The sequence below is a fragment of the Verrucomicrobiia bacterium genome (assembly GCA_019634625.1).
Taxonomy (GTDB): domain Bacteria; phylum Verrucomicrobiota; class Verrucomicrobiia; order Limisphaerales; family CAIMTB01; genus CAIMTB01.
The window spans coordinates 1-57,671 of sequence record JAHCBA010000008.1; the positions used below are offsets into that span (position 1 = coordinate 1).

Consider the following 57,671-nt stretch of genomic DNA (forward strand, 5'->3'; position numbering starts at 1 on the left):
GATTTTTCCGACCCATGCCCCCATTCCCCGCCCTTTCGCCCATGCTCCCTCAAAGGCCCGATCCATTCCGTCCTCAACCCCTAAATGACCCAAAACTTCGTGCATAGGCACGATCGTTCCGTCCTTTCCAGCGTCGCCCCTTTGTCACCCCGGCTCCCCCGGCACCCGCCCCTCCAATCCCTCACTCCAAATCGCCCAACCTCCTGCACACATGCACGATTTTTCCGACCCGTGCCCCCATTCCCCGCCCCTTCGCCCATGCTCCCTCGAAAGTCCGATCCATTCCGTCCTCAACCCCGAAATGACCCAAAACTTCGTGCATAGGCACGATCGTTCCGTCCTTTCCAGCGTCGCCTCGTCGTCCCCCCCGGCTCCCCCGGCACCCGCCCCTCCAATCCCTCACTCCAAATCGCCCAACCTCCTGCACACATGCACGCTTTTTCCGACCCATACCCCCATTCCCTGCCCCTTTGCCCATGCTCCCTTGGAACCCCCATCCATTCGGCCCTCAGTGGACCCCCGTCATCAAACGCCGGATCGGCTTGGTGAACAGCAGCAGCAGCAGCCCCGCCCCGCCCGCCGTCAGGACCACTTGGAAGAACCGCACCGGCATCGCCGCCGTGTTGTCCCCACTCACTTCGCCCGCGAACAGTCCGGCCAGCAGGTTCCCCAACGATGTCGCCAGAAACCACAGCCCCATCATCTGTCCGACCAGCCGTGGCGGGGCCAGTTTGGTAACGGAACTCAAGCCCACCGGGCTGAGAAGCAGTTCGCCCAACGTGTGCAGCAGATACGTCGTGACCAGCCACCCGGCCCACACAGGTCCGTGGGCAATCGCCGAACGCGAGGCGACGGCCAGCACCAGGAAACCGGCCGCCAGAAGCAGCAGGCCCCCCGCCATTTTCGCCGGCAGGCTCGGTTCCCGCCCCCTCAAGGCCAGCGTCACCCACAGTGCCGCCGCCACCGGCGCCAACAGGATGATGAAGATCGAATTCAACGACTGAAACCATCCGGTCGGAATCTCGAACCCCGCCAGCAACCGCCGCGTGTGCCGGTCCGCAAACAGGTTCAGCGAAGATCCCGCCTGCTCGAACCCCGCCCAAAACATGGCCGACGCCACAAACAGAATGGCGATGACACCGAGCCGCTTCTTCTCCACTGCGCTCAGGCCCGCGAAGAAGAACGCCCAGAGAAAGAACGCCACCGCAATCCCAACGATCACCACCGTCGCCCGCCGGGCCAGCCCGACCGGATCCAGCGTGATCCGACCGCTCAGGGCCAGCGTGGTCACGGTGACCAACGCCACTGCCCCCGCCAGGACCAGCCAGGCGTCGCGGTTCCGTTGCGCCTGCGGCATCTCGGGCGGCCCCCCTATCCCGCCCAACCGATGACGGGTCAGCCGGAACTGAATCAATCCCAGCACCATGCCCACCCCGGCGGCGGTGAACCCGTAATGCCAGTTCACCCGCTCACCCAGCGTGCTGCAGATCAATGGCCCGATGGCCGCGCCAAGATTGATCCCCATGTAGAAGATCGTGAACCCGGCGTCCCGCCTGGCCCCACCCTCCGGATACAGCGAGCCGACCAGCGTGCTCACATTCGGCTTCAACAGCCCGGTTCCCACCGCCACCAGCAGCAACCCGACAAAAAACGTGTCCGTCCGCGGCACCCCCATCGAGAAATGCCCGGCCGCAATCAGGATCCCTCCGTACCACACCGCCCGCTGCGCCCCCAGCAACCGGTCCGAAATCCAGCCCCCGGGCAGTGCCGCCAGGTACACGGCCGCCGTATAGAGCCCATAAATCGCCGTCGCCGTCTGGTCCGTGAAGCCCAGCCCGCCCCGCTGCACCTGGTCCACCATGAATAGCACCAGCAACGCCCGCATCCCGTAGTAACTCAGCCGTTCCCACATCTCGGTGAAGAACAGCGTCGAGAGACCCGGCGGATGTCGCGGGACGGAATCGGCGGTGGAGGCGCTCATCAGGTCTAGGTGGCGCGCGACCTTGAACGAGTCGGGATGGGTTGTCATGCCCGTGCATCGACTTCATGATCCGCCCCGTCGTCCCCATCCCATGTTCGCTCCCAGGCCCATCGCCTCAATTCCTCCGCCCGCGCCCCGGCACATCGTCGCTGCCCTCCGCGTTGCCCTCGGCGCCGTCCTCATCGCCATGGTCAGCGCACCGGCCCGGACCGCCGCCACAGACGCCGCCCCGATCGACTACAACCGCGACATCCGGCCGATCCTCTCCCAGAACTGCTTCATCTGCCACGGCCCCGACGACGCCGAACGCAAGGGCGGCAACAAGGGCGGGCTGCGCCTCGACACGCTGTCCGGCCAGCGCGAAGACCTCGGCGGCTACGCGGCCGTGCTCCCGGGCCAGCCCGACGAGAGCGAACTCTACCTCCGCCTCGTCACGACGCGCCCCCATGACCTCATGCCGCCGCCGGAACTCGGCAAGACCCTCACCGGCGAAGAAATCGCCCGCGTGCGCCGCTGGATCGAGGAGGGCGCCTCCTTCTCCCAGCATTGGTCCTACGTAAAGCCCGTCCGCCCGTCCCTGCCCGACGTCGCCAACCCGCTCTGGGTCCGCAACGAAATCGACCGCTTCATCCTCGCCCGCCTCGATCGCGAAGGTCTCGCCCCCCAACCCGAGGCCGACCGCCCCACCCTCGCCCGCCGCCTGGCCCTCGATCTCACCGGCCTCCCGCCCACCCCCGACGACGTGGACGAATTCGTCCGCGACACCTCCCCCGATGCCTACGAACGCCTCGTGGACACCTTTCTCGCCAGGTACACCTACGGCGAACACTGGGCCCGCCTGTGGCTCGACCTCGCCCGCTACGCGGATTCCGCCGGCTACGCCGACGATCCTCCACGCACGATCTGGGCGTACCGCGACTACGTGATCCGCGCCTTCAACCGGAACCTTCCCTTCGACCAGTTCACCCTCGAACAACTCGCCGGCGATCTCCTCCCCGACCCGACCGAGGACCAGATCGTCGCCACCGCCTTCCATCGCAACACCATGACCAACAGCGAGGGCGGCACCAGCGACGAGGAGTTCCGCAATGTCGCCGTCGTGGACCGCGTCAACACCACCTTCGATGTCTGGATGGGCACCTCGATGGCCTGCGCCCAATGCCACACCCACAAGTACGACCCCATCACTCAGAAGGAGTACTTCGAGGCCTTCGCCTTCTTCAACAACACCGCCGACGCCGATCGCCCCGACGAGGCCCCCGTCCACGAGTTCTTCACCGAACCCCAGCAGCGCCAGCGCGAACGCATCGAACTCGAATTCGCCGAACTTAATCGCAAGTTCCGCTCCCCCGACCCGGAATGGATCGACGCCGCCCGCACCTGGGCCCGCACCTTCCCCATCGACCTCCCCTGGCGCTCCGCCCGTCCCTCCGCCGCCAGCGCCACCTCGACCGCGCCCATGCAGGTTCTCGACGACGACAGCGTCCTGGTCACACCGCCGGACGAACCCGCCAGGGAAGATGCCTACACGGTCGAACTCCCCTTCGACTCGGCCACCCTCGTCACCGGCCTTCGCCTCGAAGCCCTTCCCCACGAGGCGCTCGACCAGCGCGGCCCCGGACTCGCCGGCGACTTCCGCCTCCGCACGGTCCGCGCCCGGCTGCTCCCCGTCCCCAACCAGCCCGGCCCCTCCGCCCGCTTCATCCGCATCGAACTCCCCGGCCGATCCATCCTCCAACTCGCCGAGGTCGAGGTCTTCAGCAAGGGCGACAACCTCGCCCCCCGCGGCACCGCCACCCAAAGCAGCACCTACGGCGACGCCACCGCCGATCGCGCCATCGACGGCGACACGACACCGCAGTTCGACCACGGCTCGGTGGCCCATACCCGCGAGGAAAACCGCCCATGGTGGGAAGTCGATCTCGGCGCCCCCTACCCCGTCGAACGCATCGTCGTCTGGAACCGGGCCGAGGCCGCCGACCGCCTCAAGGACTTCCGCGTGGTCGCCCTCGATGCCGATCGCCGTCCCGTCTGGGCCCAGGGTGGCAACCCCGTGCCCTCCCCCAGCGCCGCCTTCGATCTCACCGGCCCCCGCACCATCGAATTCGCCACCGCCGCCGCCGACCACAACGCACCCCGGCTCGACGAAGCCCTGGTCGTCGCCGACCGGCCCCGACCGGCCCGCCCCAATCCGCGCCGCGCCTCCGCCGGCGAGAAGGGCTGGGGCATCGGTGACGCCACCGGCCAGGCCCACGCCCTCACCCTCGTCCCCGCCGCCCCGATCGAGATCCCGCCCGGCGCCACCCTCATCCTGACCCTCGAACACAAGGCCGATCCGCCGAACCACGCCCTCGGCCGTTTCCGCCTGGGCTTCACCACCGACGCCCGCGTGGCGGAGGTCGCCACCACCCCCGTCCCCATCCTCGCCGCCCTTCGCATCCCGGAAGACCGCCGGAACGACGCCCAGCACGATACCCTCGTCGATTACTTCCTCCGCCATGTCTCCCCGGGCTGGCAGACGGAACGCGACCGCTGGGCCGAACTCGAACGTCAGCGAGAAGGCATCAAACCGCACACGGTCCCCGTCATGCGCGAACTCGAGGGCGACAAACGCCGCCGCACCCACGTCCAGCTCCGGGGCGATTTCATGCTCCTCGACGAAGAGGTCTCCGAAGGCGTCCCCGCCGCCTGGCATCCCCTCCCCGAAGACGCCCCGCGCAACCGCCTCACCCTCGCCCGCTGGCTGGTCAGCGAGGACAACCCCCTCACCGCGCGCGTCCTCGCCAACCGCTACTGGGAACAGATCTTCGGCCACGGCATCGTCCGCTCGAGCGAGGAGTTCGGTTCCCAGGGCGAGCCGCCCACCCATCCCGAACTCCTCGACTGGCTCGCCTGCCAGGTCATGGCCGACGGCTGGGACCTGAAACAACTCCTTCGCCGTCTCGTCACCAGCGCCACCTACCGCCAGTCCTCACGGGTCACCCCCGAAAACCTCGAGAAGGATCCCGACAATGTCCTCCTCTCCCGCGGACCCCGCTTCCGCCTCGCCGCCGAAGCCATCCGCGACCATGCCCTCGCCTCCGCCGGCCTCCTGAGTTCCAAACGCTACGGACCCTCCGTCCGCCCCGTCCGGCCCAACCTCGACCTGCGCGCCGCCTTCGGTGGCAACCTCGACTGGCAACCCAGCCAGGGCGAGGACCGCTACCGCCGCGGCCTCTACACCGAATGGCGCCGCACCAGTCCCTACCCCTCGATGGCCACCTTCGACGCCCCCAGCCGCGAGGTCTGCACCCTGCGACGCGACCGCTCCAACACCCCCCTCCAGGCCCTCGTCACCCTCAACGATCCCGTCTTCATCGAGGCCGCCCAGGGACTCGCCCGCCGTATGGTCCGCGCCGCCGCCTCCCCCTCCGACCGCATCCGCCACGGCTTCCGTCTCGTCCTCGCCCGCCCCCCCTCCGACCGCGAAATCGAGGAACTCTCGGCCCTCCACGCCGACGTCCGGCAAGGCTTCGCCCACGAATTCGACCGCGCCCGCGCCCTCGCCACCGACCCGCTCGGACCCCCCGATTTCGACATCGACCTCCGCGACCTCGCGGCCTGGACCGCCGTCGCCAATGTCCTCCTCAATCTCGACGAAACCCTGATGAAGCGCTGACCCCATGCACCCGCACCTCGAACGTCTTCAGAACCAGACCCGCCGCCAGTTCCTCCGCTGCGCCGGCCAGTTCAGCCTCGGCGCCATCGCCCTCCAGGAACTCCTTCGCGGCCCCGCCGCCCGCGCCGACCTCGGCGCCTCCGCGCCCTCGCTCGAACGTCCCCTCGATCCCCGTCCCCCCCACTTCGCCCCGCGCGCCAAACGGGTCATCTACCTCCACATGTCCGGTGGACCGCCCCACCTCGACCTCTTCGACTACAAACCCGAACTGGTGAAACGCGACGGACAGCCCTGCCCCGACGCCTTCACCGAAGGCAAACGCTTCGCCTTCACCGGCGGCACGCCCAACCTCATGGGCACCCCCCGCTCCTTCGCCCAATACGGCGACGGCGGCATCTGGATGTCCGACGCCATCCCCAATTTCCACCGCGTCGCCAACGAACTCTGCGTGATCCGGTCGATGAACACCGACCAGTTCAATCACACCCCCGCCGAACTCCTCCTCTACACCGGCTCCCCCCGCCAGGGCCGCCCCAGCATGGGCTCCTGGGTCACCTACGGCCTCGGCTCCGAAAACAGCGACCTCCCCGGCTTCGTCGTCCTCATCTCCAGCGGCGTCCAGCCCAGTGGCGGCGCCAACTGCTGGGGCAGCGGCTTCCTCCCCTCCGTCTTCCAGGGCGTCCAGTGCCGCTCCAAAGGCGATCCCGTCCTCTACGTCTCCGATCCCCCCGGCATGGACCGCGCCCTGCGCCGCCGCACCCTCGATTCCCTCAACCGCCTCAACGCCCTCCAGCTCGCCGAAATGGGCGACCCCGAAACCACCACCCGCATCGCCCAGTACGAACTCGCCTTCCGCATGCAGGCCAGCGTCCCCGAGGTCATGGACATCGGCCGCGAATCCGAGGCCACCCTCGAGGCCTACGGCGCCCAACCCGGCGCCGCCAGCTTCGCCAACAATTGTCTCCTCGCCCGACGCCTCGTCGAACAGGGCGTCCGCTTCGTCCAGCTCTTCGACTGGGGCTGGGACTTCCACGGCACCGGCCCCCAGGAGGACATCCGCAACGGGCTCACCGAGAAAATGCGCCTCACCGACCGCCCCGTCGCCGCCCTCATCGAAGACCTCCGCCAGCGCGGACTCCTCGACGACACCCTCGTCGTCTGGGGCGGCGAATTCGGTCGCACCCCCTTCCGCGAAGGCCGCACCGCCGCCAGCCCCAACCTCGGTCGCGACCATTACCCCGACTGCTTCTCCCTCTTCCTCGCCGGTGGCGGCGTGAAGCCCGGCTTCATGTACGGCGAAACCGACGAACTCGGCTTCTCCGTCGTCACCAACAAGGTCCACATCCACGACCTCCAGGCCACCCTCCTCCACCTCCTCGGCTTCGATCACCGCCGCCTCACCTTCCGCTTCCAGGGACGCGACTACCGCCTCACCGACGTCCATGGCGACGTCGTCCACGACATCCTCGCCTGACCGGCCATCCATGAACTGTTGGTCCCGACATGACCCAACCCACCGCCCTGATCACCGGCGCGTCCCGAGGCATCGGCCGCGGCATTGCCCTCAGCCTCGCGGCCCAAGGCTGGAACCTCGTGCTGAACTATGCGCGTGACGAATCCGCCGCCCGCCGAACCGCCGAGGACTGCACTGCAGCGGCCCGCGATGCCGGCCACACCCTCCGGGTCACCACCCAGCAGGCGGACATCGGTGACGCATCCGACCGCGACCGCCTCGTGCGCGCCGCCCGGGACTTCACCCACTCCTGCGACCTGCTTGTCAACAACGCCGGCGTCGCTCCATCGGTGCGCGCGGATCTTCTGGAAGCCGGTGAGGAAAGCTTCGACCGCCTCGTGCGCATCAATCTCAAAGGCCCCTTCTTCCTCACCCAGCAGATCGCCCGTTGGATGATCGAAGCGCCGCCCGCCCGCCCTGCCAGGATCGTCTTCGTGTCCTCCATCAGCGCCTACACCGCCTCGGTCAATCGCGGCGACTACTGCGTCTCGAAGGCCGGCATCGCCATGCTCAACAAACTCTATGCCGTCCGCCTGGCCCCACACGGCATCGGGGTCTTTGAGGTTCGCCCGGGGATCATTGCCACCGACATGACCGGCCCGGTCCGGGAGAAATACGACCGCCTCATCGCTGACGGCCTCACCCCCATCCGCCGCTGGGGCACCCCGGAAGACGTCGGCAAGGCCGTTGCCTCCATCGCATCCAGCCACTTCCCCTTCAGCACCGGTGAGGTCTTCAATGTGGACGGCGGCTTTCACCTGCGCAGCCTCTGACCCACACCCCAACGGGACTCGCCGCCCGGTTCACGGCGCATCCCGGAGTTGTGGGCAAAGCGGCAGCGAATCGGAGGGACGAGCTCCGCGAGTCCTCAACCCAATGCTCCACACCATTGCAGCCTCGTGGAACTCGGCCCTCCGGGGCCACGCTTCGTGAAGTTCGCACCTGTTCCCACGACACCGGATTGCACGGTCCCGGTTCAACCGCCCCTTCAACGCACTTGCCCAGGCGCCGATTTCCGTCAATTTCGCACCTCTCGCAGTTGCTGTTCTCCGCATGGCCGACGCCGTCGCACAGTCGTGGTCCTGGTTGGGCGGGCTCCGGACATTCGCTTTGGGCCGGCGGCCCGTCTGGACCTTCGTCCGGATCGCCCTCCTTCTCCTCGTCACCTTCGTCCTGCTCAAGTACGTCATCCTCATCCGCCGGATCGAAAGCACCAGCATGGCCCCCACCCTCCGCGAGGGCACCATCCACATCATCAACCGGCTCGCCTACTCCCCCTCCCGCACCCCCGACCGGGGCGACATCGTCGGTGTCCGAACCAGTGGCGTCACCATCATGTACGTGAAGCGCATCGTCGGCCTCCCCGGCGAGACGGTTGCCATCCACCGGGGCGTTGTCCTCATCGATGGCCAACCCCTCGACGAACCCTACGTCGTTCGCCGCCGCCGCGACTGGATGCGCCCGCCTCGTCCCCTCGGCCCCGACGAATACTACGTCATCGGCGACAACCGCTTCATGGACATCTGGCAGCACGACTTCGGAGCCATCGAGGCCCGGCGCATCGTCGGAAAGGTCGTCTGGTGAACCGCCGTCTCCTCACCTTTCTCGTCGCCGCCCTCGTTGGCGTTGGAACCGCCCTGTACCTCCGCGCCCAAAACGATCCTCGTACCCGCGAAATCCGCCGCATCCAGAAGCACCTCCTCCAACTCGCCACGGACGTTTCCTTCACCGAACGCGACACCCCCTTCCAACGCCTCGGATACCCCGGTCGCCTGCCCGACTACTTCACCGATCCCGCCCATTTCCAAATCGCCATTGGCCGCTACCTCGCGGATCAACCCCTTTCCCATGCCGAACTGCGCGACGCCACCACCGCCATCCGGGCCCAGTTCCGCGGTCTCTCCGTCCAGTTTCTCGATATCGTCGTGGAACTGGCCGACCCACCGGACCAAGCCACCGCGCACCTCACCTCCAAGATCTACTTCACAGGGGATGCCGATTACTGGATCCAGGAATTCCGCCTGACCCTCGCCCGCGCCGAGGCCTCCTGGCGCATCCAACACCTCGCCACGCTCCGCACCATGGATCGATGAGAGCCATTCATCCTGCGCCCTTTGCTTAGCAGAATCTCACTACGGCCTTTGCCCCACCGATCCATCGATCCATCCGTTTGTTATCCAATTGCTATTCAATAACTTAAGATGAGTGTTGACATTCGTGTCAACTCGCGTAGAACTCTCTTGTCCGGGCGGCGGAACGTTCTTCAGCGGGGTTCCCCACCCCCACCTCCTTGGCGTCTGTCGCTCGGACAAACCCCTTCTCCCACGCTCCCGACCGTTCATCCGGCTTTTAAGCGCCCCTGACCCCAGCCCTCCGAACTCGTGTCCCGCGTTTCCTTCAGGCCCGATTTCTTGGCGCCCATCTGCGCGTTGCGCGTTGTCCGGAAGGGGCAACGGATCGGGGTCGGGGTCGGGGTCGGGGTCGCTGTCGGAATCGGTATCGAATGGAGCCATCGAGCTTACCGCATCCCGGGACATCGTTCCGGTTCAACTCCGACTCCGACGATCCCCTCGACGTTTCCCTCCACCGATCGCCCCACCCACAACTTGGAGATGCGCCCGTTTCCATTCTCCAGCCCGCTCTCGACTTGGCCCTGCCCGTCGGCGACGCTTGGCCGATGGGCATTCGCCCGCAGGATTTTGACCGCATGCAGGCGAGGGCCCGTAGCATCCGCTCCGGCCCGCGTCCAAATCCTGTCATCGCCTCCCCGCCCCCGCCTGCCCCCTGCCCCGGCAAACCCACCGTCATCCTTGGCATCGATCCGTCCCTTCGTGGAACGGGCTGGGGAGTGATCCGTATCGACGGTCGCACTCCAGTGGCCCTGGCCTCCGGCACGCTCCGCTGCCCAGCCTCCCTCGCCAGGTCCCGCTGCCTCGTCCGCATCGCCGATGGGCTGCGGGAAGCGATACGCCTCCATGCCCCGACCACCTGTGCCATCGAGGCCCTTTTCTTCGCCCAGAACCTGCAGACAGCCCTCCTCATGGGGGAAGCCAGGGGCGCTTGCCTGCTGGCGGCCGCCGAGGCCGGCCTGGACATCCACGAACTCGCTCCCCGCAAGGTCAAACTAGCCATCGTCGGATTCGGCGGCGCTCAGAAAACCGCCGTCGCCCGGATGGTCCAGCGCCTCCTCCATCTCCCGGACATCCCCGACCCCGACGCGGCCGATGCCCTTGCCGTCGCCCTCGCGCATTCCCGCGAACTCTCCCGCTTCACCCGGTCCCTCAGCCGGTCCCGCCTCTGATGCACATGGACCCGCGAACGGCCATCGCCTGGTTTCTCCTTCTCGTCCTGGTCCTCCTCCTGGTCCTGCTGCTGGTCGTCACCGCCTTCGGCGTGGTGCGGCATCTGCGCCGGCTTCGCCAGGACCGGCCGTCGCGGCATCGGCGCCGGACGGATCCCGACGACGAGGACGAAGCGGACTCGCCCGACGGAAGGCGTCCCCTTCCGCGGTCGCGGTCCGGCGACGACGATTGATCCCATTCTTCCCGGCATGATCGATTTCCTTCGCGGCACGCTTCACCATGCCCTGCCCACTCAGGTCTCCGTCGAGGTCGGAGGGGTCGGTTATGAAGTCCTCATACCGGTCTCCTCGTTCGATGCTCTCCCGCCACCAGGTCATGAGGTCCGCCTTCTAACCCACCTCATGGTGCGGGAGGATGCCCATACCCTCTATGGCTTCGCCACCGCACCCGAGCGCGAACTCTTCCGCCTGCTGATCGGAACCGTCTCCGGCATCGGCCCGCGGCTCGCGCTCAACATCCTCAGCGGCATGGCCCCAACCCACTTCCGTGCCGCCGTGGCCCAGCGCGATGTCCGGGCCTTGTCCCAGATCTCCGGCGTCGGAAAGAAGACTGCGGAACGAATCGTCCTCGAACTCAAGGACAAGGTCGGCCAGGTCGCCATCCCTGGCGCCGAGGCTGTCATCCATCCCGAAACCGCGCCCGACCGTCTCGCCCACGACGCGGTCCTGGCCTTGGTGGCCCTCGGATTCAAGCAGGCGGAAGCGATCGAAACCGTCCGGGCAACCCAGGCGCTCCTTGGCCCCCAGGCAAACCTCGAGGAGGTCGTCCGCCGGAGCCTCAAGAAAGGAGCGGCCTGAAGGTGCCTTCCTCCATCGTCTCCAAGCCGTTTGTCCCCTACGCCCCCAGTCCCGCCCAGCGTCTGCTCGCCCGGGCCGTGCGGCGCCTGCTCCTGGTCAATGGCGCCACCCTGCGCTTCCGCCACCACGATCCGCACAACACCCTGCCGCTCCTTCGGACACGCCCGGTGATCTTCGCCACCTGGCACAATCGGGTCACCCTCTCCCTCCTCCTCTATCGACAACTGGTCGATGTCCGGATTCCGGGACGTCGCCTCGCCGCCCTGGTCTCCGCGTCACGCGATGGGGCCCTGCTTTCCGCACTGCTCGACGCGTTCGGCGTGCAACCTGTCCGTGGTTCCACAAGCCGCCGCGGCCCCCAGGCTCTCATCGAACTGGCCTCCTCCGCCCGGCAGGGATTCGATCTCGCCATCACCCCGGATGGTCCGCGGGGCCCTCTGTACCAGGTCCAGCCTGGGGCTGTGGCCATCGCCCGCGTCACCGGCCTTCCCCTGGTTCCCACGGTCGCCAATACCCGATGGAAATGGTCCCTTCGAAGCTGGGATCGGTTCCAACTGCCCCTGCCCTTCGGAATCCACGACCTCCACATCGGAGCACCCCTCTTCGTTCCTCCCGATGATGATCTGCCCCTCGATCACTGGCAGAAGGAACTCCGCCGCCGCCTGATCGAGATCACCCGCGATTGAGCCCCTTCCCCTTCGGGCAATCGTCAGCCCGTTGTCCCCCCGGATGCGGATTCTTCCGTCGCGGCCAAGGGCTGCACGGAAGGTGCCGCCAGCGTCCCCAGCGGATTGCGCTCGAATCCCTCCGCGGCCAGGGCCTCCCGCCATAAGGCGATCCATCCCCGCACGGCATGGATGTCCAGCCGCCGATGCCGTGCCCCATACCGCGCCAGGTTCCCGTCGGCGAGCCGGAACAACGCCTCGGCCGGCCGCAACCGGCCCTTCTGCAAGTGCACAAACGCCCCGGCGAGCTGGATCAACCCCTTGTAAAACCCATCGTCCGCCCCGCCCCGTTCCCGCAGCCACAACGCCTCCAGCACGTCGTGCGCCTCGTAGTACTCGCCCCGGTTGAAGCAGGCGAACCACCCCGCGTAATGCGGGTCCAACCCGTCCGCCCCCTCCACCCTTAAATGCCCGATCCGGTCCGCCTTCGACACGACACCCCCTACATCCGTTCCACCAGTCGCTCCATGACGTCCTCCCGCTCGATCATCGAGCGGATCAGCCGGAACTGCTTCCGGCAACGGTCGAGGTTGTGCTGCTCCCGGTGAATCCGGAAATACGCATCCCCCTCGAGATAATCCGTCAGGAACCGGATCCCGATGGTGAAGGTGATCAGCCTGCCGGAAAGCACCAGCAACCGTCGCTCCCCGGCTGTCAGGAATTCCCCCGCCGCCTCCAGATAGCCGCGCAGCAGCGCTTCAAACATCGGCATCTCGAGCTCGACCCGGTCCAGGTACATCTCGTCCTCCGCCGTCCGGCTTGTGGTCGTGCGCACCATGTCCCCGAAATCGTACAGCACCAACCCCGGCATCACCGTGTCCAGATCCACCACGCACATCGCCTCCCCGGTTGCCTCGTCCAGCAGCACGTTGTTGAACTTGGTGTCGTTGTGCGTCACCCGCACCGGCACCCTGCCCTGCGCCTCGGCCTCCACCAAGGCCGGCACCATGGCCTCCAGCGACCGCGCAAACTCGATCTCCGCCCTCGCCGTGTGCGCCCGGTTGAACTCGTCCCGCTCCACCGCCGCCAGCAGCCGCTCATACCGCTTCGGCGTGTGGTGGAAATCCGGGATCGTCGTGACCAACTGGTCCGCCGGCAGATCCGCCAGCAGACTCTGGAACCGCCCGAACGCCAGCCCCGCCTGGTACGCCTGCCTCGGCTCCTCCACGGCGTCGTGGCTCCGCACCCCCTCCACCAGGATGAACGTCCTCCAGAACACCCCGTCGCCGTCGATGTGGTGAAATCCCCCGTCCCGCGCCGGCACCGCCTGCAGCACCCGACGCGGAATCTGGTCCAGACCCCGGTCCGCCAGCCGCCGCCGCACATGCTCCGTCACCCGCACCACGTTCCGCATCAGCCCCGACGGGTCCCGGAACACATGCGTGTTCACCGTCTGGTGAACCACCCGGAACGGCGTCCCGAAGTGCCTGTACGTGGCCGCGAAGGTCTCATTGATGTGCCCGATCTTGATCCGGTATCCCTCGTGGTAATCCCCGGGGATCTGGAACTGCCTTCCCACCGCGCTCAGCCGCGCGTGCTCTTCCGGCGTCATGTCTCGTTCAATGGGTTGAACCCCGCGGCGCCCTTACATCCCCATGATCTGGTACCCGCAGTCCACGTAGATCACCTGCCCGGTGATCGCCGCCGCGCCGTCGCTGGCCAGGAACACCCCGGTCGCCCCCAGCTCGTCCGGCAGCACGTTCCGCCGCAGCGGCGCATGCGCCTCGTAGTGCTTCACCATGTCGGTGAATCCCGCGATGCCCCGCGCCGCCAGGGTGTTCACCGGGCCCGCGCTGATGCAGTTCACCCGCACCCTCGCCGGACCAAGATCGTACGCGAGATACCGGGTGCTGGCTTCCAGCGCCGCCTTGGCCACCCCCATCACGTTGTAATGCGGCACGACCTTCTCCGCCCCGTAATAGCTCATCGCCACAATGCTTCCCCCCTGCCCCATCAGCGGCGCCGCCGCCCGCGCCAGCGCCACCAGCGAATAGGCGCTGATGTCGTGCGCCATCCGGAATGCCTCCCGGCGGGTGTCCACAAACCGCCCCTCCAGCGCCTCCCTCGGCGCGAAGGCCACGCTGTGCAACAGCAGATCCAGCCGCCCCCAACGTTCCTTCACCGCGCCGAACACCGCCTCTATCTGCTCATCCTGCGTCACATCGCACGGCAGGATCATCGTGTCCGCCCCGAACGTCCCGGCCAGCTCCTCCACGTTCTCGCGCAACCGCTCCCCCTGGTAGGTGAAGGCCAGCGTCGCCCCCTCCCGGTGCCATGCCTGCGCGATCGCCCACGCGATCGACCGCTTGTTCGCCACGCCGAATACCAGCCCGATCTTGCCTCTCAACTGTGCCATGTTCGTGTCGGTACGTTGTCCGGCCACCTTCGCCGACCCCCACCCGGCCCCGCAAGCGCCACGATCGCCCTCCCCGAGCCGTCACAAAAACGGCGTGAACAGCCGCGCGACCCCGTCCCACAACCGCACCCCCATCGATCGACCGTCCACCTCCGCCAGGGTCACCTCCCGCGCCCGCGCCCGCTTCTCCTCCACCACCGCCTCCAATCGCCCCGCCAGTGCCGTGTCGTAACTCTCAACATTGAACTCGAAATTCAACCGCAGGCTCCGCGGATCCCAGTTCGCCGACCCGAACATCGCCCATGCCCCGTCCACCACCATCAGCTTGGTGTGATCGAAGGGCGGCGGACTCAGCCAGATCCGGCACCCATGCTCCAGAACCTGCCACCAGTGCGCCCGCGACGCCCCATGCACCACCGGCAGGTTGCTCCGCGACGGCAGCACAATGTCCACCCGAACCCCTCTCATCGCCGCCACATTCAAGGCCGCAATGAGCGCCGCCTCGGGCAGGAAATAGGGCGTCACGATACGCACCGACTCCTTCGCCGCACTCAACGCCGCCAGCAGAACCCAACGCATCTGGTCCAGATCCTCGTCCGGGCCGTCCGCAATCCCCCGCGCCGCCACCGGCCCCCTTTCCGGCAACGCGGGAAACCAGGTCTCGCCGCGCAACGCCTCCCCGGTGGTGAACTGCCAGTCCTCCGCAAACGCCTCCTGCAGGTGCGCCACCACGGGCCCTTCCAGCCGAAAATGAACGTCCCGCACCGGCCGGCGCGGTCGCCGCCCGAGCCAGTGACCCATCCGCAGGTTCATCCCCCCGGTAAACCCCACTCTCCCATCCACCACCACGATCTTCCGGTGATTCCGCAGGTTCATCGACAACACCCGCCGGATCGGAAACAGCCTCAGAAACCTCGCATGGCGCACCCCCTCCCGCCGCAAGGTGCCCAGGATGGGCGGCCACGAGTACCGCACTCCCGTCGCGTCGATCAACACCCGTACCTCCACTCCCCGGCGAACCGCCTCCCCCAATTCCCGTGCCAACTCGAGTCCCACCGCGTCCGCATCGAAGATATAAGTGCAGACGGCAATCGATCGCTGCGCACCCCGGATGGCCTCAAGCAGGAACGGAAAGGCCTCGTCACCGTCAATCAGCGGTTCCACCCGGTTGCCCCGCACCAGCGGTCGGCTGGCCACCCGGTCCACCGTTCGGGCCAGATCCTCGAGGTGTTCCCGCCCGTCCCCCAGAAGTTCCGTCAACTGCTCCGCCCGGCATCGCGCCGTCGGTTCCTCCGCCGCCACCCGTTGCATGTCCGCCCGCAGCGACACCGCCCACCGCCGGATCCGATTGACCCCCAGGATGGAATACAGGAGCGCCCCCACCACCGGTAGCAGCCATACCAAACCGATCCACAGCGTCGCCGCCCTCGGATCCCGCTTGTAGGCCAGTGCATGACCCGACGCCCAAATGGCCAGGATCAACCCGACAGCCAGCACCCCGTACTCCCACGCCAGTGCCGCTTCCGCCCACCACGCCATGACCCGGACCCTAACCGGATTCCTCCGCTGCGCGCACCGAAATGCGTCCGGCGCCTCCCAAATCCGTTCCCCACAACCTCACCACCACTGTCGGGATGAGATCCAAGCGCCCCGGGATGCCCTTCCATTGCTGCTGACATTAACCCCGACCCCGTTCGGGTCGGCCTGGTCAACGATTTCACCTTTCGCCTCTTGCCTCCGCGGCCACCCGCCCCCCTTGACCGCCGACAAGCTCTTCGGCCGCAGCCAGTTGGGCTCGCTCTGAGGCATTGGGGCAACCCAGGGGCAACCGCCAAAATTAAAACGCCTGACTTATTAAACGGCTGTCAACTTCAATGCGCCTGACCGACTATCTATTTGTGTCAACTGCAACCAGACTGCTGACTATTTTGCTGACCTTCTCGACGCTACGGTCACGGTCAACTTCAGTGCGCCTGTCCATTTGTTTGATCTCGCCGGGCAGGCGAACTCGCGGGTCAACTCAAGTCGGCTACTCCCTCCGTCTCCGACGCCTTCTGCCAGAGATCAGCCGACTCAACCAACCGTACGCTGGAACGTCGTGGATCCCAGGGTTGTGGAGAGGGGCGAACTTCGCCAAGCGTGGCATCGGCGGGCCGGGTTCCCCGAGGCCGCAAAGGCGGGGCGCTTTGGGTTGTTGACTCGCGGAGCTCGTCCCTTCCATCCGCTCCCCCTTCACCCACAACCCTGGGAAACACCCGGCTGGAACGCCCGGCGGGAGCCGAGGCTTGCCTACCCTCGGGCTTCCTGTCCTTATTCCTCCATCCAGCGCACGTTTGACCCGTTTGTAACCGTTTCGACACCCACGCGGACGGTTCTCCGACGACACTGGAGGTGCATGATTGCCCAACGCACAGATGCCGCCGCGCCCCGCGGTGTGGACCCTGCGGCGGGACCTCTTCCCGGCACCTTCCCCTCCAACCTCACAGAGTGGGCCGGAACCCGCGGTCTCCTTCGCGCTGTCGAGGATGCGACGGCACACGCGGGCGGCGACTCATGGCTGAACCTCGTCCGGGATCACCCGTCGCCCACTACCCGCCAGGACCTGATGGTCGTCGTCGCCTACTGCTATCTCCAAGGCATCTACCACTCGATGGACGTGGTTCGGTGCCTCGAGTCGGATGAACTCCTCCACCCATGGCGCGGACGCCTGAACGTCCGCCCCGAACAAATCCGGCGCTTCCGTCGGGACCATCGCCGGGCCCTTGCCGACTGCCTGACACGTTCTCTGCTCAACCTCTGGCGACACTGCCAGCCCACTTCCTGGGGTGCCGCTTCGGCCGCCCTGTCCAACCACCTCCTGGAAAACCGGATGCGATTCACCCTCCTCGAACCCTTCTATCTCGAGGCCCAGGATCGCCTCGACCGGGCGGTCATACTCGATTCGATGGCTCTGGACTACTGACGTCCCTTCAGCCTCCGCCCGCGAAGGCCCATCTACCCCCCGACCTCGATCGGCCTCGACCCTTCCAGTCTCGGCCGGACCTTCCGGACCAGTTCCACAAACCGCCGCCGGGACAACCGCAGACCCAGCGTCTCCGTCCGGAAACTCTTGTCCCGGGCATTTTCGTAGGCGTACCCCTCGAGTTCCTGGCGAAGCTGCGACTCGCTGGTCACCTCCCCCAACCGCTCGATCAACGCCAGTTCCCGCCGAAACCACTTCGGGTTCATGGCCAGCGCGATGCTCCCCTGCAATCGCACCCAAACAGGGAAACTGCGACGCAAAACGGACACCGCGTACCGTTCCGGCGAACAACCAAATCGCCGGCAGTAGGCCTCTCGGAAACGCGTGTTGGAAGTGTCCAGTGGCTCGCTCACAGGGTGGCGTGGTGAGTGGGGCACGACGCAGGGACCGCTGTTCCCTTACCCGGCCTCGGGCGCCGTCTGCAAGACCTCAGTGGCGCCCGGGAAGGTCAACCCCTGTCGGGCTGCTCCCCGGACGCCACTTTGCATGCACCTTGGCCCGGCCTTCCCAACGCCGCCGGCCATCCGTCCGACTATTGCGCGGACTCGACCCGGAAGTACCCCTCGGCCCCCTCGACAGGCACCTGGAAGGTCGGTTCCGACGTGGTGCCCACTTCAACCCACCCCCCGCCCGCAACGGCTGCCCGTCGCAGCACCTTGAAAGGCGCCACGCCTCCGGTCCAGGTCAGCCTCAATCCGCTGGCTTCACGTACTGCCGTCAGGATCGGTGCCTCGCCCCCTCCCGAAGACGGCGGACGCGGCACGGGATTGTACCCTCCCGACGCGGTGAGAATTCCGTACTGGCTCAGTGCGGTCCAATCCGCCGCCCAGTTGCCGGCGCCGAAGGCCCCGACGTAGTTCACCGGCGTGTAGAACCCGTCGTCAGGCACGGCCTTCACATTCGCCGGATCCAGAGCCGGGCTTCCCGTTGCCGGCCGCGGATCCAGGCCCCCGTCCGCCTCACGGCTGATCCCTCGCAACCGCGGATCCTCGATCCTGTTCATCCGCCCGCTCTCCGTGAACAGCACCCGCGCCCGCTCATCCACCGCCAGGTTCTCCACCGTGTTCCCTCCCGGAAATCCCCACCACAGGTTGTGCGTCAACTGCAACGTCCCGTCCGTCAGGAACTGGCCCGACTTCTCGTCAATCCGAACCCCGCGCCGCGAGAAGTCCGTGAAGATCCCGTTGTAGATCCCGGGCGTCGAAAACTCCCGGATCCGGAACACATCGTTGTCCTCTCCCACCGCCGGGTTCTCCGCCCCCGCCCCGATCCCCGTCACGTTGTACGCCTGGAATGTCGAGTACGGCCGCCGCGGCGTGTCCCCCGTCGTCCCGCTCACCTCCCCGTTCAACTCGAACCCGTAGTTCTGCGCGTCCGGCGACTGGATGAAGAACCAGAACTGGTTCTTCCCACTGTACCCCTGGTCCGCATCGAACGAGTCGTCGTCGTTGAATGCGCTCACCAGGTACCGCGTGTTCACCGTGCCTCCGAACCACTCGAACCCGTCGTCCGCGATCGCATACGCCTCCACGAACTCGATGGTCGTCCCACGCCCCACCGCCCCCATCGTCAGCCCGTTGATCTCCTTGTTCTGCTCGATCCGCGCTCCCCCGTGCCGGATCGACACGTACCGGATCACCCCCGAGTTGTCCTCGTCGTCCGTGCCCCCGAAACGGTGGACGAACTCCCCTTCGATCTGCACATCCGGCAATCCCTCGTACACATCGTACACCGGCACCGCCACGTTCCCCGTCGTGTCCGCCGCCCCGTTCAACACCGTCCGCCCCAGCACCACCAGCCCGCCCCACAGTCCCCGGTCGTAGATGTCCAGGTTCCCGTTCAACTCATCCGCCTCCGCCGTCATGATGATCGGCTGCGTCGGCGTCCCTTCCGCGAAGATCTTCGCCCCACGCGTGATCACCAGACCGCCCCGCTGCATCGCGTCGGTCCCCAGATCCCGCCCCTTGATCACCGTTCCCGCCTCGATGTGCAGCTCGGTCCCGCTCAGCGCATGCACCAGCCCGTTGAGCACATACACGTTGTCCCGCGTCCACCGCACTTCGCCCCGCGGCAGCGGCGTCGTCACTTCGATGGTTGCCGCCGGCGCAGACAACCCCAGGGTCAGGCCGCCCGCCATCAACGTCAGGCCAAGGCGAAAAGAGAGTCGTTTTCTCATGGTGTTTCTTGGGAACGAGTACCCCGCCAGTTCGGCGAAGCGGCCCAACTCTCCCGGAACCATGTCAACCCGCCATGTCGCCAAGGTGACGATTGGGTCAACTGAACGGCGCGAGCACCTTGATGGCTGGAAGCGAAATCGATCGTTCGGTGACACCCACTGGCGCCCGTTGCGCCTCACGAAACGAACCTTCGCGGCGCGGTCTTGCACCGGTTCGAGCCTGGTGAGGGTGATGCGGCCCTGGGCATCCTTTTCGTAAGCGAACTTGCTCCGCGGCTCGACGTCCGGCAACCGGACACGTCGGTCATCGTCAACGGGAGTTGCGTAAAGGGGTCAGTTCCATACGACTCGCGATTCGCCACCCTTCACCGACGGCCCGCACCCTCCACGCGCCCCCGATGAACCAGCAGGAGCACCAGCGCCGCCCCGGTCCAGGCCCATGCGCCGTGTTCCGGCACCACCGCGATGACGCCGTTCCGGATGTCCGCCTCGAACGGCAGCCCGGTCCGATCCAGCAGCTTGGTCTCCACCGCCCACATCCCGGCCAGGGACAACGTCCAGCTCCCCTCCAGATACCCGGTCGTGTCCAGCACCACGGTGGCCAGCAGTTGTCCCGTCCCCGAAGGCAGTTCCGCGGTGGTCCCAACCACACTGTGAAACTGCCTCTGCGGCTGGTTGTCGAGGTCGGCGAACTGACCCCCCAGGTTGTGAACCTCGAACGGCGTGCCCCCGAGCAGATTCACCGATTGAATGACCGGACCCGACACCACTCCCCCGACCGCCGGACCTCCGTCCGCGAGTTGGATCGCGAAGTCCAGGCCGCCGATCTCCAGCGTCGGTCCCGTGTTGTCGATCCAGACACGCACTTCCTGTCCCGGAAGATTGGGCAGCAGGATGGCATCCTCGACCGCGATCAGAAGCGCGCCCGGGGACGTCGTCGTGCCGAGCACCACCGCGCCCGCCGCCATGCCGGCCTTGAAGTGCCGGCGAAACCGCCATCCTGCCAGTCCGAGGAGAAGCCCGCCGATCCAGGCGCAGGCCGCCGGTTCCGGCACCACCGCAAGCGTCCCGTTCTGGATCGTCACGTCGATCGGATTGCCACCCCGGTCCAGGAGCCGCGTCTGCGCAAACGGCATCCCGGCCAGCGAGAGGGTCCAGGTGCCTTCCGCGAACCCCGTGGTATCGAACGTCACCCGGGCCAGCCTTTGCCCGCTGCCGGAAGGCAGTTCCGCCGTCAGGCTCAGCACATTCCAGAACTGCTGCTGCCCGGTGTTGTCGATGGACGGGAACTGCCCGCCGAACGATTTCCCCTCGAACATCGTCCCCGTCAGCAGATCCACCGCTTGAACGACCGGACCCGACACCACTCCCCCGGCTGCCGGACCCCCATCCGCCACCTGGATGGCGAACTCCAGTCCGCCCACCTCGATCGGTGGACCGTCATGGTCGATGCGGATCTCCACCTGCTGTCCCGACAATCCGGGCAGCAGCGAGATGTCCCCGACCGTGATGAGCACGGCGGCCGGGCAACTCACCGCCGCGAGGAGCGTCACCGCCGGGATCAGCCCGCCCAGCTTTCGCCGGACAGGAAGCGCTCGAAGGAGCCGGACCACGAACGAAGGACCGGATGTTGCAGGGATTGGAAGGAACGGTTTCATGGCATGGAACTGCGGAGGTTGGATCTTGAATCGTGGGAACTCTCGGGAGCGGATGGGAGCTGCGCATCCTTTACTGCCTTCACTGGCCGCCCCGCGGTGCGGACGACGGCACGTCGTCCTCGAACGCATCCAGGGGCGCGCGCGGAACCAGTTCGATCCGGAAGAATCCGGCAGGCTGGTCGGGCGGGACGTCGAGCAGAACGGCCCCGGCCCCGGTCTGTCCGTCGAGAAGGTCACCCGGCACCTCCGTCCACGGGCCGGTCGAGGCGTTGGCCGTCAGGAGCCGCCCCTGTCGCCCGACCGGAAGTCGATACGCGAGACGGAACCGATGCAGCCCCGCCGGGTCGAGTCCGGCAATCTCAACGCCACCGGCCTCGATGGCCTCGAGGGCGTCGAGCACCAGGCGTCGCGCCTCGGCCAGCAGCACGCGCTCGGAGGCGCCGGACCACGCGATGGACGGCTGCGCCCAGCTCCCGTGCCGGAGATCGGGCAGGCGGAATCCGGTCCAGATGTGGTTGAGAACCAGCAGCGCGTCCTGGGCCGAGACGAGGCCGTCGCGGTTGAAATCGAGCGGATTCCCGATCCCGGCATTGACGGTCAGATGGTTCAACGCCCGCAACGCGTCCTGGGCCGAGACGAGGGTGTCCGAATCGTCCGACTCACCCACCGCATTCCCATAGTGGAAGGTGTCGTCGCGCAGCAGGCCGGTGCGGGCATTGGCCTTGACCGTGACCTTCAGCCAGCCCTGAGCCACCGCCTGGTTCGGCGCGCCCGCCCCCTTTTGATAGTCCGCCCAGATCAGCGTGACCCGGGTCGAACCGCACACACCCGCGCCAGGACGCACCGAGACGCTCAGCGGCGGTTCGGTGGGCAGCCAGTGTTCAGGCGTGCTGTCATTGCCCCGGGCGAATTCGAAGTCCTCCGCAGTCAGGGCCCCGGCGTTCCGCGGCCGGGCGATGTCGATCATGATGCCGTTGAGCCCGCGGCTGTATGACGTGCGGTGGGCATCGGTGGCCTTCTCGCCGGGAAGCAGCGCCTGCTTGTCGGGGGCGATGGCCAGGTCGTCCGCCGCATTGGCCTCCGGATCGTTCCCGTCGAAGACGGACCGGTTGTAGAAGACGTGGCGCCCGACGATCGTCGTCCCGAACTCCCACAGCACCGGGCTGGCCACGCGCGAGATCGAGGAGTTGTAGCGGTCCGGTGCCTTCGCCGGGTCCAGTCGGATCGCCGCACCCGGCTGCGCGGTGCCACTCATGCCGCGATTGAGCACGACGTCGCCATCCGGTTCATCGAAGCGGTAGTAGGTGAGCAGGCCGGGTTCATACCCGGTGAGCGTCCGGGCGAGGTTGTCGCGGATCTCCCCCGCCGACCGGGCATGGTTCCAAACCCGCACCTCGTCCATGAATCCGCGGAAGTTCCGGCCGGGCCGCTCGCTGTTGGCCCCGATCCACACGGGTTCCAGGTTCACCGCCGGGGTGCCACTGACCTCGGCCCAGGCGTCCAGTTCGCCATCGATGTAGAGGAACTTGTACCGGCCATCGTACACGGCGGCCACGTGGTGCCAGCCACCGTTCACATCCCGCTCGCTGCGCAGCACCAGCGGCTCGAGTCCGGTGACATCGAAGGAGAGCTTGCTGGTCGATCCGCCCCGCGCGATCCGCCACGCACTGTCGCCCTTGGTGACCAACGCCTCGTGCTCGTGCGCCCAACCACCCGACCGCGTCATCGCCATCCAGAATTCGATCGTGAACGGACCCGTGAAGTTGTGGTCGCCGGTCGCCTCGTCCGGCAGCTCGACGCGGGTGGCCGCATCCGCTGTGGTCGGTTCGCTGCTGATCACGATCAGCCGGTCCGCATCCCAGGACGGACAACGTTCCGCATCCTCGGGGGTTACGACCTGAAGGCTGATGACCCCCAGGTTCGACTCGAGGCCGCCGTCGGTGACGCGGAACCGGTAGATCTCCTTGTACCCGACGAAGGCCGGATCGGGCGTGAAGGTGTGTTGCGCGAATCCCGGCGGTTGCCCCGCAAACCCGATGACCAGCCAATCGCCGTCGCCCTCGATCCGCTCGATGTGGGAGTAACCCGTCAGTTCATCGCCGTCCGGATCCGACTGCTGCTGCAGCATCGTGGCCCCGTTGAAGACCACGGTGCCGCCACTGCCCTGGACGAGGCGGTAGTTCCGGTTGAACGCGACCGGGGCCTGGTTCGGCGGTCCACCCCAGGCGCCAATGTCCCGCAGGCTTCCCGCCGCCCAGGTGTAGCCGTTCTGAGACTGACCTGCGGCACCGCCCTGGGCCGCCACCCCGCGCGCCGGGCTGCCGGGCAACAGCTTCAAAGTGGGCACGCCGCCGCCGTGGTCCGCCACCGATCCGGCAATCTTCGCGTCCAGTTCCGCACCGGGAATGCCATGGAAATCCGAGGGCTGCGGCAGGAACACCGGACCCAGGTCCGGCCAGTGGTTCACACTGCCGAGAAAGTTCGCTCCCTGGCTGGTGTACGCCCCGGCCACTTCGAGCACCCATCCCACCGCCGCCTCAACCTCGGTGTACTCGATCACCCGCCGCTGGATCGTGCCGCCCTGACCGTCCCCCACCTCGACGGTCGCCTCGGTGGTGGGCCGGGTGCGGCGGATGCCGGCGTTGTTGGCCACCAGCGTGCCGCCCAAGGTGCCGCCGCCCCAGATCCCCGTGCCCTCGGGCGCCCGGTACATCCCCGGCAGACCGAACTGCCCCATCTGCGGTTCGACCGTCCCGCCGCCTTCATCGTCGTCCTGGAAGGTGGTGCCTCGCAGCAGGAGCGGGTTGACGCCCTGGTAACGTTCCGGCGCGGCGCCCATCACAAACGCCGCCGACGCCTCGAAGTCGCCGCCCGTCTCGATCATGGCCACCGTGAAGAGTGCAATGGGCGCCACCCAAAGCACCGCCACCGTCCCGATCACGAACCCTCCGGCGGCCGCCATCGCTCCGCCAGCCGCCACCGTGGCCACGGTGGTTGTGGCAATGGCGGCGCCACCGCCGATGACCACCGAGCCGGTGAAGAACCCGGTGTAGATCGCGCCCACCGCCGCACCGACGACCGTCGTGGCGACGATCCCCGTCACGGCAGCCGCACTCACCGCGTAGTGGGTGATCTCCGCCGTGTCCGCGGGCACCTCGGGAATCCTGAACGGTGCGGCATCCGCTCCGGGTGTCGCAAAATCCATGGGGGCCACCAGCGGCAGGCCGTCCGGTCCGGGCGGAGCCGTGCCGAGTTGGAAACCCTGGTACTCCTGAAGAAAGGCCGCCGAGCCTTCCCGGATGGGTGGCCCGGGCTGGAGGATGTGGTCGATGACCACCATCGGCGGCGTGCCCGCCCGGTACGCGGTGGGCACGGTGGCCGGGTCGAAGGCGTCGAGGTGTGCGCCACGCAGCCCGCGGAGTCCGCCGTCGCCGGCGTCCAGGCGGTTGCCGGCGATCGTCGAGTCGGTGACCACCAGTTTCCCGGCCCCCGCCAGGTTGTAGATGCCGCCGCCACGGCTCAGCCCGTTGGCGCCGCCATGGGCCCCATTGCCACCGTGTTCCCCGCCGACACCCCCGAAGCCGCCGTGCCCGCCGAACCCTGAATGCACCTGGTTGTAACTCACCGTGCTGCGGACCAGCAGCACGCCGGAGGAGGAACTGGCGGAAATGGCCAGACCGCCTCCTCCACCCTCACCCCCTTCGCCGCCGGGTCGGCCGAACCCGCCCACCCGATTGCCCGCGTTGCCGAGCCCGCCCGCGCCACCCCAACCGCTGGAGACCCGGTTGCGGTCCAGCGTCGAGCGATCGAGGTAGAGACTCGCCACATCCAAAGCGCCGCCCGCCGCTCCACCTCCTCGTCCCCCATCCCCACCGTGGCCGCCCACATCACCCCAACCTTCCCCGCCGATGGCTCCCAGACCGCCGTCGCCGCCCGCCACCTTGTTCTGTGCGGCGTAGGTTCTCACGACGGATGCGTTGAGCGCGGCATCCACCACGGACACATCGCTCCACAATCCGCCGCCCCGGGCTTCACCGCCCTCCCCGCCGTTCCCTCCCAGCCCGCCCAGCGGGTTGCCGGTCCGGGCGGTGGTGTTGCGACCCCGACCGCCGTTGCCGCCGCGGCCGGCGATGGCGAGGTTGGCAAATAGCGACGACGACTCGATCCGGTACGTCATCGGCCCGGAGAGATGCACGCCGCCGCCGCGGGCGCCTCCGCCGGCGCCGCCGTCCCCGCCGCGTTGCTCGCCGGATTCCAGAGAGCCCTCCAGCGCCCTGCCGGGACCGCCATTGCCACCGCGGGCCTCATTGAAGGTCAGACCGGTCCCGAGAATCTCCAGCCGCCCGGTTCCCACCGCATGAATCGCCCCGCCATCACCCCGGCCTCCATCGCCACCATGCGCGCCCTGCCAGTCGAAGCGAAACCCGCCGACGCCGGCGACGAACGGCGGCACGGGATCCAGGCGCTGCAAATGCCACACCCCGCCGTTCTCCGGCGCGACGCGATGGTAGAGGCGGCCGGCCAGGCGCCCCCCCACAGCCTGGTTCCGAACCAGTGCCGAATCCTGGACCGTGGCGACGGTCGAGCGGGTCGCGAGGAATCCCCCGGTGCCGCTTCCATTGCTGCCGCCCCGCCCGCTCACCAGAATCCCCGGCACCACCTGGGGTTCGTCCGTGATCCGAATGGGCTGGCCTCCGCCATCCAGGATGAAGTTGCCGTCCGCATCCGCCAGGTACGCGTTCTTGTAGCGCTCGCTGTCGCCGTCCCCGCCGTGGCCGCCCTGCGCCGTGTTGTTTCGACCCAGCACCCTGGCGATCTGAACTCCCGGCGCCCAAACCGCGATCGCACCGCCTTCAGCCAACCCGCCACGCCCGTCGTCCGGCCCGTTTCCGTATCCGACCTGGCCGTTGCCACCCACCGCGTGGTTTCCCTCGAACAGCGCGGTGGCGACCAGGGTCTCGCCCTCGTTGGAGGAGGCAGGCAACTGGAGGGGAATGCCGGTGACGTTGACCGCCTGCGCCTCGTGCGAAGCATGCACGGCGCCCCCGCTCGCCAGGCCGCCCCGGCCACCCTTCGCGTGGGGCGCGGCGTCGGCGGAAACCCGGCCCCCATTTCCACCCACGGCAAGGTTGCCCAGGAACTGGCTGTCCCGCAGATCCAGCGTGCCGCGACGGGTGTAGAGCGCACCGCCCTCCGCCGGACCGCCGGTCCCGGCTTGAACCCCGCTGTTCCCGCCCGGCCCCGCAAAGGCGATGTTGTCCTCGAAACGGCATCGCTGGAACAGCGCCGTGAACGAAGCCCCGCCCGTCGAGATGGCCACCGCCCCGCCCCGTGCCGGACCGCCCGCCCGCCCGGTATCGCTCCCCGTGCCGGCCCCGCCCCGGTTGCCCTTGGCGGTGTTCCGAAGAAAGACGGAGTCGAAGACGCTGAACGCCGTCGTGCCCGCCCGCACCAGCACCGCGCCGCCTTCAGACAGGTGCCCGTCCGACAACAGCGATCCGCCGGTATCCACGCCGCGGGCGGCGCGCACACTATTCTCCTCGAAGCGCGTGTGCAGCACGTTCACCGAGCCCCCGCCCACGCACAGCGCGCCGCCGCCCGCTCCGGCGGTGGCAAACGAGACGGTGTTGTCCTGGAGGGTCCAGCAGCGGAGAAACACGTTGCTGCTCAACAGCAGGCTCCCGCTGTCGTGATAGATGGCACCCCCCGCCACCGGCTGGAAGAAGTGGCCGGACCGGACACGACAATCCTCGAAGTGGCCGTTCCACACGCGCAGGCGGCCCCCGGCGTTGTCGGTCACCAGGATGGCCCCGCCGCGGCGTTCGCCGCTGCCGGAGGGGTCGTCACCGATCTCGCTTTCCTCGAACCGCACATCATGCAGGTCCACTTCCGCCCCCCCCGTGATCCGCAGCGTGCCACCGCCGTTCAACGCACCCGCGCCGCCCAGGGCCGAGTGCCCGCCCCGCCGGAACGTGACGTCCCGAATCGTGACCTGGATCGGACCCGTGATCTTGAACACCCGCGCGATCGATTGCGCGTCAATCGTCGCCCCGCCGCCTTCCAGGGTCAGACTCCGGGTGATCTCCATATCGCCGTGCGATGGATCCAGCGCCGGGTCGTTCTCGGTATTGATCCCCTCCCACACCGTCGGGCGCTCGATCGGATGCACCGCGTTCGGCAGCAACCGGATGATCACCTCCGGGCCCGGCGCCGTCTGGTTGGCCTGCCGCACCATCCAGCGCAAGGACCCGGACACCGGATGGTACACCCCCGGCTCGCCCGGAACCTGCGTCCCCGGGATCAGCCCGTCCTGCGTGGTGCTGACCTCCAGAATCACCGGGGCGGCCATGGCCGGTGCCGCCGCCAGCAACACCGCGGGAATCACGGACCGTGCAACCGCTCGAAGTAGGGATGGGAACAGGGCTTTCATGGACGCTTCGGGTCTTCTCACCCCTTCCAAAAGCAATCCCGCCCCGTCCTTTCAGGAATTTTCTTACGCCATCCCGCCGTACCGCAATTCACGCTGGATCGACCCGGAACCCCGAATCAACCTGCCCTCCGGACCTCCACGCCCCCTCCTCGACCATGAACCCCCTCTTCCGACTGACGGCCCTCACTGTCCTCGCCGCCACCCACCTCCCCCTTCAGGCCGCCACCGCCCCACCACCCCGTTCCCGGGCCGAAATCCATCGCGTCCTCGCCCTCGCTCCGCCCGCCCCCCATACCCTCCGTCCCCTTCATATCCTGCTCGTCGCCGGCCCCAAGGACCACGGCCCCGGCGAACATGACTACCCCAAATGGCAGCGCGAATGGGCCCCGCTCCTCGCCCAGGCCGAACACGTCCGCGTCTCCACCGCCTTCCCATGGCCCACGCCGGAACAGTGGGAGGGCGTGGACCTGGCGGTCTTCTACCTCAAGACCCGTTGGGATGCCGCCCAACTCGCCGACATCAAACGCCTCCAGGACCGCGGAGGTGGCGCCGTGACCATCCACTGGGCCATCGGTTGCGACCAGCATTGCGAACGCCACGCCGACCGCTTCGGACTCTCCTACCCCGCCGCCTCCTACCGCCACGGCCCCGTCGATCTCAAACTCGCCCTCCCGGATCATCCCATCCTCCTCGGCCTCCCACGCTCCATCCCGTTCGTGGACGAACCCTACTGGCCCTTCGTCGGCGATCCGAACCGGATCCAGGTCCTCGCCACCTCCGAAGAGATGATCCATCGCGGCGATGACCGGCGCCGAAATCCAGGCGATGACACCGTCGCCACCGTCCCCGTCTTCTGGACCTTCGAGCCCCCTGACAGCCGCGGACGCGCCTTCGTCTCGATCTTTGGCCATTACATGTGGACCTTCGACGATCCCTATTTCCGCCTGCTCCTCCTCCGCGGCATGGCCTGGGCCGCCCGCGATCACCCCTACCGCTTCGATCCCCTCGCCATCGAAGGGGTCCCCCTCGCCGATTGAACCCACCAACCGCCCAACCGCCAGCCTCCGGGCCCGGCCTGACATCCCCAATCTCCCTGCAACCCGCAAGGACCCATCGTTGTTGTTGAAAGGGCGCCCAGACAAAACCCGGGCCCGGGCCGCGTCTCCATTCCCCGTAGCCGGATCCACACTCCTGTCATGCCCGCCCTCCTCATCCACCTTGGCGACACCCCGCACCGCGTCCCCCTCGCTCCCGGGATCCACATCCTGGGCAGCGACCCCGCCGCCGCCTCGGTCGTCCTCGATCATCCCTCCGTCGCCGATCGCCATTGCGCCGTGATCGTTCAGCCCGACGGACGGGTCCTCGCCCGGGACTTCGGATCGCCCGTCGGCTGCACCCTCGATGGCGAACCCTTCACCGCCGGCCCCTGGGCGCCGGCCCAGGTCCTCACCCTCGGCGACGTGCCCCTCACCCTCGAAGACGCTCCGGCTCCCGCCGCACCCGCCGCACCCGCCGCACCCGCCTTCACCCCGGCCACCCCCGTGACCCTCCGTAAGTCCGCACCTTCCCGTCCCATTCCTGTGCCGGCACCGGAAAGCCCCGACGACGCCCCTCCCGATCCCGATCTGCCCCCCTTCCCCACCGTTCTCCCGGGCGCCTTCGGCTACCCGTTCCGCGGCGATGCCTGGATCGTCATCGTCATTCTCGTGGGACTTGAACTGGTGGCCCGCATCCTGCCCGGGATCCTCCAGATCATCGGCATGCTGATCGGCCTGGTGATGGTCCTGTACGTCTTCGAACTCATCCGTGATGTGATCCAGTCCACGGTGCGCGGCGACGACGCCATGCCTGCACTGTCGAGCGTCGCCTTCGACTTCGCCGCCATGCGCGAAATGCTCGCCAGGTATGTCCTCCTGGTCATCGTGTGCTTCGGACCCGCCCTCTTTGTTCCAGCCTTTCCCAACCGCCCCGTCTGGCTGACCCCCGCCCTGCTGGCCTTGGGCGTCGCCTATTTCCCCATGGCCCTGCTCGGGTTCGCCCTCTCCGACAGCTTTGGCGCCATCAACCCGTTGTTCATCCTCCGTTCCATCGGCCGCGCCCCGCTCGCCTACGGCATCGTCGTCCTCTTCCTCGCAGCCCTGATGGGTTCCGCCTACGGAATGGGCTTGCTCACCGAAAACTGGAGAATGCCGTCGCCCGTCCAGCTCGCCATCGGCGCCCTCGTCTCCGCCACCGGCTTCTATCTCCTCCTCGTCTGGGTCCGGATCCTTGGCCTGTTCTACCGCCACCACGAGGACGACCTCGCCTGGAACCTCTAGCCGCGCCCGGTTCACGGATCGAACGGCGGCACCGGTCGCCCAAGCCGCCGCTCGAGAAACCACCGTGCCCAACGCCCAAAGAAATCGTCTTCCGGCGTCGCCAAACCCTGTCGTCGTGCGGACTCCAGGGCGATGACGTTCACGTTCTCGAGTTCCCCATTCGCACCGAACCGCTTCCCGCCAACCGCCTCCGCCAGCCCCAGAAACCAGTCGGGGACCCGCGACGGCACCGCCGGCGTGTCCCAGAACCGCAGCACCCCGTCGTTCGCCGTCGTCACCACCCCGCGCCCATCCGGACGAAACACCGCCCGGATCACCGGGCCGCCGTGGGGAAGGAATTCGCCGATGGGAAACCCCGTCGCCGCATCCCAGATCCGCGCCGTGCCATCGAACGCGCCGCTCAACAACCGCCGACCGTCCCCGTCGAAGGTCACGTTCCACACAATGCCGTCATGCCGCATCGGCCGGGAAACCGGCTGCCCCAGCACCGTGTCCCAGACCCGCACCTGCCCGTCCTCGGTGGCCGTGGCCAGCCAGCGGCCGTCCGGACTGAATCGAAGCGCCAGCACACTCCCGGAGTGCGGCAGCGGTGACAGCAACGGCCGCCCGGTCGCCGCCTCCCACAACCGGACGGTCCGGTCCGCCGAAGCACTCGCCATCCGCCGCCCCGCCGGATCGTGGGACACCGTCCAGACCCGGCTCCCGTGGGACTCCGTCTCGAAAAGAAGTTCCCCGCGCGGAATGGACCAGCCCCGGACCCGCCCATCGAAGGCCCCTGTGACGAAACGCTTCCCGTCGGGATGGACGTCCACGCTGATCGGGATGTCCGGATGGGCGAGGACGCCACTGAGCCGTTCCCCCGTGGCCGCATCCCAGACCCGTGCCGCCCGGTCGGTGGCCACGGTGACCAGAATCCGGTTGTCCGGTGTGAAGGCGACCATGGCCACCTGTTCCTCATGCATCAGCGGGGGCGTCCGTTCCGTGCCGGTCGCGGCGTCCCACAGGCGGGTGGCAAAATCGTAGGCCACCACGGCCAGGGTCGTTCCGTCGGGCGAAAGCCGCGCCAGAAAGACGGGCTTGGTGTGGACCATCGGCGGGCCATCCGGCACCCCGGTCGATGCCACCCGCCGCTGCATGGCATTCCCTGAACTGGTGTAGAGCCAGCCGCCGTCCGGACTGAAAATCGCCTCCCGGAGATCGGTGAGGGGCTCGACCCGGCGCGCCTCCGGAAGCCCCATCCGGACATCCCAAAGCTGGGCCGTGCCATCATCGGACGCCGTGGCAACCAGACGTCCCCCCGGATGAAACCGCGCCCGATGGATCGCCCCGTCGTGCTGCATCGGCTGGAGCAGCACCTCCCCGGTGGCCGCATCGGCGATGTGGGCCAATCCGTCCACGGACGCCGTCACAATCCACTTCCCGTCCGGAGAAAACGTCCCGTCCGTGAACTCCCGGGCAAACCGGAGCGGAACTCCGAGAGGACGGCCCTCGCGCAGGTCCCACACCTGCATCGGCTCCTGGTAAGGCCGCGTCAGCAGGCGATCCCCGCCCGGACTCAACGCCATCCGGATCACTTCGGACCGGCCCGTCGCCAGCTCGGACACCAGCCCTCCCGTGGCACGATCCCAGACCACGGCTTTGCCGCCTTCCCCTGACACCAGAAGGCTCCCGTCCGGCGTGATGAGGCCGCTGGCGGCCGGCTGCGAACGCTTCCACTGAGGTCCGAGGGGCAGGCCATCCTCGGCGTGCACCGTGGCGATGACCCCATCGAAGGCCGTGGTCAGGATCCCACGCCCGTCCGGGGTGAAGCGAAGCGTGCGCAACCCATCCTCCCCCTCCAGCGGACCCAGCGTTCGTTCCCCCGTGTCGGGATCGAACACAGTGAATCCATTGATGCTCGTCCGCAGTGCCAGCCGCCGCCCGTCCGGACTGAAATCCGCGATGGGCTCGTTCAAGGCCACGGCGGCAAACGCGACGGGATCCACAGCCCTCTCAGGATCGACCGCCCACAATCGGCCCTCGCCATCCTGGCCGATCCCCAGGACGCGCCGGCCATCCGGGTGGAACCGCACCAACCGGACGACATCCCGATGCTCGAAGGCGGCCAGCAGCGTTCGATCCTCCACCTTCCAGACCCGGACCCGCGCGTCCGAGGAACCGGTCACGAGAAGCCGCCCGTCCGGCGAGAAGTCGAGGTCATTGACGCTGCGTCCATGGGACAACGGGGCACCCTGGGGAAGCGGGAAGCTCCGGAAGCTGAGCATGGACAGGATGCGGGCCGCCGGCACGGACGGGTCGTGGGCCCGTCGGCCCAACCGGGCGAAGTAGGCGAGCGATTCCCCGATCCTGCCCGAGGCCGCCAGTTCCTCCGCCTTCTGCCATTCCAGGTCGTGGACATGCCGTTCGAGACGGGTGTTGGCCTGCTCGGCGGCGTTGCGCGCCCTCTGGAGGCGATAGGCGGCGGTTGTCGAAACCACGGCAATGGCGATCAGCGCCAGTGCGGCCGAGGCGACGGTGAGCGCGGCGGCGGGATGGCGCCGGACCCACTTGCGAAACCGTTCGGGCGTGGAGGCGGGCCGGGCCTGGATGGTCTCGTGCCGAAGCCAGCGTTCGAGATCCTCGGCGAGCGCCTCGGCCGAGGGGTAACGGAGCGCGGGCTCCTTTTCGAGGCACTTGAGGCACAGGGTTTCGAGGTCGGGTTCAACCTGGGGATGGAATCGCCGCGGGGGCGTCGGATCCTGTTCAAGCACCCGCCGAAGGGTCTCGATCGAGGTGGCGCCCCCAAACGGCGGACGGCCGGTCAGGAGTTCGTAGAGAATCGCGCCCAGCCCGTACACATCCGCGGCTACCGTCAGCCGGCGGGAATCGCCCCGGGCCTGCTCGGGCGCCATGTACCCCGGCGTGCCCAGCACGGCCAGCGTCCGGGTCACCCCGCTGTCCTGCTCCAGCGTCTTGGCAAGGCCGAAGTCCGTAAGGAACGCCGTGCCCTCCCCATCCAGCAGGACATTGGTCGGCTTGAGATCGCGATGGAGGATGCCCCGCTGGTGCGCGTAGTGAACGGCGCGTGCCAGGGTCGCCACCAGCCGCGCCGAGGCCCGCCGGGCGGTGCCGTCGGGAGGCGTCCCGGGCCGGGCCCATTCCCGGGCAATCCGGGCCGCCAGGGTCTCGCCCTCGACCAACCGCATGCTGAAGTATTGCTCGCCGTCCTCCGTGCCCACCTCGTGAATGGGCACGATGTTCGGGTGATCCAGCCCCGCCGCCGCCTCGGCCTCGATGCGAAACCGCTCGACGAAATCCTCGGAGGCATGCTCCCCGGCCAGAATCACCTTGAGCGCCACCGTCCGCTTCAGTTCCCGGTGGCGGGCCCGATACACGACGCCCATGCCGCCCCGCGCAATCTCAGACAGCAGATCGTAGGCACCGAACGGCCGCGGGAAGACCGCGCGGCCTTCCGCCCTTCCCGGGCCGGGCGACGTCCGGCCCACCGGCTCCAGGGCCCGCGCAAAGGCGCACGGCGCACACAATCCGGCCGGCGCACCGGACGCCACGGGCTGACGGCACACCGGACATTTCAAGCTCACGTCGGACATGGGTCCTCTGGCATCGCGTCGTTCCACCTGTTCCAAAAGGAATCCCGGCCGGCCCTTTCCCAAAAAGTGCGCTCAGCCCGCCAGCGCCCGCGCCAGATGCCGGATCTCCTCGTCCACCTCGTCCGGGTCCGCCACCGTCTGGGCGATTTCATCCCGGAACACCTCACGATACCGGACCCGCAGGCGATGGATGGCCGAGGTCACCGCCGCCACGCTCATCCCGAGACGCCGGCCCGCATCCGCATAGCTGGCCCCTTCCGGGTCCCCGAGCAGGAATTCCCTGAGACCTTCGAAGCGCGCCCCGAAGCCGGAGGCCGTGTAGTCCTCGCGCAGCCGGTCCACCACCCGGGCCAGCACCGTCCGCGCCCACTGCCGCTCGAAGTCCCGCTCCGGCGTGGCCTCATCCGCCAGTTCCCCCAACCCTTCCCCCTCGATCTCCTCCGCATCGATGGACACAAACTCGCAACCTCCCCCCCGCTTCAACCGCTGGCTGCGATCCCATTCATTGGCCAGGAAATGGTTGACCGAGGCGAGCAGGAAGGATCGAAACCGTCCCTTCGCGGGGTCCACCTGGCGGAGCCCCTCCCGGCGCAGCAGTCCCTCGAAGAACCCCTGGACCATGTCCTCGGCCTCATGCGGACCATACCCCCGGCGCCGCACGTAGCCGTAGATCGGCCGCCAGTACGCCCGGCACAACCGTTCCAGCGCGTCGGCAGCCCGCGGTGCATCCCCCACGCCCGCCTGCAGCACGACCGACCAATGCGTGGTTCGAAATTCGGCCGGGCCGATGCCGGAGGCATTCATGGATGACAAACTTGTCCAACCTCACCCGTCAGGCCGCAACCTCGAAACGGCTCCCCAGATTCGCCATTCGCCATTCGCCATTCGCCATTCGCCATTCGCCACAGGCCCCTATCCCCGGATCAACCGGCGCAACGCGAGCACGTTCAGCAGCGCCTTGGGCGCCACCGAAGGCAGATGCAGATACTCGGGAACCTTCGAGCCGTCCGCGCTTCGCTCGGAACAGTGGTCATGCTCCCCGTACGGGCCCAGACCGTCCAGGGTCGGCACCCGTCCGCAGAGCCAGTTTCCGTCGCTCAATCCCCCGCGTTCCTGACGGTCCAACCCCGCCCCCAATCCCATCGCCACCGAGTTCCAGATCGTGAACAGCCCTTCCGTCCCGTCGTTCCTCGGCCAGGGCGGGTTCTCCGTCAGCACCTCCATCCGCACCCGGCAGCGGTGTCCGTCCGAGACGCTCGCCACGTCGCCTTCGCCCGCCATCCTCCGCAACGCCTCGATCCCCGCCCTCAACACGTCCGGACGGAACGCCCGCAACTCGACCTCCGCCTCCGCCCAATGCGGCACCCGGTTCACCGCCCCTCCGCCCTCCACCCTTCCGACATTGACCGTCAGTTCCCTCCCGTAATCCGTGAGGCCCGCGATCCGGTCCACCAGCCGGCCCAACTGCGTGATCGCGTTCGCCCCGTCTGCATGCCGGACCCCCGCGTGCGCCCCCCGCCCCTCGACCGTCATCCGCACCGTCGCACGTCCCTTCCGGGCCACCACCAGCGACGGGCGCCCGTTCGGCCGACCCTCCGCCTCGAACACCAGCGCCGCGCAGGTCCGGTCCGGGTCCAGTCGCGCCTGGCTGACCTCGGCGAAATGTTCGGAAAGCGTCTCCTCCGAGGCATCCCACATCGCCACCCAGGTCACCGCCTCGAACGCCTCCGGGTCACCCTCCGCCAGCGCGCTCAGCACCAGGTGCATCATCGCCGACCCCCCCTTGATGTCGATCGTCCCCGGTCCATAGGCCCGGTCCCCTTCCACCTGCCACCGGAACCCGTTCCGCTCCTCCTCGTCCTCCTCGAAGACCGTGTCGAGATGCGACACCAGCGCCACCGTCCGGTCGCTCCGCCCGCGTCGCGTCAGCACCAGATGATCGCCCAACGCCGGATCCGCGTGCGGCACGAAATCCGCCTCGAACCCCAGCGGCCGGAACGCCTCCGCCGTCAACCGCCCCAGCCGCGCCACCCCGGCCCGGTTCGATGTGTGGCTGTTCACCCCCACCCAGGATCGAAGCAATTCCAGCATCCCTGGCAGACGTCGCTCGATCCGTCCCCGCCACTCACGCAATTCGTTGTCCATGCATCTCCTCCGTCCCGGCCTCCGTTTGGGCCCCGCCACGCATACCATTCACCCCGCCGCACCGCGATCAATGATCTCGTGCACGGTTGGTGGCGGGAGCGGACACGGGGGCGGGTGGACCCATACGTTCGACCAGGAACCACCGAGCCCAGCGCGTATAGGCGTCGTTGCCCTTGTCTGTGACAAGGTGATGGCGCAGGCGGGCGATGATGTCGGTCGGGGCCAGGGCAATCTGGCCGTCTGGCATCCAGCGAAACCCAGCGACCGCTTCGATCAATTCGACGAACCACGGCGGCGGTGGACCGGGCGCCGGGAATACTTCCCAGATTCTGGCTCGTTCACCGCCGAAGGTCAGAAGCCGATTTCCGTCCGGACTAAAGGAGACGCGCAGAACGCCCGAGGGATGGCGAAGGGGCTCAGTCAAGGGAAAGCCGGACTCGGCACTCCACAGACGGGCGGTGCGATCCAGCGAACCGGTTGCGACGATGCGTCCGTCGGGGCTGAAGCGCCCGATCCAGGTGGGCTGCGCGTGTTCCATGAGGGGAGTGACAGGATCTCCGGTTGCCGCGTCCCACACTCGCGCGCTGCCATCCGAAGCGGTCGTCAGGACTCGGCTTCCGTCGGGGCTGAAACAGGAGGATAGAACTTCACCCTCGTGGCGTAGCGGCTTGGCGATGGGGATTCCGGTGGCGGGATTCCAAATCCGGGCCGTTCGATCGGCAGAGGCGGTGACGAGGTGCCTGCCGTCGGGGCTGAAGGATATACCCCAGACGATCCCGCGATGACGCAGTGGAGGTCCTAGTTGACGTCCATCTTCAAGGCTCCAGAAGAGGACGGTTCCGCCGGCGTGGGCGGAGGCAAATCGGGCGCCACGGGGGTCGAAGGCAAGGCTGGTGACTTCGCCGGTGCCTCGACATGGGGCTTCGACTAGTGAGCCCGTGGTGGAATCAGCGATTCGCGCAAAGCCTTCGCTATCGCCGGTCACGACCCGGCGACCGTCAGGGGAGAACCTGGCGACCATCACATCCGGTGGGACGATCCAATCGACGACGGGCCGGCCGGTCGCCGCATCCCAGATTTGGATTCTGCCGTCGAGTCCGGCGGCGAGGATGCGGTCGCCGTTCGGAGAGAATGAGGCGCGCCAGATGTGCGGTTCTTTGAGATGTCGCGGTAACTCCAGATCGGGACCAATGGATTCGCCGGTGTGCGAGTCGCAGAGGCGGAGCGCGTCGGTACGGACGCTGACGAGGACACACGTTCCAGCGGAATTGAACTCGGCTTCGACAGCTCTACCAACGGTGGGTGGTAACATGAGTTGGGATGGCGCTCGCATTCGCAAGTCCCACAGTCGCGCCATCCCATCCTGGGATCCGGTCACCATTCGGAATCCGGTGGGGTCGAGGTCGAGGCAGGACACCGGGGCTTGATGGTCGATCGGCTCCAACAGCGGAACGAGGTCATGAGCCTCATACACTCGCGCCATGCCGAATTGGCTATAGGAGGCGGCCACCGAGTCGTTGGCACTCACCCGGAATCCGCCCCTGCCTTTCTCGCCTTCGCGGGCGGTGGCTACGATTTCCAGCGTGTCGGCGTTCCACAGTCTTGGCCAATCAAAATAGGATTCGGAGGCGAATCGGCGGCCATCGGCTGTGAAAGTGATCTTCTCAATCTGGGCCGGGCTCGGCACGGAATGGACGGTGGCCTTCGCAGCGGTGCGAAATGGCCAGGCCACCAGTCGCTGCGAATTGAAGACGACGATGAAGATCCGATGCCCGTCGGGCGCGAAGGCAAGTCGGTCGGGCAGCTCTGTGAAGTCATTCAGCGTGGCCATGGTTCGGCCTTCGAGGGCATCCAGGATCCATACTTCACGATTGAGGAGGATCACTCCTACGACCCCCGCGGCGCGGGACTGATCCGCGTCCCGCACGGCGGCAGGCAAGGTGCGAGGTGCCCCGATCGGTTGGCCGGATTCGAGGTCCCAAAGAGTTAGGGTGGCGTCGTCCTCGAAGGCAAAGAGCGTTCGGTCGTCACCCGCGACAATACCTGCCGGGAACTCCCTTCGGCCGGGTCGTTCGAGGATCAGGTGGCCGGTTTCGGCGTCGAGGACGCGAAGGAAGTGTTCTTTCGATTCGAGGATCAGGCGACGTTCGCCGCAGGCGAACTCGGCCTTGGTGATTTCGACGGAGTGAGTCCAACGCCGGATTTCGTGACCGGAGGACGTATCCCACAGGCAGGCGATACCGTCGACGGAGGCGGTCAGGACGCGGCTGGCGTCCGCGTTGAAGCGGACGGACTGCACGGGTCCGTCATGGACGAGGCGGGGCGCCGCCGGGAGGGCGAAGTTGTTCAGGGTCAGCATTGAGAGGACTCGTGCCGCTGCTTCAGCGTCCTGCGGGTTTTCCCGGAGGACCCGTGCGAACCAGAGGAGGGCGCGATACCGCTGATTGTCGGCGACGAATTCCTCAGCTTTCTCCCACTCGAGGCGGCGGACGATTTGGGCGAGGCGTTGATTGGCCCGGTCGGTTTCGGTCTTGGCGTGGGCGACGCGGATCGATACCCAGGTTCCGACGATGGCGGAGACGGTCAAGGCGAGGGCGAGCAGCAGTCCGAGGCTCGCGACAAGCGGGTTGCGCTGGATCCATTTCCCGGCGCGATAGCCTGCATTGGGGGGCCGGGCGAGGATGGGTTCACCGCGAAGGTAGCGGCGGATCTCCATGGCGAGCCCGTTGGCCGTTGCGTAGCGAAGGTTTCGATCCTTCTGGAGAGACTTGAGGACGATCCAGTCGAGGTCGGCTGGGAATGACGTGAAGGAAGGCCGACGGCGGGGAGTATCGGGGTCGCCGGCGAGGCCCCGCAGGCGAAGCGAGGGTTTGACGGGCTCGCGTTCGCGGATGATCCGGCACATGCCCTCCAGTCCGGCGCGAAGGAGTTCCTGCTGGTCGAACGGCGTGACTCCTGTGAGGAGTTCATAGAGGAGGACGCCGAGGCTGTAGATGTCGCTTCGAGTGTCCACCCCCTTGGCACCGGTCAGGACATGCTCCGGACTGATGTAGGCTGGTGTCCCGATGAATTGGTGCAGGGTGGTGGCAGGCTGGGATAGATCGGACAAGGACGGTTGAGTGGCCTTGGCGATGCCAAAATCGATGATTTTTAGGATCGGATGATCGTCCCCCGTGGACACGAGGATATTTGTCGGTTTAAGGTCTCGGTGGATGATCCCCTTTTGGTGGGCGTGTTGGACGCCGTCACATGCTTGAATGAAGAGATGGAGGCGTTCACGAATACCCAGGCGATGCCGCGTGGAAAACGTCGTGATCGGCTCGCCGGAGATCAATTCCATGACGAAGAACGGGCGGCCGGAGCGGGTTTGTCCGGCATCGAAGATCTTGGCGATATTCGGATGATCCATCAGGGCCAGCGTCTGGCGTTCGGTCTCAAAGCGGTTGATGACCCGTTCGGAATCCATCCCCGACTTGAGAATCTTTACCGCAACGCAGCGTTTGACGGGCCGGTCCTGGTTGGCGAGGTAAACGGTTCCGAAGCCCCCTTCGCCCAGCTTGGTTAGGAGTCGGTAATGTCCGAGGCAGGCGTGTTCGAGGTCGGGATCGTCGGCGAGTGGAAAGGGTTCCGGGGAGTCGGCCGGGGCGCCAAGGCTGGCGAGCCACGCGAACAAGCGAGCCTTGAGGGCGTGTTTCCCAGAGCAGGTTTGATGAATGTATGCCGCCCGATCCCCAGGCGTTGTGATGGCGATGAGTTCGGCCTTCAGGTCCTCGTCGATTGGCCGCAATCCATAACCGAGCAGGCAGGCGGGGCAGGCGTGGGCGTCCGCAAACGGCGGAAGCGACGAACCGCAAACCGAGCAGAGGGATGTGTCTGCCATGGATTGGCAGAACCGTGGAACCACCTGTAGGCGCTTGACGAGAGGATTCATGCCCCCGGCGCGCGCTGTGCGGCGCGCCGGGGGCGTGTCGCTCTACTTCACGAACACCCCGATTCAGGGGACCGCGATGGACAAAGGCGTGCCCAACCGGGGGCGCGGTTGTCAGGAACAAAGGGCCTGCAACTGAGGCGGGATGGGAATATGTGCCTTCCCAGCTTCCTGCACCGCAAAGCAGATGGCCTTTTTGGCCGCGTGGGCGAGGCAATCGTGACACTTGTCGAAGTACCCGACGGCCGCCGCCACGCAGGCTGGAAGATCCTCGGGGAATCCCACTGGATCACAAGGGCCGGCGACCAAGGCGGCGCCGCTGACCCCGCATTTGATACTGTCGATGACACTGCAATGCAGTGGTTGGATGTGGCGCGTCCGGGTCACGGAGCCGGAGGCGTGTCGAAGGATGGGTCTGGCTTGTAGGGGTAGTCTCATGGTTTTTCTTTGTTTCCGGCCTTCGCGGGACCTCCGGCCGGGGGTGAGGGCATGTCGGATTGGGGCATGCTCTTTAACGCCTCCCGCGGGCGATCGGTGGGATCAGTAAACCTCCCAATGGCGCGGGCGTCCAACCGTGACCGGGACGATGTCGCTGACGTCGATGGTGAAGCGGTGCACGCGACGGGCCTGCTCGAGGCGGCGCGAGGGATGGAAGAAGGTGAGTTTGACGTCCCAGCAGTCGGACCCCGGGCGGCAGATGACACTTCGCTCCACCTCGATGCAGTCGAGCTTGAAGCCGCCCTCGATGGCCGAGCGGAAGACCGTTTGAACCTGGAAGGCATTCGTGGCGGCGTAATTCATCGCTCGATCCGCTGAGGTCACCCCCAGGTTCCGAACTTCGTAATACACGCGCTCGAGAAAACGGGAGATGCCGGAGGTCTGCTCGGCGTGGTGTTCGGCTTCGTCCTTCTTTTTGGGTGCGGGACCGAGGACTGAATCGACCAGGGCGCCCGTAGACCAGTTGTACATGCCGCGAACCTCCGGGACGATCGCGGGGACGACCGGTCCGCTCAGAAGGCGCGCGCCGCCTGGCAGCACACCCGGGATGGACACGCGTTCGATGCCTTCGGCGAGTTGGGCCTTGAGGAATTCGCGCAGGCGCAGGTAGCCCTCGGTGGCGAAGGGACCGGCTGGTTTGACGGCATAAATCGGTGTGGCGTCCACGTTGAGTGTCCAGATGACACTGGACGCGAGGGCAGGTTCGGCCTCGACTGCCGCGAGCCACTGCCCCGGGTCCTGAACGTTCTTGCCGGTCTGCTGGAGCAGTGAATCCCGACGCGCCTCGGAACCGAAGTCGTAACCGATCTGGCCAAGGACATAGACGAGCGCGGGAGCACCGCCGCACGCGCAACTGCACGCGCAGCCAGCAGGTTGAATTCCAGCAGCCGGTTCCGCCTCGCGCATCGCGTGGGCGGGTGCGGAGGGGGATCCCGGGAGAGTCCGTGGCCCGGGGGGCTCGGTGTTCACGATTGGGGTGGCGACGGTGTCGCCGTGGGTGGATTCGTTTGCTTCGGACATGACGGGCACCTTTCTGTTGGTTCGTGCTTGGTTCGATCTGCTTTCCAGAGGTTGAACGCCGTGAAAGCGCAAGTAACGGGTTGGAGGTTCGAATGCTGGCGCGCGGCGCGTTCCGGTGTCGGCGAGAATTCGGGCGAGGGCGGCGGCGGGATTGAGACGTCCGGCGAACCATCGCCGGCAATCCCGCGCGGTCCGGGGATCACAACGATCGGCGGTTTCGAGGAGGACGGTGCGGATCGTCGCGGAGTTTGGAGCGAGACCTCGTTGGAGCTGGATGCTCAGGAGCAGTGCGGCGACGCCGGCGACGCGCGGCGCGGCATAACTCGAACCGCTGCGCTCGTCGGTTCCACCCCCGGGGAGGGCCCCGCGAACCCTCGTGCCGGGGGCTAGCACACCCTGGACCCGATAGGTGGCGCCCCAGTTGTTGGAATCGACAGGCTCGCCGTGTTCGTCGGCGGCGCCGACGGCGAGGACGCCGGGGAGGGCGGCCGGGACCTGGTCCTCCGGGTCGCCATCATTACCGGCGGCGGCGACCACCAGGACACCACGATCGATGGCGCGCCTGATGGCGTTGGCGAGCAGGGGGTCCGCGGTGCGTCTTGAGCCGGGCTCGCCGCCGCTGATGTTGATGACGTGGGCGCCGTGTTCCGTGGCGAGATCGACGGCGCGCGCAAGGTCAAGTTGCGAACAGGTGGCTCCTCCCTCGGGTGTCGCGCGGTAGATCGGAATGATCAGGCCGCGACAACGAGGCGCGACGCCAGGAACGGGACTTCCCGGCTGACCGAAGATCAAGCTGGCAATGTGGGTGCCGTGATCGGCGGCTCCGACGTCCGACCCGAGAGTGGTCAGGGCGTTGAGGACAGTGAGGTCGGCTCCCTCGAAACCGGGATGGCGCCGATCGATGGGTCCGTCGAGGACCGCGACAACGATGCGGGCGTCTCCGATTGATATACGCCACAAGGGTTCGAGCGCATTCATCGCTGCTTCGGAAAGGAATCGTCATCCTGATTAGTAGGAAGCGGTGCATTTGTTACACGCGCTCCAGATTCGGGGTGCGATGTAACAGATCGCGGAGGACGCACTAATCTGTTGGAGAGGACCTGCCGGTCCTGTGAAGGGGTTGGCTGCCGGATCTCACCGTATGAACCACAACCCAATCGTTTCGAAACTATGCGCACCCTGATCGAAGACGCACCAGTGTCACGTTGGATTGGTCCGGCCCTATTGGTGGCGGCCGCTTTGCCGGGAGGCTGCGCGCATCGGCCGCCGGAGATTACGACAGGGACGCCAGTGCCCGGAGCGATTGGAACGGTGGTGAGCCTCGATCAGGGCTGGACCGCGGAGGAGCAGGAACTCTTTTGGTTTACCTCGCAAGGGTCGCGTATTGTGCCGTACGCGTGGTTTCTCGCACTGGAACAGGCTCGGAGTGAGGCGCCCTTTGCATCGGACCAGAACATCGATCGGTATCGTTGGCTGGCGTCGAGGCCGACGCGTCACAACCCGGATGGGCTACCGGTCGGCTTTGTGAAGGATGTGGATGAACGATCGGGTGAGTCGTGGGTTGGCGTCACCTGCGCGGCTTGTCACACGGGTCAATTGCGGTATCGCGGTGTGGGCATCCGGATCGACGGCGGGCCGACACTGGCTGACGCCGAATCATTCTTCTTTGACCTCGCGGCTGCGCTGACAGCAACACAGCGTGAGGACGCAAAGTTCCAGCGTTTCGCCCGCGCGGTGCAGGGCGGTGGGGGCGATCCGAGTGGGGCAGCCGAACTGCGCGCGAAACTTGAAGCGGTGACGGGGGATATCGTCGCGAGGAATCGGCGGAATCGTCCGACGCCGGGGGCGGGAATGCCGGGGTACGCGAGGTTGGATGCCTTTGGCAACATCTTCAATGAAGTAGCGGGCCATGACCTCGGAGTGGCCGACAATGTAAAGCCGCCGGATGCGCCGGTGTCGTACCCGAGCCTGTGGGACACGCCGCAGATGGACCGCGTGCAATGGAACGGGATTGCCCATAACGGCGGGATCGGCCCGTTGGCTCGCAACATCGGGGAGGCGCTGGGGGCCTTTGCGCGGGTGAACATCCAACCGGAGCGCGGCTTGGAGGGTTACGAATCGTCCGTGCGCGTGGAGAACATGGGATTGCTCGAGAAATGGCTGGACACCTTGTGGTCGCCCCAGTGGCCGGAGAAGTTTCTGACGGCTATCAATGCTTCCAAGGCGGCGCGTGGTCGTGGGCACTATGACCGGCATTGCGTAAGCTGCCATGCGCTCCTTGATCGCACCAATCCCTCGCGCCGGATCCAGGTCGTCCTGGTTCCGATTTCAGAGACGAAGACGGATCCCGGGATGGCCACGGGCGCGCTGCGACAGGTTGCCACCGGGCGACTGAAGGACCGTCCGTCGCTCGTCGTATTGGGGACGCGGTTCGGGGACAGTGCCTTGGCGGCCGACATCCTCGGCAATGCCGTTGCGGGCACCATTATCGGGCAGCCCGTCCCGGCGTTTGAGGCGGCTCTGGAGGAGTACATGGCGATTCGGACGGTCTCGACGGTGCCGACACCTGTGTATCGTGCGCGCCCGCTCAATGGCGTCTGGGCGACGGCGCCCTATTTGCACAACGGTTCCGTTCCGAATCTCTGGTCACTCCTCCAACGGCCGGAGGAACGCCCTGTTGAATTCCACGTAGGGAATCGGGAGTACGACCCGGTCCACGTGGGCTATCAGACGACACCGGACGCTGACGGTGTCTCGTCGGTGTTCGATACACGGCGCCCCGGCAATGCGAACACGGGACACGCCTGGGGAACCACGGAACTGAGTGACGAAGAGAAGTGGGAACTGGTCGAGTTTCTCAAGTCGCTTTGAGAGCCGTCGGTGAACCTTCGTCTCGAAACATGCACCTGGTTTCGTTGGGAGTTTATTGGCGCAGTACCTGGATGAGGAACTGGAGTTCGCCGTCGACTTCGGCGGGATCGGCCACAGTCTGAGCCACGGTTTCGAGGAGGATACTCCGATAGCGTTGACGGAGGCGATGGAGCATGACGCGAAGGTTGACCTGCGTGAGGCCGAACCGTTGGGCGAGGTCAGGGTAGGGAACGGCGGTGACGTCGCCCCACAGGTGCGGTTCGAGTTGCTCAAACAGCCCGAGACGATCGGAGGCGGCCCATTCCTCCCGGAGGCGGCGAAAGACGACGTTCAACAAGGACCGTGCCCACTGGCGGTTGTAAGCAACGTCGGGTGGCAGGGATTCGCTTGCCGGGCCGGCAGCTTGCTCGAGCAGCGCAACGTCCAAGGTCACCCAGCGTTGATCACCGCCGCGTTTCCTGGCTTGGCTCCGGCGCCATTCGTTGCGGAGATAGTTCTCGAAGCATGAGACGAGGAAAGAGCGAAAGCGGCCGCGTTCGGGATCCGCCCGCGACAGGTAATCGCCCGCGAGAAAGGCGGCGAGGAAAGCCTGAGTCTGGTCCTCGGCCTCGGGGGGCGGCAGGCCGCGCCTGCGCGCGAAGACGTAGAGGGGCCCCCAATAAGTCTGGCAAAGCTCCCGCAGCGCGAATTCGGAGGCTGAAGTCGAAGTCGTAGCATCGAGGATCAGGCTCCAATGAGTCGTGGCAACCCCCCCCGCGCCTTGGTTTCCCTGGTCGCCTGCCTGCATCCGAAGGAATCTCCAATGGCGGGCTGGCGATGGTCAAGGCGCGCTTTACCCCCACTCTTCTGTATCAGCGCGTATGAAAAGAGCGATGATCCGGTGTTCCTCCGAAAAGGTGTCCTCATCCCACGCTTCGAGAGTGACGGTGACCGGATCGGCCCCGGGATCGACCTTGGTGACGAAGCGACTTTCGTGGTGCGGTGCCACGGCGAGGATTCGAATTGAGCGGTGACCGTTGCGCGGGTTTCGCCATCGAGGTGCCCTTGAGGCCAGGGGATGTTCCGGCTTCGCGTCACTTCTTGCGCGGAGCCGATTTCCGCATCGATGGAGATCCCGGCAAATATCACCGGGGCATTGGTTCCGAGCCGACCACGGAGGTCCTCCAGGCGGGTGAGCATCTCGATGCTTCGTTCCGACCACGCGGCCCAGAAGGCGAGCAGGACGGGACGACCGCGTTGATCGGAGAGGTCGAGACGTTTTCCGTCGAGGGTTGGCAGGGACAGTTCCACAGGGGAGGACCTCGTGGATTCCACGGACTCGGCCCAGGTCATCTCCAACAGGCCAAGGTCGATCGGGCCACGGCCGTCTGGAATACCGACATCGCGAGTCAGCGAGCCGAGAAGGGGCTGACTCCGCATCCAGCGTTCCTGTTGGGTTCGGGGAGGCTGCGTCACGCGGATCTGAAGTTCATACTCGCCCGGAGCGATGTCATCCACGCGGAAGCTGCCGTCCGTTGGGCGCATCTCCATGGTGCCGGAGATTCGATCGGTCGAGGGATACGACGAGGGGACCGTTGGGGTCGGGGTCGGAATCGGAATCGGGATCGACGCCGCAGGCTCCCTTTCCATCCCATCCACCCTTGCCGCGCCGTGCCCCGAGCTATCGACACGACGTGCAATCCATCCCGGAAGGGCATGGCGGAAGGTGACAGCCCGATCACGATCACGATCACGAGTAAGAGGCCTGCTGCAAGAGGCTGAGAGGTGACCCTTCCCACCAACGCGCGTCGCTCCAATAGCCCGTTGCGGCTTCATCCTGAGCTGCCTTCCGCCGTGGATACCGGTTCATCGAATCCCGGGCCGGGTGGCCGGCGGAACGTAGTCCACGTGCCAATGGAGCTCCCAAAGCCGGTCAAGTTTCACCGGTTCCACGTGTCCATCGAAGAAGCCGGCATGGATGGAACCCGGCAGCGAAGGTCCTGACCACCAGAGGTCAGGAAGCGGTCGCGGACGGCTCCCATGGCGTGGGATGGCCACCACCGGCATGGGAAAGCTCGATCCGCGATGCGGCGAGGTTCCCGAGGACAACGGGTCCACCTGAGCTGCGGCCGGTTCATGCGCATGCGGATTGGCAAGCCATCGGCGGCCATCGGCGAGAACGGGCGTCGATCCAGGCGCCTGAACCTGTCCCTCTCGGGTGAAGTTGTCGGCGATCTGAACCGGGGTCGGCGGATTGGGTCCATTCCGGTACCAACTGAGTTCGAGGAGGTGCCAATTCATGGCATACCCTCCGGTGCGATTGGAGACGGATACCTCCCATGTCTCCACCCCCCAAAAGGCACCGCCAATGCGCCAGGCGGAATCGATGGTATCGGTGGACCGAAGCCGTACCGGCGCCGAGGGACACGCCCAGGTGGAATTCGGCTGGCCGACCTCGGCGGTCCACCAGCGAAACATCTCCGGATGGTCGAGGCTCTGATCGCCAAGGTCATCGATGAGCAGCCGGTAGTTCAGAAGGTTTTGCCGGACGTTGCCCAGGCATACGACAGCTCGGGCATTATCCTTGGCGCGATTCAAGGCAGGCAACAGCAGCGAAGCCAGTATGGCGATGATGGCGATGACCACCAGGAGTTCGATCAAGGTGAAACCGGTCTGGCGGAAGGAGCCTGTCGGTTGGGGATGCCTCGCGTTCATGGTCCGGCCACTGGAATCGATGCCGATCTACATCGAGGATCTGCAGGATGACCACCCCTTTCTCTGCCTTGAGACGACATGCCGTGCATCCCGGAGTTGTGGGTGAGGAGGGAACTCCCCAACCACCCCAACCACCAGCCCGAGCCCTAGATTATTAAGCCCGACTCTTTTTAATTGACGGTTAGTTTATTAAGGCAGTCAATTTGAATTGACATTAAGGCAGTCAATTTGAATTGACAGCTCTTTCGCAGTGCTTGAGAATCACACGCAGAAAACGCCTACCATCCCAACCCATCCTGTCGCCCCATCGCTCAGTTCCCTCCCTGCCCTCCGCACACCGCGCAGCCCAGCATTTCACCAACGCAGCTTGGACCCGCTCGCCCTAATCCCACCCTATGAGAACCCCACGCATCACCGCCGATCCCTCTACGCACGCGACGTACCACTGCATGTCCCGAGTCGCCGGCCGCCTCCCTCTCCTCGACGATTCCGCCAAGCACAAGCTGCTCAACATCCTCCATCACCTCGCCCGCTTCTGCGACATCGACATCATCACCTTCTGCATGATGTCCAACCACTTCCATCTCCTCATCCGCGTCCCACCCAAACCCCTCGAGGACTCCATCCCGGACGACGTCATCCTCGCCAAACTCGAGGACTTCTACGGGCCCAAGGCCACCCTCCCCACCCTGGCCCGCGCCGCCCTCAACAAGGGTCAACCCATCCCAGACGACATCCGCCAGGCCGTCCTCTCCCGCATCGCCGACCTCTCCGTCTTCCTCCAGGAGTTCAAGCAGCGTTTCTCCCGCTGGTACAACCGCCGTCACGACCGCACCGGCTACCTCTGGGGCGAACGCTTCCGCAGTGTTCTGGTGGAAGACTGCCCCAGCACCCTGCGCGCCATCGCCGCCTACATCGACCTCAACCCCGTCCGCGCCGGCCTGGTCAACGATCCCAAGGACTACCGCTTCTGCGGCTACGCCGCCGCCCTCACCGGCGACAAGGTCATCCGCCGCGGAATCATGGGCTTTCTGGGCGCAACCGACTGGAGCGCGGCGTCAGCAGAATATCGCCTGGCGCTTTATGTGATTGGCGGGACGTCGGGACGGAGCGACAAGCGGGTGCTGGAACCGGAGGCGATCCGGGCGGAACTGGCGAGGGGCGGTCAACTACCGCTGGGTCAGATCCTTCGGTTGCGGATCCGGCACATGACGGACGGGGTGTTCCTGGGCTCGAAGGAGTTCGTGAACCAGATGTGGGAGCGGCACCGGGACAAGTTCGGCAAGCGGCGCAAGAGCGGCGCACGTACCATTCGAGGGGCTCCGATCCCGGGGCTTACCGTGTTGCGCGATCTGCAAGTGGATGCAGTGGGGTAACTCGCTACATCTCGGACAATCCGAGGAGTGATCGAGGCGCGTATCGGAGCGGAGAGACGGAATTGGCGAATGACGATGCACTTGAGCGATTTGCTCCAGGCAGCGCACCCAAGGTTACTGCTTGCTCAGGGGAGGCGTTCGCGGCCTTCGGAACGCCAGTCTTGACGTTCCCCCCGCCGCACCGCGGAGTTCCCTCACATTCGTCGCATCGTCCATGCAGCCCACGGCGTCGCCCATCCCCCACCCTCGCACCCGCCTTCGGATTGCCCTCGTCCTGTGCCTTGTCCTCGCCGGCGCCTGGGTCGCCCTGGGACAACGATCCCGTCAGGCTCCGGTTGCCGAACCCGCTGAGGGCGAACTGCGTTCTGGCCTGATCCGCAATCCCGGTCCCCGTTCCCGCGCCGGCGTGCCGGAATGGACCGTGGACCCCGCCTTCCGCGCCGATGTCTTCACCTTCGCCCGGCTCCAGTTCCGATCCCGCGGCCGGGGAGGCTGGCGGGTCGATTACCCGGGCGCAGACCTCAACCTCTCCTACCGCCTCGAACAACTCACCTCGATGCGCACCGATCCCCACGGTACGGTCGTGGCCATCGAGGACCCCCGCCTGTTCGACTATCCCTTCGTGTACATGTCGGATCCCCGCAGCATCACCCTGAGTCGCGAGGAGGCCGAAATCCTGCGCCGCTACCTCCTCAACGGCGGCTTCCTCATGGTTGACGATTTCTGGGGCGACGGCATGTGGAACCACATCGTTGGCGAATTCCGCAAGATCTTCCCGGACCGCGACCCCGTGTCGCTCCCTCTCGATCACCCGATCTTCAACATCCCCTATCCCATCCGTAATAAACCACAGATTCCCAGCGACGATTCCGCCCATCGCACCCGCCACCTGCCCGATCCGTACCGGACCTGGGAGGACGAAATCTCCTGGGAATCGCCCCAGCCCGCCGATTACCGCGCCTTCCTCGATGACCGCGGTCGCATCGTCATCCTCCTCTGCTGGAACACCGACCTCGCCGACGGATGGGAGGAAGAGGGATCGAGCGAATGGTTCTTCACCACTTATTCCGAAAAGTCCGCCTACCCCATCGGCATCAACATCGTCTTTCACCTCCTCACCCACTGACCCGCGATCGCCGTTGCACCGTTTGCCGTGGACCGGCTATCCTTTCCCAACGGTGGCGCGTGACCGGTTCTCCCCTTGTCCCACGATCCCGGCGATGGCTTCCCGGCTTTCGGGCAGCCCCGGTAAGACTGGAGGTGACCCCGCCCTGCGCCCGCGCCGCCAATCCCATTTTCAACCATGACGCTGACCGAAAAACTGCTTGCCCGCGCCGCCGGCAAATCCTCCGTCCAGGCCGGTGACAATGTCTGGGTGAAGGCCGACATCCTGATGACCCACGATGTCTGCGGCCCCGGAACGATCGGGGTGTTCCATCGCGAATTCGGCAAGGCCGCCAAGGTCTGGGATCCCCGCCGCGTCGTCATCATCCCCGACCACTACATCTTCACCGCCGACTCCAAGTCGAACCGCAACGTCGATCTGCTCCGTGCCTTCGCCAGGGAACAGGGCCTCCCCTACTTCTACGACGTCATCGACGATCCCGAAGGCTCGTGGAAGTTCGACACCACGAAGGGCCCGCTGCAGCGCCAGTACGGCAGCCGCTACGCCGGCGTCTGCCACACCGCCCTCCCTCAAAAGGGCCACACCCGCCCCGGGGAAGTCCTCTTTGGCACCGATTCCCACACCTGCATGGCCGGCGCCTTCAACCAGTTCGCCACCGGCATCGGCAACACCGACGCCGGCTTCGTCATGGGCACCGGCAAGCTCCTCCTCAAGGTCCCCGAGACCATGCGCTTCCGCCTGGAAGGCCATCTCCAGCCCGGTGTCATGGCCAAGGACATCATCCTCCATGTCATCGGCGAGATCGGCTTCGATGGCGCCACCTACCGCGCCATGCAGTTCGATGGACCCGGCGTCGCCAGCCTCAGCATGGACGACCGAATGACCATCGCCAACATGGCCATCGAGGCCGGCGGCAAGAACGGCATCTTCCCCTTCGATGCCCGCACCGCCGAGTTCGTCGAGTCCCGCACCCGCCTCAACGGCACCCTCCAGCGCTACGAACCCGTCGAACCCGACGCCGACCAGCGCTTCGTGTACGATCTCGTTGTCGATCTCGACCGCCTCGAACCCACGGTCGCCTGCCACCCCGATCCCGGCCAGCGCAAGCCCGCCAAGGAACTCGGCCACATTCAGCTCGACCGCGCCTACGTCGGCTCCTGCACCGGCGGCAAGACCAGCGACTTCGTCGAGTTCGCCCGCGTCCTCCAGGGTCGCCACGTGACCATCGACACCTTCGGCGTCCCCGCCACTCCCGAAATCGTCCACGACCTCCAGTCCACCCGCTGGGGCGACCAGACCATCTGGGAAATCCTCGTCTCCGCCGGCGTGCAAATGACCGAAAACGCCGGGTGCGCCGCCTGCCTCGGCGGTCCCGTCGATACCTTCGGCCGCATGAACACCCCGCTGAAATGCATCAGCGCCACCAACCGCAATTTCCCCGGCCGCATGGGCCACAAGGAATCCCAGGTCTTCCTCGCCAGCCCCGCCACCGTCGCCGCCAGCGCCGTGGCCGGAAAAATCGTCGATCCCCGCGAATACCTCACCAACTGACCGCCCCATCCCGCACCGCCCGCACCCGCACAAAGCCGAACGGAGACTCCCCCACCCCCGCCAGCGGAAACCGCACCTGCACTGTCCCGGTGCCATCGTAGGTGTCCCGATACCCGGCCGCCTCCTCCGCCCAAACGTCCATCCCGGCCCAGTTCAGCCAGTCCTGCGACGTCTCCACCCGCAACGGCACCCGCCCCCCGAACCGCCGGAACGTCACCCACACGCGCGGCAACGCCCCCAACTCCCCCGTCCGTTCCGCCGTCAGCGAAACCTGCGGCCGCGACCCCCCATCCAGCGGGTTTGTGCCCATCGCCCATTCGGTCCGGTTGTCAAATCCGTCCCCGTCCGGGTCCTCGTCCGGTGCCAACCCCAGACCCCCGGACCAGTAAATCTCCCACACGTCGGGCAGACCATCGCCGTCCGAATCCACCGGCTCGGCCAACGCCAGCAGTCCGTCCCTTAGGATCTCCCGGCGCCGCGGTTCACCCAGATCCCTCTCCGTGAGATTGTCGCGGCTGACCGGCCGGTTGAAGGCATCCAGCACCACCAGGTCCCGCCATTCCACCCCCCAACGAGCCCACGCCCCAACCGCCGCCGTATCCTGCAACCAGGGAATCGCTCCGTTCACCGCCTCGCCCAATGCCGGCCGGGTCCCGTCGCTGGCGTGGTTGACGGCCACCATCGACACCCGCAACCCCGGCCGCGCCGCGGTCACTTCCCGCAGCACCGCGTCCAGATGCCCGTATTGCGTCCGGCAGTAATCGCACCCCAGCGACGCAAAATAGAATACCGAAATCCCCAGCACGTAGTCCCGCGGCGACACCCCGGTTCCCGCGCGGGGCGAACCCGGATTGATGTCCTCCAGCCGGAAATCCGGCATCGGCGTCGCCTGACCCGTCACCGCCAGCGCCACCCCCATTGGCGCCAGCGCCAGCGCAAGCGCGCGCCCCAACCGCAGGATCCGCCGCCAGAGACCCATGAGAAGCGGTCAGATCACCGTGTTGTCCGGGATCACCCCGTTCTTCGGGACCACCAACACCCCGTCCCGGATGTAGTACAACGGGTGATCCACGTCGTCGGCCTTCCCCTTCGGCGACAGCACGCAGTTCGCGCCAATCCGCGCATTCTTGTCGATGATCGCATTGTCGATCCGCGTCCGGGGCCCGATCCCCACCGGAGGCCGTCCCGCCTCGCGGTTCTGCTGAATCGACTCCGCCGACTCGTAGTAGTCATTGCCCATCACGATCACCCGGTTCAGGTCGGTGTCCTCCCAGATCAGGCTTCGAATCCCGATCGCACTCTCGCGAATCCGCGCCCGGGTGATGATGCACCCATCCGAGATCACCGCATGATCGATGTGCCCGCCATTGATCTTCGTCGCCGGCAGGAACCGCGGCCTTGTGAAGATCGGGTGCTGCATGTCGAAGAAGTTGAACCGCGGCAGCTCGGAGGTGATGTCCAGATTGGCCTCGAAAAACGCCCGGATCGTCCCGATGTCCTCCCAATACCCCTGAAACACATACGACTGCACCCGCTCTTTGCCGATCACCCCGGGAATGATGTGCTTCCCGAAGTCCGCCAGATCGTTGTCCAGCAATCGCAGCAGCACGTCCCGGTTGAACACATAGATCCCCATCGACGCCAGCAGCAGCTCCGGGGACCCCGCGATTCCCACCTGCGCCAGTGTCTCCTTCGGAATCAACAGCGAATCGTGCACCGCAGGGTCCTTCGGCTTCTCCACGAACCGCACAATCTCCCCGCCCGGCCCGATCTGCATGATCCCGAAGGACGGCGCTTCCGCCCGCGTCACCGGAATCGTCGCCACCGTGATGTCCGCCTTCGACGCCTCATGCTGCGCCAGAATCTCCTGGTAGTTCATCCGGTACAACTGGTCCCCGCTCAGGATCAGCGCGTAGTCGAACGAATGGTTCAGGAAATGATTGATGTTCTTCCGCACCGCATCCGCCGTCCCCTGGTACCATGAGGTGCTCGCAAACGTCTGCTCCGCCGCCAGAATCCCCACAAATCCCCCCGAGAAATTATCGAAGGTGTACGACTGCGAAATGTGCCGGTGCAGCGAGGCCGAGTTGAACTGCGTCAGCACATAGATCTGCCGCAACCCCGAGTTGATGCAGTTCGAGATCGGGATGTCCACCAGCCGGTACTTCCCCGCCAACGGCACCGCCGGCTTCGCCCGCTCCCGGGTCAGCGGAAACAGGCGCGTCCCCTGGCCGCCGCCCATGATGATCGACAAGGTCCGGTCCGACAGCATTCGGGTGGTGAGTGGAGCAGGCATAGTTCCCCGCCTGCGCTTGCCGTGGCGGGGCCCGTTTCCTAACATCTCCCGTCGGTCCGGAGCAAGCCAAGGCTCCCCGACTGACCCAACCTTCACCGTCATCCCCCAGTCACCCTCCCCATGTGCGGCATCGTCGGCTACGTCGGACGCCAGTCCTCGCCCCCCATCCTCCTCGAAGGCCTCCGCCGCCTCGAATATCGCGGCTACGACTCCGCCGGCCTCTGCCTCCCCGCCGCCGGCCAGCTCCACATCCGCAAACGCGTCGGACGCATCGACACCGGCCTCGCCCGCCTCTGCCAGGAACAACCCCTCGACGGCTCCGTGGGCATCGGACACACCCGCTGGGCCACCCACGGTCCCCCCTCCGACGCCAATTCCCATCCCCACCTCGATGCCTCCGGCCGCATCGCCCTCGTCCATAACGGCGTCATCGAGAACCACGATTCCCTCCGTGACCGCCTCCGCGCCGCCGGACACCAGTTCCAGTCGGAAACCGATACCGAGGTCCTCGCCCACCTCGTCGGCGTCCACTACCAGCGCCTCCGCCAATCCCCCCCTTCCGCCGACGGCAAACTTCATCCCCTCGCCGCCGCCGTCATGGCCGCCCTCCGGGAAGTCATCGGCACCTACGGCATCGCCGTCGTCTCCGCCGACCACCCCGACCTCATCGTCGGCGCCCGCCGCGGTTCCCCCCTCCTCCTTGGCGTCGGCGACCGCGAACACTTCCTCGCCAGCGACGCCAGCGCCATCGTCGCCCATACCCAGCGGGCCGTGTACCTCGACGACTACGACGTCATCGCCGTCACCCCCGAGTCCTTCCAGCTCGCCAACCTCGGACGCGACACCGCCCAGGCCCAGATCCGGCAGATCGAGTTCAGCGCCGACGCCGCCGAGAAGGGCTCCTTCCCCCACTACATGCTCAAGGAGATCTTCGAGCAGCCGCGCACCATCGAGAACGCCCTCCGCGGACGCCTCGACCGCGAGGAACTCTCCGCCCGCTTCGGCGGACTCAACATGTCCCTCGCCGAACTCCGCGCCGTGGACCGCGTCGTCATCGTCGCCTGCGGCACCAGTTGGCACGCCGCCCTCCTCGGCGAATATCTCCTCGAGGAATTCGCCCACCTCCCCACCGAGGTCGAATACGCCAGCGAGTTCCGTTACCGCAACGCTCCCCTCGACAAACACACCCTCGTCCTCGCCATCACCCAGTCCGGCGAAACCGCCGATACCCTCGCCGGCCTCCGCGAATCCCGCCGCCGCGGCCACAAGGCCCTCGCCCTCTGCAACGTCGTCGGCTCCACCATCGCCCGCGAGGCCGACGGCGGCATCTACCTCCATGCCGGCCCTGAAATCGGCGTCGCCTCCACCAAGGCCTTCACCGCCCAGACCACCGTCCTCGTCGCCCTCGCCCTCCTCATGGGCCGCATCCGCATGCTCTCCGCCCAGCACGGCGCCCGGATCCTCCGCGCCCTCGATGCCCTCCCCGCCCAGGTCGAATCCATCCTCGCCCGCAACGATGCCATCCGCGACGTCGCCCTGAACTACGCCTCTGCCGAGGATTTCTTCTTCCTCGGCCGCCAGTACAACTTCCCCGTCGCCCTCGAAGGCGCCCTCAAACTCAAGGAGATCTCCTACATCCACGCCGAAGGCTATCCCGCCGCCGAAATGAAACACGGCCCCATCGCCATGATCGACGAACGCACCCCCTCCGTCTTCGTGATCCCCCGCGACGGCCTCTACGAAAAGACCCTCGCCAACGTCGCCGAGATCCAGGCCCGCAAGGGACCCGTCATCGCCATCGCCACCGAAGGCGACTCCGAAATCCACCGCCGCGCCAACCACATCATCCAAATCCCACCCACCCTCGAACCCCTCGTCCCCCTCCTCGCCGTCGTCCCCCTCCAACTCCTCGCCTACCACATCGCTGTCGCCCGCGGCTGCGATGTGGACAAACCCCGCAACCTCGCCAAATCCGTCACCGTCGAGTGATGCCCCCACGCCGGCCCTGCGTCCACCCCTCCTCCACGGAACGGACGATGCTTCCCCCTACCCCGCGGCGCCCGGCTTCGCATCCTTCGATTCAGATCCCGACTCCGTCACGCCGCCTTCGGACGTCCCGGGCCCTGACACCCCTGTCGCCGTCTCCGCGCCGGCCTTTCCCCGGTAGCTGGCCACCACCCACTCGCTGAGCACCTGGTCGGGACGTCGCACCGCGTCCTCGCCGAGTTCAAACGTCCGCTGGCCCGAGTTCTGCGCGATCAGCTTCAGGCCGAACTGGTAGTCCTTGAACCGCTCGGCGCACAGATCCCGCACCGGGCGCGACGCCGCATGCGCCTCCTCGACCAGGGCCAGCGCCGCCGCCTCGGTGAACCGCAGCGTCAGTCCGTGCGACTGCCCAAACCGCTCGGCAAACTCGTGCACGATCGCGCCCAGTGTCGCCCGTTCCTCCCGCGCCTGCTCCGCCAGAAGCGCCGCCAGCGCCGCCTTGGGGTCATCCACCAGGTCCCGGGAAACGGCGAACCGCTTCACCGCCGTCGACGGCAGTTCGAATTTCATCTCCCGGAACACCCGCTCGCACACCGTCATCAATCCCCGCGCCCCGGTCTTCTCCTCGCCCGCCCGCTCGGAGATCCGCCGCAACCCGTCCTCCTGGAACAGCACCTCGATGCCATACGCCCCGAACGCCTCCTCGATCTGCCGCACAATGCTCCCCTCCGACGACCGCAGAATCTCGTACAAATCCTCGACCCCCAGGGCATGGCACACCACCCGCACCGGCAACCGCCCGATAAACTCCGGCTCGAACCCGAAATCCACGAAGTCCCGGGTCTCCGCCTGCGCCAGAATCTCCTGGTCCGGAACCGTCGTCCGCGATGCCGCCGCAAACCCGATGGTCGCCTCGCGCAACCGCTTCTCGACGATCTTCTCCAATCCCCCGAACGCCCCGCTCACAATGAACAGGATGTGCCGCGTATTGATCGTCGAGGGCTGCTTCCGCCCTCCCCGCGACATCTCCATCATCGCCTGAAACTGCCCCGCAATGTCGTTCGGCCCCCGCGCCGGAACCTCCGTCTCCTCCATCAGCTTCAGCAGATTGGTCTGAACCCCCCGGCCGCTGACGTCCCGGCCGCTCACGTTGCTCGCCGCCGCAATCTTGTCGATCTCGTCAATGTAGATGATCCCGAATTGCGCCCGCCCAATGTCGCCATCCGCCCGCCGCACCAGGTCCCGCACCAGGTCCTCCACGTCGCCCCCCACATACCCGGTCTCCGAAAACTTGGTCGCATCCGCCTTCACAAACGGCACCCCGATCAAGTCCGCAATGCTCCGGATCAGGTAGGTCTTCCCCACCCCGGTCGGCCCCAGCAGAATCACGTTCTGCTTGGTGTAGTTCGGCTGTTCCTTCCCGCCCAGCGCCTGCCGGACCGCGTTGTAGTGGTCGCACAACGCCACGCTCAACACCTTCTTCGCCTCGTCCTGCCGGATCACGAACCGGTCCAGGTGCGCCTTCACCTCCCGCGGCTTCAACCGGAACCGCTCCAAATCCAACGCCGGTTCCGCCGGCGCCTCGCTCCCGCCATCGCCTCCGGACGCAGCAGGTTCCTCAGGCTTGCTGAACCCGAACAGAGGCGAGCCCGGAAAGCTCTGCCGCATGAATTCCTGCAACCGCTTCTGAACCTCTTCGGGGGTCATCGGACCGGAACCGCGCTCATGACACATCGCGCCGCCAATCTACGCAGCACCCCGCGCCGCGCCATCCCGCATTTGCCCCCTGGTTCCCTTCAGATCTCCACCTGCATCCCCAACTCGACCACCCGGTTGGGCGGAATCTGAAAGTACGTGGTCGCCTGCTGCGCATTCCTCGACATCAGGGCGAAAATCCGCTTCCGCCACGGCGCCATCCCCGACTTCCGCGTCGCCAGGATCGTCTCCCGCCCCAGAAAGAACGTCGTCTTCATCGGGTCCAGTTCCAACCCCTCCTCGTCGCATGCCGCCAGTACCTGCGGCAGATCCGGCGATTCCATGAACCCGAAAAACGCCGTCACCCGGTAGAACCCCAGCGACAGCTCCTCGATCTGCACCCGGTCCTCCGGATCGACCAGCGGGGCATCCCCCACCGCAAACCGCAGCAGAATCACCCGCTCGTGCAGCACCTTGTTGTGCTTGAGATTGTGCAGCAACGCCCCGGGCGTCCCTTCCGGATTGCTGGTCATGAACACCGCCGTTCCAGGCACCCGCAACGGCGTCTTCCGCCCCATCTCCGCCAGAAACATCCCCAGCGGCAGCGCCCCGCTGAACAACTCCTTCTGAACCGCCTTCCTTCCCCGGAACCACGTCGCCATCACCAGGTACATCATCGTCGCCGCCAGAATCGGAAACCACCCTCCCGTCTCGAACTTCAGCGAATTGGCCCCCAGAAACACCAGTTCCAACCCCAGAAACGCCCCGGCCATCAGCCACGCACACCAGGCCGGCCAGCCCCACACATGCCGCGCCGCCAAGGCCAGCATCAAGGTCGTCAGCAAGATCGCCAGCGAGACCCCGATCCCGTACGCCGCCGTCAGCCGGTTCGACGATCC

Annotated in this window: 38 protein-coding genes and 1 pseudogene (1 of these 39 running past the window's edge); 18 read left to right on the forward strand and 21 right to left on the reverse strand. The window is 66.6% G+C overall.

All coding sequences use genetic code 11. From position 1 onward, the window contains the following. Nucleotides 1-508 precede the first annotated feature (508 nt). Nucleotides 509-1,981: a peptide MFS transporter gene (locus KF833_06535; protein MBX3744950.1), complete on the reverse strand. Its 1,473-nt coding sequence runs from the start codon at nucleotides 1,979-1,981 to the stop codon at nucleotides 509-511. 187 nt (nucleotides 1,982-2,168) lie between these two features. Here KF833_06535 and KF833_06540 point away from each other — a divergent pair, with 187 nt between their 5' ends. The 9 genes from KF833_06540 to KF833_06580 all read left to right on the forward strand — a co-directional run bounded on the left by KF833_06540 (nucleotide 2,169) and on the right by KF833_06580 (nucleotide 11,997). Continuing rightward, nucleotides 2,169-5,639, forward strand: coding sequence for a DUF1553 domain-containing protein (locus tag KF833_06540; protein MBX3744951.1), 3,471 nt, complete (start codon nucleotides 2,169-2,171; stop codon nucleotides 5,637-5,639). A gap of 4 nt (nucleotides 5,640-5,643) precedes the next feature. Further along, nucleotides 5,644-7,113, forward strand: a complete 1,470-nt coding sequence (locus KF833_06545) for a DUF1501 domain-containing protein (protein MBX3744952.1) — start codon at nucleotides 5,644-5,646, stop codon at nucleotides 7,111-7,113. Between the two features lie 29 nt (nucleotides 7,114-7,142). Then, a complete protein-coding gene (locus tag KF833_06550; protein MBX3744953.1) occupies nucleotides 7,143-7,925 on the forward strand; it encodes a 3-ketoacyl-ACP reductase in 783 nt (260 codons plus the stop codon). A gap of 280 nt (nucleotides 7,926-8,205) precedes the next feature. Beyond that, a complete protein-coding gene (gene lepB, locus KF833_06555) occupies nucleotides 8,206-8,736 on the forward strand; it encodes a signal peptidase I (protein ID MBX3744954.1) in 531 nt (176 codons plus the stop codon). Then, complete coding sequence (locus KF833_06560; protein MBX3744955.1) at nucleotides 8,733-9,245, forward strand: hypothetical protein; 513 nt, start codon at nucleotides 8,733-8,735, stop codon at nucleotides 9,243-9,245. Before lepB ends, KF833_06560 begins: the two co-directional genes overlap by 4 nt. Nucleotides 9,246-9,859: 614 nt before the next feature. Then, entirely contained in the window at nucleotides 9,860-10,453 is a 594-nt protein-coding gene (ruvC, locus tag KF833_06565; protein MBX3744956.1) for a crossover junction endodeoxyribonuclease RuvC, read from the forward strand. A 5-nt stretch (nucleotides 10,454-10,458) separates the two neighbouring features. Continuing rightward, nucleotides 10,459-10,686, forward strand: coding sequence for a hypothetical protein (locus KF833_06570; protein MBX3744957.1), 228 nt, complete (start codon nucleotides 10,459-10,461; stop codon nucleotides 10,684-10,686). A 16-nt stretch (nucleotides 10,687-10,702) separates the two neighbouring features. Beyond that, complete coding sequence (gene ruvA / locus KF833_06575) at nucleotides 10,703-11,311, forward strand: Holliday junction branch migration protein RuvA (GenBank protein ID MBX3744958.1); 609 nt, start codon at nucleotides 10,703-10,705, stop codon at nucleotides 11,309-11,311. A gap of 2 nt (nucleotides 11,312-11,313) precedes the next feature. Then, nucleotides 11,314-11,997, forward strand: a complete 684-nt coding sequence (locus KF833_06580) for a lysophospholipid acyltransferase family protein (GenBank protein MBX3744959.1) — start codon at nucleotides 11,314-11,316, stop codon at nucleotides 11,995-11,997. A gap of 23 nt (nucleotides 11,998-12,020) precedes the next feature. Here the strand turns inward: KF833_06580 and KF833_06585 are convergent, their stop codons facing one another. The 4 genes from KF833_06585 to KF833_06600 form a co-directional block, all read right to left on the reverse strand. Then, complete coding sequence (locus KF833_06585) at nucleotides 12,021-12,470, reverse strand: DUF309 domain-containing protein (GenBank protein MBX3744960.1); 450 nt, start codon at nucleotides 12,468-12,470, stop codon at nucleotides 12,021-12,023. 8 nt (nucleotides 12,471-12,478) lie between these two features. Continuing rightward, complete coding sequence (locus KF833_06590; GenBank protein ID MBX3744961.1) at nucleotides 12,479-13,588, reverse strand: aminoglycoside phosphotransferase family protein; 1,110 nt, start codon at nucleotides 13,586-13,588, stop codon at nucleotides 12,479-12,481. A gap of 33 nt (nucleotides 13,589-13,621) precedes the next feature. After that, complete coding sequence (locus KF833_06595) at nucleotides 13,622-14,392, reverse strand: enoyl-ACP reductase (GenBank protein MBX3744962.1); 771 nt, start codon at nucleotides 14,390-14,392, stop codon at nucleotides 13,622-13,624. Nucleotides 14,393-14,473: 81 nt separating this feature from the next. Continuing rightward, nucleotides 14,474-15,931, reverse strand: a complete 1,458-nt coding sequence (locus KF833_06600; GenBank protein ID MBX3744963.1) for a PLDc N-terminal domain-containing protein — start codon at nucleotides 15,929-15,931, stop codon at nucleotides 14,474-14,476. Nucleotides 15,932-16,787: 856 nt separating this feature from the next. On the opposite strand from KF833_06600, the gene KF833_06605 reads away from it, so the two are divergent. Continuing rightward, nucleotides 16,788-17,354 (forward strand): hypothetical protein, encoded by a 567-nt coding sequence (locus KF833_06605; GenBank protein MBX3744964.1) that lies wholly within the window; start codon nucleotides 16,788-16,790, stop codon nucleotides 17,352-17,354. Between the two features lie 32 nt (nucleotides 17,355-17,386). On the opposite strand, the gene KF833_06610 is transcribed toward KF833_06605, so the two are convergent. The 4 genes from KF833_06610 to KF833_06625 all read right to left on the reverse strand — a co-directional run bounded on the left by KF833_06610 (nucleotide 17,387) and on the right by KF833_06625 (nucleotide 24,588). Next, nucleotides 17,387-17,620: a hypothetical protein gene (locus KF833_06610; protein MBX3744965.1), complete on the reverse strand. Its 234-nt coding sequence runs from the start codon at nucleotides 17,618-17,620 to the stop codon at nucleotides 17,387-17,389. A gap of 326 nt (nucleotides 17,621-17,946) precedes the next feature. After that, nucleotides 17,947-19,590, reverse strand: a complete 1,644-nt coding sequence (locus tag KF833_06615; GenBank protein MBX3744966.1) for a T9SS C-terminal target domain-containing protein — start codon at nucleotides 19,588-19,590, stop codon at nucleotides 17,947-17,949. A gap of 365 nt (nucleotides 19,591-19,955) precedes the next feature. Further along, nucleotides 19,956-21,248 carry a hypothetical protein gene (locus KF833_06620; protein MBX3744967.1) on the reverse strand — a complete coding sequence of 431 codons (1,293 nt, stop codon included), beginning with the start codon at nucleotides 21,246-21,248 and terminating at the stop codon, nucleotides 19,956-19,958. 79 nt (nucleotides 21,249-21,327) lie between these two features. Continuing rightward, nucleotides 21,328-24,588, reverse strand: coding sequence for a hypothetical protein (locus KF833_06625; protein MBX3744968.1), 3,261 nt, complete (start codon nucleotides 24,586-24,588; stop codon nucleotides 21,328-21,330). 487 nt (nucleotides 24,589-25,075) lie between these two features. Here KF833_06625 and KF833_06630 point away from each other — a divergent pair. From KF833_06630 to KF833_06640, 3 genes and pseudogenes are all read left to right on the forward strand, one after another. Continuing rightward, nucleotides 25,076-25,315 (forward strand): annotated as a pseudogene (locus tag KF833_06630) (hypothetical protein). 2,518 nt (nucleotides 25,316-27,833) lie between these two features. After that, complete coding sequence (locus tag KF833_06635; protein ID MBX3744969.1) at nucleotides 27,834-28,715, forward strand: ThuA domain-containing protein; 882 nt, start codon at nucleotides 27,834-27,836, stop codon at nucleotides 28,713-28,715. Nucleotides 28,716-28,874: 159 nt separating this feature from the next. Next, nucleotides 28,875-29,996 carry an FHA domain-containing protein gene (locus KF833_06640; protein ID MBX3744970.1) on the forward strand — a complete coding sequence of 374 codons (1,122 nt, stop codon included), beginning with the start codon at nucleotides 28,875-28,877 and terminating at the stop codon, nucleotides 29,994-29,996. A gap of 11 nt (nucleotides 29,997-30,007) precedes the next feature. Here KF833_06640 and KF833_06645 read toward each other — a convergent pair whose 3' ends face one another. The 5 genes from KF833_06645 to KF833_06665 form a co-directional block, all read right to left on the reverse strand. Continuing rightward, nucleotides 30,008-33,586: a protein kinase gene (locus KF833_06645; protein MBX3744971.1), complete on the reverse strand. Its 3,579-nt coding sequence runs from the start codon at nucleotides 33,584-33,586 to the stop codon at nucleotides 30,008-30,010. Between the two features lie 72 nt (nucleotides 33,587-33,658). Next, nucleotides 33,659-34,390, reverse strand: coding sequence for a sigma-70 family RNA polymerase sigma factor (locus KF833_06650; GenBank protein MBX3744972.1), 732 nt, complete (start codon nucleotides 34,388-34,390; stop codon nucleotides 33,659-33,661). A 108-nt stretch (nucleotides 34,391-34,498) separates the two neighbouring features. After that, complete coding sequence (locus tag KF833_06655; GenBank protein MBX3744973.1) at nucleotides 34,499-35,731, reverse strand: M20/M25/M40 family metallo-hydrolase; 1,233 nt, start codon at nucleotides 35,729-35,731, stop codon at nucleotides 34,499-34,501. 67 nt (nucleotides 35,732-35,798) lie between these two features. Next, nucleotides 35,799-39,611: a protein kinase gene (locus tag KF833_06660; protein ID MBX3744974.1), complete on the reverse strand. Its 3,813-nt coding sequence runs from the start codon at nucleotides 39,609-39,611 to the stop codon at nucleotides 35,799-35,801. 588 nt (nucleotides 39,612-40,199) lie between these two features. After that, nucleotides 40,200-42,155, reverse strand: coding sequence for a PatA/PatG family cyanobactin maturation protease (locus KF833_06665; protein ID MBX3744975.1), 1,956 nt, complete (start codon nucleotides 42,153-42,155; stop codon nucleotides 40,200-40,202). 192 nt (nucleotides 42,156-42,347) lie between these two features. Between KF833_06665 and KF833_06670 the strand changes: the two genes are divergently transcribed. Then, nucleotides 42,348-44,048, forward strand: coding sequence for a hypothetical protein (locus tag KF833_06670; GenBank protein ID MBX3744976.1), 1,701 nt, complete (start codon nucleotides 42,348-42,350; stop codon nucleotides 44,046-44,048). Nucleotides 44,049-44,100: 52 nt separating this feature from the next. On the opposite strand, the gene KF833_06675 is transcribed toward KF833_06670, so the two are convergent. The 3 genes from KF833_06675 to KF833_06685 all read right to left on the reverse strand — a co-directional run bounded on the left by KF833_06675 (nucleotide 44,101) and on the right by KF833_06685 (nucleotide 46,742). Then, on the reverse strand, nucleotides 44,101-44,481 hold the full coding sequence (locus KF833_06675; protein ID MBX3744977.1) for a hypothetical protein: 381 nt from the start codon (nucleotides 44,479-44,481) through the stop codon (nucleotides 44,101-44,103). A gap of 290 nt (nucleotides 44,482-44,771) precedes the next feature. Next, nucleotides 44,772-45,338, reverse strand: coding sequence for a redoxin domain-containing protein (locus tag KF833_06680; GenBank protein ID MBX3744978.1), 567 nt, complete (start codon nucleotides 45,336-45,338; stop codon nucleotides 44,772-44,774). Between the two features lie 555 nt (nucleotides 45,339-45,893). Continuing rightward, nucleotides 45,894-46,742, reverse strand: a complete 849-nt coding sequence (locus tag KF833_06685) for a type II secretion system protein (GenBank protein ID MBX3744979.1) — start codon at nucleotides 46,740-46,742, stop codon at nucleotides 45,894-45,896. Nucleotides 46,743-47,137: 395 nt separating this feature from the next. On the opposite strand from KF833_06685, the gene KF833_06690 reads away from it, so the two are divergent. From KF833_06690 to KF833_06700, 3 genes are all read left to right on the forward strand, one after another. Further along, nucleotides 47,138-48,118: a transposase gene (locus KF833_06690; protein MBX3744980.1), complete on the forward strand. Its 981-nt coding sequence runs from the start codon at nucleotides 47,138-47,140 to the stop codon at nucleotides 48,116-48,118. 214 nt (nucleotides 48,119-48,332) lie between these two features. Next, a complete protein-coding gene (locus tag KF833_06695) occupies nucleotides 48,333-49,244 on the forward strand; it encodes a DUF4159 domain-containing protein (protein ID MBX3744981.1) in 912 nt (303 codons plus the stop codon). Between the two features lie 177 nt (nucleotides 49,245-49,421). After that, complete coding sequence (locus tag KF833_06700; GenBank protein ID MBX3744982.1) at nucleotides 49,422-50,795, forward strand: 3-isopropylmalate dehydratase; 1,374 nt, start codon at nucleotides 49,422-49,424, stop codon at nucleotides 50,793-50,795. Here the strand turns inward: KF833_06700 and KF833_06705 are convergent. Both KF833_06705 and KF833_06710 read right to left on the reverse strand, forming a co-directional pair. Then, complete coding sequence (locus tag KF833_06705) at nucleotides 50,785-51,774, reverse strand: hypothetical protein (protein ID MBX3744983.1); 990 nt, start codon at nucleotides 51,772-51,774, stop codon at nucleotides 50,785-50,787. The genes KF833_06700 and KF833_06705 overlap by 11 nt on opposite strands. 9 nt (nucleotides 51,775-51,783) lie before the next feature. Beyond that, nucleotides 51,784-53,067 carry a glucose-1-phosphate adenylyltransferase gene (locus KF833_06710; protein MBX3744984.1) on the reverse strand — a complete coding sequence of 428 codons (1,284 nt, stop codon included), beginning with the start codon at nucleotides 53,065-53,067 and terminating at the stop codon, nucleotides 51,784-51,786. Between the two features lie 144 nt (nucleotides 53,068-53,211). Here KF833_06710 and glmS point away from each other — a divergent pair, with 144 nt between their 5' ends. Further along, nucleotides 53,212-55,080: a glutamine--fructose-6-phosphate transaminase (isomerizing) gene (gene glmS, locus KF833_06715; GenBank protein ID MBX3744985.1), complete on the forward strand. Its 1,869-nt coding sequence runs from the start codon at nucleotides 53,212-53,214 to the stop codon at nucleotides 55,078-55,080. A 57-nt stretch (nucleotides 55,081-55,137) separates the two neighbouring features. On the opposite strand, the gene KF833_06720 is transcribed toward glmS, so the two are convergent. Both KF833_06720 and KF833_06725 read right to left on the reverse strand, forming a co-directional pair. Further along, a complete protein-coding gene (locus KF833_06720) occupies nucleotides 55,138-56,811 on the reverse strand; it encodes an AAA family ATPase (GenBank protein MBX3744986.1) in 1,674 nt (557 codons plus the stop codon). 62 nt (nucleotides 56,812-56,873) lie between these two features. Continuing rightward, on the reverse strand, nucleotides 56,874-57,671 hold the final stretch of the coding sequence (locus KF833_06725; GenBank protein MBX3744987.1) for a potassium transporter Kup. 1,083 nt of this gene lie beyond the right edge of the window; only the last 798 of its 1,881 coding nucleotides appear in the window; its start codon lies beyond the right edge, outside the window; its stop codon occupies nucleotides 56,874-56,876.

Coding starts and splice junctions, on each gene's coding strand:
- KF833_06535 (MBX3744950.1), bottom strand. CDS start 1,981: ATGAGCGCCTCCACCGCCGATTCCGTCCCGCGACATCCGCCGGGTCTC.
- KF833_06540 (MBX3744951.1), top strand. CDS start 2,169: ATGGTCAGCGCACCGGCCCGGACCGCCGCCACAGACGCCGCCCCGATC.
- KF833_06545 (MBX3744952.1), top strand. CDS start 5,644: ATGCACCCGCACCTCGAACGTCTTCAGAACCAGACCCGCCGCCAGTTC.
- KF833_06550 (MBX3744953.1), top strand. CDS start 7,143: ATGACCCAACCCACCGCCCTGATCACCGGCGCGTCCCGAGGCATCGGC.
- lepB (MBX3744954.1), top strand. CDS start 8,206: ATGGCCGACGCCGTCGCACAGTCGTGGTCCTGGTTGGGCGGGCTCCGG.
- ruvC (MBX3744956.1), top strand. CDS start 9,860: ATGCAGGCGAGGGCCCGTAGCATCCGCTCCGGCCCGCGTCCAAATCCT.
- KF833_06570 (MBX3744957.1), top strand. CDS start 10,459: ATGGACCCGCGAACGGCCATCGCCTGGTTTCTCCTTCTCGTCCTGGTC.
- ruvA (MBX3744958.1), top strand. CDS start 10,703: ATGATCGATTTCCTTCGCGGCACGCTTCACCATGCCCTGCCCACTCAG.
- KF833_06590 (MBX3744961.1), bottom strand. CDS start 13,588: ATGACGCCGGAAGAGCACGCGCGGCTGAGCGCGGTGGGAAGGCAGTTC.
- KF833_06595 (MBX3744962.1), bottom strand. CDS start 14,392: ATGGCACAGTTGAGAGGCAAGATCGGGCTGGTATTCGGCGTGGCGAAC.
- KF833_06600 (MBX3744963.1), bottom strand. CDS start 15,931: ATGGCGTGGTGGGCGGAAGCGGCACTGGCGTGGGAGTACGGGGTGCTG.
- KF833_06605 (MBX3744964.1), top strand. CDS start 16,788: ATGATTGCCCAACGCACAGATGCCGCCGCGCCCCGCGGTGTGGACCCT.
- KF833_06610 (MBX3744965.1), bottom strand. CDS start 17,620: ATGAACCCGAAGTGGTTTCGGCGGGAACTGGCGTTGATCGAGCGGTTG.
- KF833_06615 (MBX3744966.1), bottom strand. CDS start 19,590: ATGAGAAAACGACTCTCTTTTCGCCTTGGCCTGACGTTGATGGCGGGC.
- KF833_06620 (MBX3744967.1), bottom strand. CDS start 21,248: ATGAAACCGTTCCTTCCAATCCCTGCAACATCCGGTCCTTCGTTCGTG.
- KF833_06625 (MBX3744968.1), bottom strand. CDS start 24,588: ATGGTGGTCATCGACCACATCCTCCAGCCCGGGCCACCCATCCGGGAA.
- KF833_06635 (MBX3744969.1), top strand. CDS start 27,834: ATGAACCCCCTCTTCCGACTGACGGCCCTCACTGTCCTCGCCGCCACC.
- KF833_06640 (MBX3744970.1), top strand. CDS start 28,875: ATGCCCGCCCTCCTCATCCACCTTGGCGACACCCCGCACCGCGTCCCC.
- KF833_06645 (MBX3744971.1), bottom strand. CDS start 33,586: ATGTCCGACGTGAGCTTGAAATGTCCGGTGTGCCGTCAGCCCGTGGCG.
- KF833_06650 (MBX3744972.1), bottom strand. CDS start 34,390: ATGAATGCCTCCGGCATCGGCCCGGCCGAATTTCGAACCACGCATTGG.
- KF833_06655 (MBX3744973.1), bottom strand. CDS start 35,731: ATGGACAACGAATTGCGTGAGTGGCGGGGACGGATCGAGCGACGTCTG.
- KF833_06660 (MBX3744974.1), bottom strand. CDS start 39,611: ATGGCAGACACATCCCTCTGCTCGGTTTGCGGTTCGTCGCTTCCGCCG.
- KF833_06665 (MBX3744975.1), bottom strand. CDS start 42,155: ATGAATGCGCTCGAACCCTTGTGGCGTATATCAATCGGAGACGCCCGC.
- KF833_06670 (MBX3744976.1), top strand. CDS start 42,348: ATGCGCACCCTGATCGAAGACGCACCAGTGTCACGTTGGATTGGTCCG.
- KF833_06685 (MBX3744979.1), bottom strand. CDS start 46,742: ATGAACGCGAGGCATCCCCAACCGACAGGCTCCTTCCGCCAGACCGGT.
- KF833_06690 (MBX3744980.1), top strand. CDS start 47,138: ATGAGAACCCCACGCATCACCGCCGATCCCTCTACGCACGCGACGTAC.
- KF833_06695 (MBX3744981.1), top strand. CDS start 48,333: ATGCAGCCCACGGCGTCGCCCATCCCCCACCCTCGCACCCGCCTTCGG.
- KF833_06700 (MBX3744982.1), top strand. CDS start 49,422: ATGACGCTGACCGAAAAACTGCTTGCCCGCGCCGCCGGCAAATCCTCC.
- KF833_06705 (MBX3744983.1), bottom strand. CDS start 51,774: ATGGGTCTCTGGCGGCGGATCCTGCGGTTGGGGCGCGCGCTTGCGCTG.
- KF833_06710 (MBX3744984.1), bottom strand. CDS start 53,067: ATGCTGTCGGACCGGACCTTGTCGATCATCATGGGCGGCGGCCAGGGG.
- glmS (MBX3744985.1), top strand. CDS start 53,212: ATGTGCGGCATCGTCGGCTACGTCGGACGCCAGTCCTCGCCCCCCATC.
- KF833_06720 (MBX3744986.1), bottom strand. CDS start 56,811: ATGTGTCATGAGCGCGGTTCCGGTCCGATGACCCCCGAAGAGGTTCAG.